The organism is Vibrio eleionomae (assembly GCF_009874545.1).
GTDB classification, from domain to species: Bacteria; Pseudomonadota; Gammaproteobacteria; order Enterobacterales; family Vibrionaceae; genus Vibrio; species Vibrio nitrifigilis.
In genome coordinates this window covers 173,014-216,865 of sequence record NZ_WEKT01000003.1, presented here as the reverse complement: position 1 = coordinate 216,865, position 43,852 = coordinate 173,014, and the positions used below count along the sequence as shown (strand labels likewise).

At 43.2% G+C, this 43,852-nt stretch carries 39 protein-coding genes (1 of these 39 cut by a window edge); 17 read left to right on the top strand and 22 right to left on the bottom strand.

Annotated elements, in window-relative coordinates; translation table 11 throughout:
• Positions 1 to 291: 291 nt before the first annotated feature.
• On the top strand, positions 292 to 1,593 hold the full coding sequence (locus tag F9817_RS03240; protein ID WP_161153522.1) for a cation:proton antiporter: 1,302 nt from the start codon (positions 292 to 294) through the stop codon (positions 1,591 to 1,593).
• Between the two features lie 74 nt (positions 1,594 to 1,667).
• Here F9817_RS03240 and F9817_RS03235 read toward each other — a convergent pair whose 3' ends face one another.
• Positions 1,668 to 2,531 (bottom strand): Tim44 domain-containing protein, encoded by an 864-nt coding sequence (locus F9817_RS03235; protein WP_161153521.1) that lies wholly within the window; start codon positions 2,529 to 2,531, stop codon positions 1,668 to 1,670.
• Positions 2,532 to 2,720: 189 nt separating this feature from the next.
• Here F9817_RS03235 and F9817_RS03230 point away from each other — a divergent pair, with 189 nt between their 5' ends.
• The 3 genes from F9817_RS03230 to F9817_RS03220 all read left to right on the top strand — a co-directional run bounded on the left by F9817_RS03230 (position 2,721) and on the right by F9817_RS03220 (position 6,538).
• A complete protein-coding gene (locus F9817_RS03230) occupies positions 2,721 to 3,311 on the top strand; it encodes a TetR/AcrR family transcriptional regulator (RefSeq protein ID WP_161153520.1) in 591 nt (196 codons plus the stop codon).
• A gap of 16 nt (positions 3,312 to 3,327) precedes the next feature.
• A complete protein-coding gene (locus F9817_RS03225) occupies positions 3,328 to 5,196 on the top strand; it encodes an MFS transporter (protein ID WP_161153519.1) in 1,869 nt (622 codons plus the stop codon).
• A 418-nt stretch (positions 5,197 to 5,614) separates the two neighbouring features.
• Complete coding sequence (locus F9817_RS03220) at positions 5,615 to 6,538, top strand: YeiH family protein (protein WP_161153518.1); 924 nt, start codon at positions 5,615 to 5,617, stop codon at positions 6,536 to 6,538.
• On the opposite strand, the gene F9817_RS23805 is transcribed toward F9817_RS03220, so the two are convergent.
• The 7 genes from F9817_RS23805 to F9817_RS03190 form a co-directional block, all read right to left on the bottom strand.
• Positions 6,489 to 6,674, bottom strand: coding sequence for a hypothetical protein (locus F9817_RS23805; RefSeq protein ID WP_196122672.1), 186 nt, complete (start codon positions 6,672 to 6,674; stop codon positions 6,489 to 6,491). The genes F9817_RS03220 and F9817_RS23805 overlap by 50 nt on opposite strands.
• 106 nt (positions 6,675 to 6,780) lie before the next feature.
• Entirely contained in the window at positions 6,781 to 8,202 is a 1,422-nt protein-coding gene (menE, locus tag F9817_RS03215) for an o-succinylbenzoate--CoA ligase (RefSeq protein WP_202436323.1), read from the bottom strand.
• Positions 8,175 to 9,176, bottom strand: a complete 1,002-nt coding sequence (gene menC, locus F9817_RS03210; RefSeq protein ID WP_161153516.1) for an o-succinylbenzoate synthase — start codon at positions 9,174 to 9,176, stop codon at positions 8,175 to 8,177. Before menC ends, menE begins: the two co-directional genes overlap by 28 nt.
• A 244-nt stretch (positions 9,177 to 9,420) precedes the next feature.
• Entirely contained in the window at positions 9,421 to 10,287 is an 867-nt protein-coding gene (menB, locus tag F9817_RS03205; protein WP_161153515.1) for a 1,4-dihydroxy-2-naphthoyl-CoA synthase, read from the bottom strand.
• Positions 10,288 to 10,332: 45 nt separating this feature from the next.
• Complete coding sequence (gene menH, locus F9817_RS03200; protein ID WP_161153514.1) at positions 10,333 to 11,118, bottom strand: 2-succinyl-6-hydroxy-2,4-cyclohexadiene-1-carboxylate synthase; 786 nt, start codon at positions 11,116 to 11,118, stop codon at positions 10,333 to 10,335.
• Between the two features lie 3 nt (positions 11,119 to 11,121).
• Positions 11,122 to 12,837 (bottom strand): 2-succinyl-5-enolpyruvyl-6-hydroxy-3-cyclohexene-1-carboxylic-acid synthase, encoded by a 1,716-nt coding sequence (menD, locus tag F9817_RS03195; protein ID WP_161153513.1) that lies wholly within the window; start codon positions 12,835 to 12,837, stop codon positions 11,122 to 11,124.
• A complete protein-coding gene (locus F9817_RS03190) occupies positions 12,834 to 14,138 on the bottom strand; it encodes an isochorismate synthase (protein ID WP_161153512.1) in 1,305 nt (434 codons plus the stop codon). Before F9817_RS03190 ends, menD begins: the two co-directional genes overlap by 4 nt.
• Positions 14,139 to 14,357: 219 nt before the next feature.
• Between F9817_RS03190 and F9817_RS03185 the strand changes: the two genes are divergently transcribed.
• From F9817_RS03185 to F9817_RS03175, 3 genes are all read left to right on the top strand, one after another.
• Entirely contained in the window at positions 14,358 to 15,572 is a 1,215-nt protein-coding gene (locus F9817_RS03185) for a pyridoxal phosphate-dependent aminotransferase (protein ID WP_161153511.1), read from the top strand.
• A 141-nt stretch (positions 15,573 to 15,713) separates the two neighbouring features.
• Positions 15,714 to 16,298, top strand: a complete 585-nt coding sequence (gene yfbR / locus F9817_RS03180) for a 5'-deoxynucleotidase (RefSeq protein ID WP_161153510.1) — start codon at positions 15,714 to 15,716, stop codon at positions 16,296 to 16,298.
• A gap of 43 nt (positions 16,299 to 16,341) precedes the next feature.
• Positions 16,342 to 17,658, top strand: coding sequence for an anti-phage deoxyguanosine triphosphatase (locus F9817_RS03175; RefSeq protein WP_161153509.1), 1,317 nt, complete (start codon positions 16,342 to 16,344; stop codon positions 17,656 to 17,658).
• A 4-nt stretch (positions 17,659 to 17,662) separates the two neighbouring features.
• Here F9817_RS03175 and F9817_RS03170 read toward each other — a convergent pair whose 3' ends face one another.
• Positions 17,663 to 18,271, bottom strand: coding sequence for a tRNA-uridine aminocarboxypropyltransferase (locus F9817_RS03170; RefSeq protein WP_161153508.1), 609 nt, complete (start codon positions 18,269 to 18,271; stop codon positions 17,663 to 17,665).
• A gap of 3 nt (positions 18,272 to 18,274) precedes the next feature.
• On the opposite strand from F9817_RS03170, the gene rrtA reads away from it, so the two are divergent.
• Together rrtA and fes are read left to right on the top strand one after the other, a co-directional pair.
• The gene (gene rrtA, locus F9817_RS03165) at positions 18,275 to 18,829 is read left to right on the top strand and encodes a rhombosortase (protein ID WP_161153507.1); all 555 of its coding nucleotides are present in this window, start codon (positions 18,275 to 18,277) and stop codon (positions 18,827 to 18,829) included.
• A 95-nt stretch (positions 18,830 to 18,924) separates the two neighbouring features.
• Positions 18,925 to 20,241 (top strand): enterochelin esterase, encoded by a 1,317-nt coding sequence (gene fes, locus F9817_RS03160; RefSeq protein ID WP_161153506.1) that lies wholly within the window; start codon positions 18,925 to 18,927, stop codon positions 20,239 to 20,241.
• A 221-nt stretch (positions 20,242 to 20,462) separates the two neighbouring features.
• Here fes and F9817_RS03155 read toward each other — a convergent pair whose 3' ends face one another.
• Positions 20,463 to 21,422 carry a transposase gene (locus F9817_RS03155; RefSeq protein WP_161153505.1) on the bottom strand — a complete coding sequence of 320 codons (960 nt, stop codon included), beginning with the start codon at positions 21,420 to 21,422 and terminating at the stop codon, positions 20,463 to 20,465.
• Positions 21,423 to 21,671: 249 nt separating this feature from the next.
• Complete coding sequence (sohB, locus tag F9817_RS03150) at positions 21,672 to 22,733, bottom strand: protease SohB (RefSeq protein ID WP_202436322.1); 1,062 nt, start codon at positions 22,731 to 22,733, stop codon at positions 21,672 to 21,674.
• Positions 22,734 to 22,821: 88 nt separating this feature from the next.
• On the opposite strand from sohB, the gene F9817_RS03145 reads away from it, so the two are divergent.
• Entirely contained in the window at positions 22,822 to 23,565 is a 744-nt protein-coding gene (locus F9817_RS03145; protein WP_161153504.1) for a YciK family oxidoreductase, read from the top strand.
• 127 nt (positions 23,566 to 23,692) lie between these two features.
• Positions 23,693 to 24,295: a glutathione transferase GstA gene (gene gstA, locus F9817_RS03140; RefSeq protein WP_161153503.1), complete on the top strand. Its 603-nt coding sequence runs from the start codon at positions 23,693 to 23,695 to the stop codon at positions 24,293 to 24,295.
• Positions 24,296 to 24,416: 121 nt separating this feature from the next.
• On the opposite strand, the gene F9817_RS03135 is transcribed toward gstA, so the two are convergent.
• From F9817_RS03135 to F9817_RS03125, 4 genes are all read right to left on the bottom strand, one after another.
• Positions 24,417 to 25,736, bottom strand: a complete 1,320-nt coding sequence (locus F9817_RS03135) for a c-type cytochrome (protein WP_161153502.1) — start codon at positions 25,734 to 25,736, stop codon at positions 24,417 to 24,419.
• Positions 25,737 to 25,741: 5 nt separating this feature from the next.
• Positions 25,742 to 27,085 carry a GMC oxidoreductase gene (locus F9817_RS03130; protein ID WP_202436321.1) on the bottom strand — a complete coding sequence of 448 codons (1,344 nt, stop codon included), beginning with the start codon at positions 27,083 to 27,085 and terminating at the stop codon, positions 25,742 to 25,744.
• A gap of 69 nt (positions 27,086 to 27,154) precedes the next feature.
• Positions 27,155 to 27,511 (bottom strand): GMC family oxidoreductase, encoded by a 357-nt coding sequence (locus F9817_RS23800; protein WP_202436320.1) that lies wholly within the window; start codon positions 27,509 to 27,511, stop codon positions 27,155 to 27,157.
• A 16-nt stretch (positions 27,512 to 27,527) separates the two neighbouring features.
• A complete protein-coding gene (locus F9817_RS03125; RefSeq protein WP_161153501.1) occupies positions 27,528 to 28,256 on the bottom strand; it encodes a gluconate 2-dehydrogenase subunit 3 family protein in 729 nt (242 codons plus the stop codon).
• Between the two features lie 904 nt (positions 28,257 to 29,160).
• Between F9817_RS03125 and imuA the strand changes: the two genes are divergently transcribed.
• From imuA to F9817_RS03110, 3 genes are read left to right on the top strand one after another with little or no spacing between them, the layout of a single operon-like run.
• Positions 29,161 to 29,835, top strand: a complete 675-nt coding sequence (gene imuA, locus F9817_RS03120) for a translesion DNA synthesis-associated protein ImuA (protein WP_161153500.1) — start codon at positions 29,161 to 29,163, stop codon at positions 29,833 to 29,835.
• A gap of 3 nt (positions 29,836 to 29,838) precedes the next feature.
• Positions 29,839 to 31,236, top strand: coding sequence for a Y-family DNA polymerase (locus F9817_RS03115; protein ID WP_161153499.1), 1,398 nt, complete (start codon positions 29,839 to 29,841; stop codon positions 31,234 to 31,236).
• An 11-nt stretch (positions 31,237 to 31,247) separates the two neighbouring features.
• On the top strand, positions 31,248 to 34,319 hold the full coding sequence (locus F9817_RS03110) for an error-prone DNA polymerase (RefSeq protein WP_161153498.1): 3,072 nt from the start codon (positions 31,248 to 31,250) through the stop codon (positions 34,317 to 34,319).
• A gap of 63 nt (positions 34,320 to 34,382) precedes the next feature.
• Here F9817_RS03110 and F9817_RS03105 read toward each other — a convergent pair whose 3' ends face one another.
• Both F9817_RS03105 and mlc read right to left on the bottom strand, forming a co-directional pair.
• Positions 34,383 to 35,324: a chemotaxis protein CheV gene (locus F9817_RS03105; protein ID WP_161153497.1), complete on the bottom strand. Its 942-nt coding sequence runs from the start codon at positions 35,322 to 35,324 to the stop codon at positions 34,383 to 34,385.
• Between the two features lie 97 nt (positions 35,325 to 35,421).
• Positions 35,422 to 36,639 carry a sugar metabolism global transcriptional regulator Mlc gene (gene mlc, locus F9817_RS03100; protein ID WP_161153496.1) on the bottom strand — a complete coding sequence of 406 codons (1,218 nt, stop codon included), beginning with the start codon at positions 36,637 to 36,639 and terminating at the stop codon, positions 35,422 to 35,424.
• 279 nt (positions 36,640 to 36,918) lie between these two features.
• Between mlc and pyk the strand changes: the two genes are divergently transcribed.
• On the top strand, positions 36,919 to 38,364 hold the full coding sequence (pyk, locus tag F9817_RS03095) for a pyruvate kinase (RefSeq protein WP_161153495.1): 1,446 nt from the start codon (positions 36,919 to 36,921) through the stop codon (positions 38,362 to 38,364).
• Between the two features lie 63 nt (positions 38,365 to 38,427).
• Here the strand turns inward: pyk and F9817_RS03090 are convergent, their stop codons facing one another.
• A complete protein-coding gene (locus tag F9817_RS03090; protein WP_161153494.1) occupies positions 38,428 to 39,627 on the bottom strand; it encodes a patatin-like phospholipase family protein in 1,200 nt (399 codons plus the stop codon).
• Between the two features lie 18 nt (positions 39,628 to 39,645).
• Positions 39,646 to 39,735 carry a cytochrome bd-I oxidase subunit CydH gene (gene cydH, locus F9817_RS24475; protein ID WP_161153532.1) on the bottom strand — a complete coding sequence of 30 codons (90 nt, stop codon included), beginning with the start codon at positions 39,733 to 39,735 and terminating at the stop codon, positions 39,646 to 39,648.
• A 704-nt stretch (positions 39,736 to 40,439) separates the two neighbouring features.
• Between cydH and F9817_RS03080 the strand changes: the two genes are divergently transcribed.
• Positions 40,440 to 41,906, top strand: a complete 1,467-nt coding sequence (locus F9817_RS03080) for a sodium-dependent transporter (protein WP_161153493.1) — start codon at positions 40,440 to 40,442, stop codon at positions 41,904 to 41,906.
• Positions 41,903 to 41,992, top strand: a complete 90-nt coding sequence (locus F9817_RS03075; RefSeq protein ID WP_161153492.1) for a MetS family NSS transporter small subunit — start codon at positions 41,903 to 41,905, stop codon at positions 41,990 to 41,992. The genes F9817_RS03080 and F9817_RS03075 overlap by 4 nt, the downstream gene beginning before the upstream one ends.
• A gap of 70 nt (positions 41,993 to 42,062) precedes the next feature.
• On the opposite strand, the gene F9817_RS03070 is transcribed toward F9817_RS03075, so the two are convergent.
• The 3 genes from F9817_RS03070 to F9817_RS03060 form a co-directional block, all read right to left on the bottom strand.
• Entirely contained in the window at positions 42,063 to 42,479 is a 417-nt protein-coding gene (locus tag F9817_RS03070; RefSeq protein WP_161153491.1) for a hypothetical protein, read from the bottom strand.
• A gap of 214 nt (positions 42,480 to 42,693) precedes the next feature.
• The gene (locus tag F9817_RS03065; protein WP_161153490.1) at positions 42,694 to 43,173 is read right to left on the bottom strand and encodes an RDD family protein; all 480 of its coding nucleotides are present in this window, start codon (positions 43,171 to 43,173) and stop codon (positions 42,694 to 42,696) included.
• A protein-coding gene (locus F9817_RS03060) for a PTS transporter subunit EIIC (RefSeq protein WP_161153489.1) crosses the window boundary here: on the bottom strand, positions 43,173 to 43,852 show its end. 946 nt of this gene lie beyond the right edge of the window; only the last 680 of its 1,626 coding nucleotides appear in the window; its start codon lies off the right edge, out of view — the gene reads right to left on this strand; it ends in the stop codon at positions 43,173 to 43,175. The genes F9817_RS03065 and F9817_RS03060 overlap by 1 nt, the downstream gene beginning before the upstream one ends.

The following is a 43,852-nucleotide window of genomic DNA, read 5'->3' as shown; positions in this document are numbered from 1 at the left end:
CTATTCTTATTGGTCAGGATCACAGCATGTAAATTGAGACAGTGCACTTTATGAATTTAACTTATCAAAAATAATTTTTACATAACTATTAAGTATATAAAAATTAGATTTTAGTTTTTTTTTGCTTATTTAACCGGAAAACGTACCTTTTTTACCCATCCAACCATAGCAAAATTACCTTTTTTTCGGCAAGATTAGCCGTCCTCTAGCTCTCTCACCCGAAGTAGGCCTTATTTCCTTTTCATAGATGTTGAGAGAACTCTCTTAACGTACTTCACAAGGAACCTTTCTATGTCTGTCTATGACACAGTTTGTATGATTGCCGCTGTCGCTATCATCATCTCCTTGATAAACCATCGATTCGGTCGATTCCAAACTACGATCGCAATCACTGGTTGGTCAGTTCTTATTTCTGCTGTGCTTCTAACACTGAGTTACACAGGGTTACTTTCGGTTGGAAATGAACAACCTATCGTTAATATGTTGAATAACATTCAATTTGACGATTTTCTATTAAAAGGCGTTCTTGGTTTCTTACTGTTTGGCGGCGCGTTAAACATCAACCTTAACCACCTCAAAGACCAAAAGTTCGAAATTGCATTTCTTGCATTAGCGGGCACACTATTCTCTACTTTCTTTATCGGTGGCGCTCTTTGGTTTATCTTTGGTGAAATAGGTATCAACATTGATTTTATCTATTGCTGCCTATTTGGTGCATTAATCTCACCAACCGACCCAATTGCTGTACTTGCGATAGTCAAGAAAATGAAAGCGCCACAACGAATCTCGACTCAGATTGAAGGGGAGTCATTATTTAATGACGGCGTTGGCCTCGTCGTATTCGTCACTATTTTCCAAATTGCTTTTAGTTCGGATACGCCGACTATTGGTGGCACTATTGAACTTTTCGCTCACGAAGCTATTGGCGGTGTACTCTTTGGTGCAGTGTTAGGTGCTCTATTCCACTTCTTGATTAAAACAGCTCACGATAGCTTAATGCGTATTATTTTAACCATGCTAGTTCCTACAGCAGGTTATGTCATGGCGGAACATATAGGCGTATCCGGCCCCCTAGCGATGGTTGTGGCAGGCATTATTGTCGGTAATATCACCCGCACTATCATGACTGAAGAAGAATCTTTCCAGTTAAGTCACTTTTGGGAATTAGCGGATGAATTCTTAAATGCGATTTTGTTCCTACTTATCGGCCTAATTATGGTGACATTTACTTTCCACAGAGTCGACCTTGTCGCCGTTATGATTGCTATTCCTTTGGTTCTTTGCGGTCGTTTTCTTAGTGTTCGCCTTTCCTATGTTTGTTTTAATCGTTTCCGGAGTTACAACTCAGAATCCGTGAAAATTTTAACATGGGGCGGCTTACGCGGTGGTTTAGCTCTCGCAATGGCGATGGCAATACCTTCAGGTATCCAAACGCCATTTGCTCATGTTGAACTAAAAGAGATTATCGTATTAATGACTTATGCCGTTGTACTGTTCTCTATCATTGTGCAAGGTTCAACCATTACACCCATGATCTCAAAAGCAAAGAAAATTGACGCACAATCAGCAACAACCAAAGAGTCTCACGCTTAAATTGACTCTTTTAGTTGCTGCAAAATAATAAGGCCCAGTCAAAGACTGGGCCTTTCGTTTATCACATCTACTGATTAACTGTTTTGAATACCAACAATTAACCAAGGTGCATTTGGCACGGTTAAATCGCGCTCTAAGTGCCAGATGTCTTCAATATCTTCTTCAACACCTTCAACGGCATCGCGGTAACGTCCCGAAAACTGTAAACTTAGCTGCGCTTTTTGCGCATCGTAATCACAGCGTACGATTTCCGCGTCAACATACATCACATCGGTATGCTGCTCACCATGAAGCTTCGCTCGTTCATTTTTTAAATCTTCAAATAAGCTTTCTGAAACATACTCATGAATCTTGTCAAGCTGATTAAAGTTCCATGCGCCTTGTATCACGCGGTAATGCTCACGAGCACCATTAACAAAACCTGCTTGATCAAAACCTGGGGGATAATTATGTGGCACATCGCTGTGTGCTTGAGTACCGAATCCACCCGCATTTTGTGGCTGTTCGAAATTATGCACATTTGGCTGTTCATACTGGTTACGATTCGCGCCGCCAAATGCCGGTTGCTGCTGGTTCATACTTGCTTGCTTAGAAGCCAAGACTCCACGCAGTAAACGGAAAATGAAGAACGCAATAAGACCAATAATTAAAATATCCATAAATTGGATACCTTCAAAGGCCCCGCCAAAGAAAGCTGCTAACAGGCCGCCAGCTAATAAACCGCCAAGTAACCCACCCATTAAACCTTTACGATTATTATTAGGGGTTGCTGCTGTTTGATTTTTAGTTGTTGTGCTGTTGTTTGAATATTTCGGTGATGGTGCAGTTTTGAAACTTTTACCAAACGAACCGCCGCCACCAAACTTCTTCGCATCCGCGTGAGGAACAACCATCACGGATACCATCAGTAGGGCAACGAATGAGAAAAAACGTTTCATAGACTTCCTTTTTTAAATGAACTGGCTCAAACCAGACTTTTTCTAACAATGAAATGATAGCGGCTCTGAGTAAACATGAAAATCTTTTCATGTTATGGACTTGTATCAGAATATTGCAGGCAGATATGTTGACGCTCAGGTAGCACACCATTAAAATATTGAACATTGTACATAATTTTACTATTTCGCATGGCAAGAAGAAACGATCATACAAGGGAAGAGTTGATTAATCTGACCCTCGACGCCGTAAATGGCTTTTTAGAAGAGCATTCTTATCACGATCTTAGCTTACGCAAGATTGCAGGCATGATTGGTTATGTTCCGAGTACGCTTGTCAACGTGTTTGGCAATTACAATTTGTTACTATTGCATGTGGTAGCGAAGACACTGGATAACCTTTCCACTCAAGCGAAAGATGTAGTAAGCCAATGTAAAGATCCGGAACAGGCTCTATATCAATTAGCTTATTGTTATCACGATTTTGCTCAAGCTAACCCATTTCGTTGGCAGCTCATCTTTGAGCACAATATGAATGGTGAAGTATTGCCAGAATGGCAACAAGACCGCATCGATAATATGACAACTATGTTGGAGACATTACTTAAAGTGATTGCCCCCCAACGGACAGATTACGAGGTATTACAAGCAAGCCGCGTATTATGGTCAGGCGTTCACGGCATCACGCTACTTAGTGTCGATGACAAATTTTTCGCTGCAGAGCCGATCGATGGTAAAGAATTGATAGAAAACTTATTGTCCCACTATCTGACTAACTGGTAAGCCCAAAGGAACTGGCATGACAAAATCTTCTTCACTGCTATTTCAACGGCGCTTCTTCCCTTATTTTGTCACCCAGTTTTTCGGCGCTTTTAACGATAATATTTTTAAAAACGTGTTACTACTTTTTGTTGCCTTTGCTGGTGCAGAATCACTCCCCGTTTCAAGTAACTTATTTATTAATCTTGCTGCTGGCTTATTCATTCTCCCTTTTTTTCTTTTTTCTGCCTCAGCAGGGCTCCTTGCAGACAAATATGAAAAGTCCGCCTTTATCCGTAAAGTCAAACTATTGGAAATAGCGATAATGCTATTGGGAGCCATTGGATTTGTGACCCACAGTTATGGCGTATTATTACTGATTCTTTTTTTGATGGGCACTCAATCAGCCATCTTTGGTCCAGTAAAATATGCCTTACTCCCTCAGCAATTAAAGCCAAGTGAATTAGTTCCAGGAAATGCGCTCGTCGAGACAGGGACATTTATGGCGATTTTATTAGGTACGATTGGTGCAGGGATCATCGCCTCGCTTGATTTCTCCGCAGAGATAGCCGCTGGAGCCGTCGTCATATTTGCCTTTCTGGGTTATTTGGCTAGCCGCTGGATTCCTCAAGCACCAGCCAGTGCACCTGAACTGCGTTTTCGTTGGCGACCTATTGCCCACACTAAGCGTACCCTTACGATTGCGAAAAGTAATCGCACCATTTATCGCTCCATTTTAGCCATAAGCTGGTTTTGGTTTTTAGGGGCTTCCTATCTAACCCAATTTCCAAACTTTACCCATCAATATCTGCATGGCAGTGAGACCGCCGTTTCATTTTTGCTCGCACTATTCTCAGTAGGTATCGCTTTAGGATCTTTGCTGTACGATCGATTAACCAAGCATCGTATCGAACTTGGGTTGATTCCTCTTAGCGGTTTTGCGATCACTTTATTTGGCTATCTTTTTGCCACACAGATTCCGGAGGCCTTACCTAATTACGCAAACTTCATCCGTTTTGTTAGCGCTAGCGTGTTATGGCCTACCTTTGGATATCTATTTCTACTCGGGATGAGCGGAGGAATGTTTATTGTGCCTCTCTATGCTCTAATGCAACAAAAAGCCAAAGTAAACGAGCGTGCTCAAGTGATTGCAGCCCTCAACATCTACAATTCACTATTTATGGTATTAAGCGCCATTTTAGGGATCGTCGCATTAAGTGTTATTCATCTTTCTATCCCACAATTGTTCGGCTTATTAGCCATTTTTAATCTTATTGTTTCCATCGCTCTGTTGTATCAGTTTCCTGTGCATGTAACGCGGTTATTTGTCTGGTTGATGACGAGAACCCTCTACCGAGTACGAGAAAAGAATCTAGAACAGCTTCCGCAAGAAGGCGGCGCTTTATTAATTTGTAACCATGTCAGTTATATGGACGCATTACTTCTCAGTGCAGCCTCAAATCGCCTTATTCGTTTTGTGATGGAAGAAGATTATGCGAACTTCCCTGTTGTTGCTGGATTCCTACGCCGCGCTGGCGTGATTCCAATTAATGCACGCCGTGGAAGCACCATTCGCCGCGCATTTGGCGAAGTAGAACAAGCTTTAAAAAATGGTGAACTCGTCTGTATATTTCCAGAAGGTCGCCTCACACCAGATGGAAACATACAACCCTTCATGCGCGGATTAGATATCATTCTGAGCCGTTGTAAGGCACCAGTCATCCCGATCGCTTTAAAAGGGCTATGGGGGAGTTATTTTAGCCGGTACAAAGGACGAGCCTGTAAAGGTGTGCCTTCATGCTGGTTAGCAAAAGTTGCCATAGAAGTTGGTGAACCTATCGCGCCAGAACACGCCAATATCGAGAAGCTTCAACTTGCCCTCACTAATTTGCGCGGCGCGGCAGAATAAACAGAAGATTGATGCAAAATGAGTGAGCGCTTGTGACACCACTTCCCTCACTCTGTAATCTTTTTATCTTGAATAGTCACTTCGGTTATTTCCTTCCCCAGACAGCCCTAATCACTCACCGTAACTATGAATGATTAATACTATCACCGTTCTAATTCGCCCTGATTAAGCTATCTAATTAAACTGTCTGTCCTGATAAAAATAACGAAAGAAGTGTGTTGTACATTGCCTGCCCTTTTAAAACTCCGTCCTTTTTATGCTGTCTGTCCTGTTAAATTTTAAGGTAACACTTTGTAATGCATTGCTTTTACCTTTACGTTCAATTTTACTGAACACTTGTTCAAAACATTAAGACTTTTTGACAGTGTGACTTACGTTACAATGGCGTCTCACTCGTTATTACTTTTTGGCCTGATTTATGAAACTTAAGCATATTCTCTTTTGGGCAGGGCTTTTACTCTGTCTTACTCCCGTATTGACGTCTCCTACTGCTCTCGTGCTTGGTTTTTTTATCTCCTCACTGGGGTTAATTCCAGAAGGACTTGCCATTACTAAAATGACCAAGAAGCTGCTTTCTTACTCCATTATCGGATTGGGGTTTGGTATTCCGCTCCAGCAAGCCTTAAGCGTGACCAGCCATGGCATTGGCATCGTTATTTTCACAATTATCGGTACGTTAGTGATTGGATCGATGGTGGCAAAAGTCATTGGACTAAATAGTAAAACAGGACACCTAATTGCATCCGGTACGGCAATTTGTGGTGGGAGTGCGATAGCAGCGGTAGCCCCAGCTATTGAGGCAGATGATGACCAAATAGGCTTAGCGCTAGGGACTGTATTCGTTTTAAATTCGGTGGCGCTGTTTGTCTTTCCGATGATTGGGCATTTAGTCGGACTTAACCAACAAACTTTTGGGACATGGGCTGCGATTGCAATTCATGATACATCATCAGTCGTTGGTGCTGCGTCGGCCTATGGGACTGAAGCGCTGAAAACAGCAACAACGCTCAAACTGGCGCGAGCCTTATGGATCATTCCTGTGGCTTTCTTTAGTGCTTTTTTATTTCGTAGTGAATCGAAAAAAATCTCGATCCCTTACTTCATTTTGTTTTATTGCTTGGCGATAGCGATTACCGATCTCCTGCCACAGTGGCAAGTTTTCTACCATGGAATTTTTATGGTATCGAAACAACTATTGGTGGTGTGCTTGTACTTAATTGGATGTGGTATATCGATTGGTCGCCTTAAACAATCTGGCCCTAAGCCATTTATCTTCGGCGTATCATTGTGGATTACAATATCTTGCTCGTCTCTTGCTTGGCTTTTAACTCACCCGCTTTAATTTGGAATAGATAAGCCAAAGTCGCCACCAGCAGGAATGCAGAGAGCTCAGACACGGAACGTAGCCATCCTTGCTGTGTGATGGCTACAACTAATTGAAGAACAATCGTAACAACTAACAGAATTTTCGCTAACACAGTCTTTATCCTAAATTCACTGATATCTAGGATTATTATGCGTTGAGGTTATAAGAAGAGAAAATTCTGTTTTCATCTATCTCATAACTTTTCTGTTAAAAAAAGTCTAAGAATTGGTTTTGCGTTGCTCATCAACCCACTGGCACAGGGCTTTACGAGACACTTTAATCCCCGTTTGAGTCAATACTTCCGGCATCACGTAATACGCAATTGGCCATTTAAATTTCTCTAGTTTCTCTTGGCACCAGTGATCCCAGCTTGCTTTGTCTATAGTTCTGCAACCTTGCAATACAGCAACGGGGCGATGTCCGTATTCATCATCCTCAACAGGAACGACCATTGCCGTCTGAACGTGCGGATGTGCATTTAATACGGCTTCTATTTCTTCACAGTGAATATTCTCTCCACCGGATATAAATAGGTTATCTGCACGCCCGATGACCACTAATTCTTCCCCTTGCCAATAACCGAGATCTTTACTGTCAAACCAGCCCGAATCGTCTGTGATAGACACCAGATATCCCTGACGGTAGTAACCCGAGGCTAGCGTCTGACCACCAATAAAAATGCGTTCCCCTCGAACTTCAAGTGCGCGATTGGGAATAATGCGGCCGACACCTTCACCACTTTCTACTTTACGAGCAGTCATTGTCGACGCAGCTTCTGTCATGCCATAGCCCAGCCAAGTTTCAATACCGAGCTGCGCCGCTTGCATACCAAGTTCTTGAGGAATATGACTTCCCCCTAATAGCACATGGGTTAATGTCAAAGGTTGACGACTGTCGAGAAGACGCTTTAACTGCACTGGAACAAGCGATGCGTGGCTCACACCATGAATATCAGAGAGTAAATCGCCATTACCAAGTTTTAAGCACGCCCCTGCTACTAACCATCGATAGATGATCGATAAGCCCGAAACATGATACATAGGTAAGCTAAGTAACCAACTGTCCTGTTCAGAGAAGGTAAACCACTCTAATAATCCCTGAGCAGAAGCAAAGTGCTGCTGGTGAGTATGCGCCACAGCTTTAGGCGTTCCTGTGGAACCTGAGGTAAAGATCAGACTTGCTAGGTTATTGATATCGTAATGATCTTCTGGACCACCACTCTCATCTTTTGCAACTAATTCGATGACCGACACATCACGTTCTAAAGCCACGATTTCTTTACGAGATACTTGCGCAGAGGGTGCTAACCATACCCATGCTGATTGGCCTGCTTTATATAAGGTATCCAGTTTAGGCTGCAGTTGGGCAACGGGTTGTGGCATCGTCAGCGCGCAGATCGCGCCAACTTGGTGTGCCGCTAAAAATATCATCAGTGTTGAAGGATGGTTCTTACCGACGATAGTTAAAACATCGCCAGAACGAATTCCCTGAGCCGTTAACTGTGAAGCGTACTGATTTACCTGATCGCACAGCATTTGCCAAGTTAGTGTTTGCTCTGAACTTTGCAGTGCAACTCGATTTGGCGCTTGCTGACACCACTGTTGCCAAGGCGTCATAGCGACTGAGACTCCGCTTGCCATACGATAGTTTGACTATTTAACTCGGCCACAGGTAAGGAACAACCCGGCCATGACACTTCTAACTGTTCAGCAAATAACCCGATTGTATCCAATCCAGGTACTTCGTTAGGTAGTTGCCAATGAGCTAAACGGGCAAGTTGATTTAATCCGAGGCTTGATTCGATACTGGAACTGATCACGGTTTGCAGTTTTGCTTCTTTTGCCGTGTTGATCAAGTCGATACAACGCTGCACAGAGCCTATTAACGTTGGCTTAATAATAATCGCCTTACCGCCCATCAAATCCCCCAAACGAAACTCAGGGTTACGCACAGATTCTTGCAGCGTTTCATCCCAAGCGATGGAAATCCCCGTATCAATCGCAAACGAGATACTATCAGAAGGAGAACGACACGGCTCTTCGAGAAACGTGATTCGATGGCGCATTGACGGCGCAATATATTGCGCAAATTTTTCTGCTTTTTCTTTGGTCCAAGAGCGATTGGCGTCCAAACGCAACTTAAGATCAGGCATCGACTCTAAGAATAAATTCACCAACATTCCATCCCGGATAGGTTCGTAAAGCCCCACCTTCACTTTTGCCACTTTCTCACCTGTCATTGCATTTAATGCAGGAAGAAGATCATCAGGATCGCCAGTACATAAAGGCGCAGCTTGGTAATTACCTTCTAGTGGCAATTCACCCGCGAGTTCGAGCTCTGCCATAGAAAGCCCAAAAGCAACAGATGGGAACAGAGCATCATAATCGAGTGCTTCCCCTTGTAGCCAAAGTTCGAGCTGTTCCTTCGCTAATGCTCCAGCTTCTTCAACGCCTTCTTGGCTAAAGCCGGGTAATGGCGCGATCTCACCGCGGCCAATATTCCCCTGCTCGCATAATTCAACAATGAAACCTTCACGTTCTTTTAGTCTGTTGTCACGAAGAATCACACCACTGTCCATTGGCAGGGTGTAGCGATACAGTTTTGCGCTGCGCATATCAATCCTAATACATTGGGTAAGTCAAAGTTCATTAAGTACGAGTAAATTACGAATCAAATACTTAATGCGAGACAGCAGCGATTAACTAACGGCTGCTTGCCTTAAATAATGAGATGTCGATGAGCTGGCGTAAATGACACCTTGGTCTAACTCAGCGACATATCATCACTTGATAAAACAGTGGGGACAAGGCTTCCCCACCGTCATTGCGGCCCCATTTAAATAATGAGGTCAATTCTCTCTATGGGTTACGAGGGAATTTGCTGAAGTCTGGACGACGTTTTTCGTTAAACGAGTTGCGACCTTCTTGACCTTCGTCAGTCATGTAGAACAGCATAGTTGCGTTACCTGCCAACTCTTGAAGCCCCGCTTGACCGTCACAGTCTGCGTTCAATGCTGCTTTTAGACAACGTAGTGCCATTGGGCTGTGTTGTAGCACTTCACGACACCAACGAACTGTTTCTTTTTCAAGATCAGCAAGCGGCACAACCGTATTCACTAAGCCCATATCCAATGCTTCTTGAGCATCGTAGAAACGGCAAAGGAACCAGATTTCACGCGCTTTCTTTTGGCCTACGATACGAGCCATGTAAGACGCCCCCCAACCGCCGTCAAATGAGCCAACTTTAGGGCCAGTTTGACCAAATTGAGCGTTTTCAGCAGCAATCGTAAGATCACACATCATGTGCAGTACGTGGCCGCCGCCAACAGCCCAACCAGCAACTTGAGCAATAACAGGTTTTGGACAAGTGCGGATTTGACGTTGAAAGTCCAATACGTTCAGGTGGTGAGTCCCTGTTTCATCTTTGTAACCGCCGTAATCACCACGGATTTTCTGGTCACCGCCAGAACAGAATGCATCTTCGCCAAGACCCGTCAGAATGATCACTCCAACAGCTTCATCGTAACGAGCATCGGCCAATGCATTGATCATCTCCTTCACTGTTTGAGGGCGGAACGCGTTACGCACTTGCGGACGCGCGATGGTGATACGTGCAATACCATCTTCTGATTTTTCGTAGTGAATATCTTCGTAGCTTGCGCTACAGTCTTTCCAAACAACTGGTGCGTAAAGCTCTTCTTCTGAAATGCCTACCGTTTTAGCCATGGTGATTCCCATTGTTGTTGTGGCCAACATTATCGCTCAATAAAATTAACTGCCACAATGTTGACGAATAAATTGTTGAAGTTCAGCAGCATATGCCAAAGGCTGCTCCTGATGAACATTATGTCCCGCCTGCGCTATTTGGCTGTATTGCAAGCCACTTTGTTGAGCTAATTGGCGAAACTTAGCATCGCGCTCCCCGCAGAGATAATGCATAGGTAAAGTGAGCGTCTTTAAGGTTGATAACAGATAAGGCTGCTTCGCTAAAGACGTTGCACGCAACATTTCTGCTACCTTGTTACCAAGATTATCACTACGTTTTGTGATCATTATTTGTCTTTGCTCATGGTTTAGCGAACTAAACACCAGTTGCTGATACCAATCGCTTAAAACCTGTTCAAGAGGCTCTTGCTCAAAACGCGCCGCCCAGTTCGTATCATTCACCCAACGAGCCTGTTTGGCCTCTTCATCAATAAGGCCAAAATTGCCGCCTTCGATGAGCCAACCTTTAACGTTAAGCTCTGAAAAAGCGCCGCTTGCAGCTGCTACCATGGCGATTCGCGCCCCTAATGAATAGCCAACGATGTAGCATGGCGTCTCGGCCCCTAGTTGTGCCATTACAACCTGAGCGACCATCTTGCAACAATCCTCAAATCCTGAACAAGAGACCGATTTACTAAGTCCATGCCCCGGCAGATCAACCGTTATCCATGGTAAATCAATGTGTTCCAATACCGGTTGCCAATCAGAGCCACTGCCGAGTAGACCATGCAAAAAGACCAATACCGGCTGTTGCGATGAAAAAGATGTCTGAGAACAGCAGCTACTGAGCATGAATTATCCTAACTGTTTAATTTGACCAACCAACTGCTTGATATGTTGCGATGCTTCTTCTGGTTGGCTCTTTATTTCAATCAGTAACGTACCGCGCCCTGAACTTAAGTGGGTATCGACTGCTGTTTGATAAGCGGTAACAGTTTCTGGACACAAGTAAGCTAAACCAAACTGCGCCGCAGCATGAGAGAAATCCATACCATGCGGCATTTGATATAATTTTTGCCGTTTTTCTGCTGGTACAGGCAACAAATCAAAAATAGCGCCACCGTCATTATTAGTGACAACGATAACCGTTGGTTGCTGAGTATGACGCATCATCGCGAGTGAATTAAGATCATACAATAATGACGTATCACCAATAAGCATTAAGAGCGGCTGTTGCGTCGCTCGCTGCACACCGGCTGCTGTAGCGACCAAGCCATCGATCCCAGAAGCGCCACGGTTAGCATAAACAGGTACCCCTGGTAAATCACTGAACATATCGGCTAGGCGAATCACCAAGCTATTACCTAAAAAGAGCGTATGTGAAGTATGCTTACGGTTTAAATCTAGTGCGATAGCCACTTCGCTTACTTTGTCACTATTTAGATGTAAAGCTGAGAGTTCACGACAGTGCATTGAATAACGTTTAAGCTCATCGCCCCACCCTGCATTCTGATGCTCAAATAGGGAGCGTTGGTTCAACCGCTGCTCAACCCACTGAGCAATGTCACACACCCAATGATGCTGTGGAAGATGCGTTTGATTTTGGCGTTCAGCTTGGCTCGAAATATAGTCGTAACCCACTTTATGTGACTGCACCTGTTGACTGAGCCATTGATTCAATCGCTTAGACACAATACGTGCACCAAATTGCACAATATGCTCACATTCGCTTAGTTTGTCTGTAGCACACTGATTTTGCAACCAAATATCGAAAAAAGCCCATTCAGAGCCAACCCCTGATTGTGGATCGCACAAGCAAGGCCAACCTAATTCATCAGCAAATTGCTTAGCGGCTTGCGCTTCGTTCAATTCAACAGCACCAATAATAACGACACCTTTTTTCTCTAACCAAGGCAAGGTTTGTGGAACCATCAATGCATTATCAACATAACGTTCACAGTATGGGGCGGATGATTGAGTCCAATCTTGCAGCGGCGCTAAATAATCTTGGTAAAGCTCATCGCTACAATTTGAGTAAAGCGGCTCTGGATATGGGCAGTTAATATGGATACTGCCACCCGTTTGTTGCTGCTGAAAATAAGCATTATCAATCGAGGTTAACAACCAGGCCAAAGGCACCTGAGTATTCGGTGACGGTAAGTTTAAGCTATGATTCACATGTGACGAGTAAATGCCGACTTGGTTAATTGCTTGATTAGCGCCGCAATCCACCAGCTCAACCGGTCGATCCGAGCTCAAAATGATCAGCTGCTCGCCAGTTAATTTCGATTCAGCAATCGCAGGCAATAAGTTCGCTACAGCAGTTCCGGATGTCACAATAACAATGACCGGTTCTTGACTCGCTTTTGCTAGCCCCAGCGCCATAAAACCCAGTCCACGCTCATCAAAGTGAGTATGCAGAGTAAATTGGCTATTTTGGTCGGCCTCTAATGTTAGCGGCGTAGAACGTGACCCAGGAGCAGCGCATACATGCTTGACCCCTAAACGCGCGAACTCAGCTAAAAGAGTTCGGCTCCAAATTCGGTTAAGTACCGCTTGATCGTGGCTCATACTGCCACCTCTAGCGGCTGGCTTTGCTCAATAAGACTTTTTAATGTAGACATTTTTTTGTTTAATTCTTGCCATTCATGCTCAGCGATCGATCCAGGAACAATACCCGCCCCAGCGAATAGGCGAACTTCATTCTCTAATACCAAAGCGCTGCGTATCGCGACACAAAACTCGGCACTATCTAGGCTAAAATACCCCATAGAGCCTGCATACCAACCGCGAATAAACGGCTCTTTTTCTAGTATAAAATCATACGCTTCTTTACGTGGTAAGCCAGCAACAGCTGCCGTTGGTTGTAATGCGTCAAGCAATTGTGCCTGCATATCTGTGTTGAGTGTGGCGGCGATCTTACGACGTAAATGTTGAACTTTGCGCAATTTCACCAATGAGACTTTCTCTTCCACCTCAATCTTATTCGCTAATGGCGTAATGCGATCGACTATATCATCCACTACATATTGGTTTTCATTTACGTTCTTTTCATCATTTAATAGCCAAGCTGATAATTGCTCGTCTTCTGTCCGATCTTGACCTCGGCCAATCGTACCAGCTAACGCTTCGGTATAGAGTTGATTGCCTGAACGTTGATATAAACGTTCAGGTGTCGACCCCATAAAGCTGTGTTTATCGTCCAACACCAACATAAAGTGAAAACTATGGTGATTCGCCGCTTTGCTGGCGTTCAATAACTGAGCTGCACTTAGATGGTTAGACAAGGCTAAACGAGTTTCACGCGCTAATACGACTTTCTTAAACGCATTTTTATCGATACCGCAAAGCACATCATCAATTAAAGACGCCCATTGTTCTTCGGTTGGAGAATGCGTGACATCAACAATCTCAGTATTAATTTTCTGCTGCTCAATGTCCTTCATCACTAAACTTTGTAGTGACTTAACCACCTTTTCAACGTCATTATTGATATTAACAGCCAAGAACCACCCATTTTGCCGACGGATCACTTCAATCTGTGGCAAAAAGAAGAGGGCTGACATACAACGGCGATTTTTATTAGTGCGCCCATCAAATGAACGGCCACCCCATACTCGTTGCTGCTCTCCCAAAATCGCATAGGCTGGCGTTGGCTCAGTAAATGTTGCCAATGCCCCTAATGCCACTACCTCTTCACTAGCGTCGCGTGACTGCCAATAAAATTTCGGGTAAATAGGCTGAGCATCAAGCCAATCAATCAATGACCATTCAGGGGCAGTATCTAATGGCAGTTCAATACGAACATCGTATTCTTTCGCTTGCTGAATACGGGTAATTAGCTGATGAATAAATTGGTGAAAGTTAGGCAAAGCAACCTCGGGAGAACAAGGGATTCGGTGTTTCAGTTGAGCTACTCTATTGAGAGAGCACACTGAAATCAAGGTTGTACAACATCTTTTTCCCCCTTGATTGTTCCAGCTCAATTTTGGTTACTTATCAATAACAATAATTTTTCAGATTTTTATTCTAAAAAATAGCTATTTAGTGTAGGTTGGTAATACAAAAATTTCACAATCAGGATTAAGACAATGCAAAATATCGAGATGTCGTCAAAACTCGATAATGTCTGCTACGACATTAGGGGTCCAGTACTCAAACATGCTAAGCGCATGGAGGAAGAGGGGAATAAAATTCTGAAGCTAAATATCGGAAATCCCGCCCCATTCGGCTTCGATGCCCCTGATGAAATCCTGGTTGACGTTATTCGCAACTTACCGACCTCACAAGGCTACTGTGATTCCAAAGGTATTTACTCAGCGCGTAAAGCAGTCGTTCAGCACTACCAGAAAAAAGGTCTGCGTAATCTCGATGTAGAAGACGTTTATGTGGGCAATGGTGTATCTGAATTGATTGTGATGGCAATGCAAGCACTGCTTAATAATGGCGATGAAATGCTTGTTCCTGCACCTGATTATCCTCTTTGGACTGCAGCAACCTCTTTGGCTGGCGGTAACGCTGTGCATTACATCTGTGATGAACAAGCAGATTGGATGCCAGATATTGATGATATCAAGAAGAAAATCTCGAAAAAAACTCGTGGTATCGTCCTTATCAACCCGAATAACCCAACCGGTGCGGTCTACTCACGTGACTTTTTATTAGAGGTCATCGAGGTCGCTCGACAAAACAATCTTATTATTTTTGCCGACGAAATCTACGACAAGATTCTCTATGATGGTGCGACTCATACTTCCGTCGCGTCACTAACAGACGACGTACTTGTAGCAACATTTAACGGACTTTCTAAAGCTTACCGCGTTTGTGGTTTCCGAGCGGGCTGGATGTTTTTAACTGGCCCCAAACACCTTGCCAAAGGTTACGTGGCTGGCCTTGATATTCTGTCGTCAATGCGTCTATGTGCCAACGTACCGATGCAACACGCGATTCAAACCGCGCTGGGTGGCTACCAAAGCATTAATGAACTGATCCTCCCTGGCGGCCGTTTGCTAGAGCAACGCGACCGAGCATGGGAAATGATCAATCAGATCCCGGGGGTTTCCTGTGTCAAACCGAAAGGGGCTATGTATTTATTCCCTAAATTGGACAAAAAGAAATTTAACATCAAAGACGACCAAAAACTGGTGCAAGATTTCTTAATTCAGGAAAAAGTTCTGTTGGTACAAGGTACCGGTTTTAACTGGCCAGAACCAGATCACGTGCGTATCGTCACCCTACCTTATGTCGAGACATTAGAAGTTGCCATCAGCCGATTCGAGCGTTTCTTAAGCACTTATCGTCAATAATCATTGCTGGCAATTGATTGAAATTTCTAAACGGGCTTAACGCCCGTTTTTTTATGGTCAGTTCTTCAATACTGAGGTTGGTGTATACGTTCGTCTTTTGTAAACTGTGGCTATGTGTTTTATAAAGGATGTCAAATCGCTATGAAAGAGAGCCATTTTTTTGCTCACCTTGCTCGTATGAAATTGATTCAACGCTGGCCATTGATGCGTTCTGTCTCCAGTGAAAATATTTCCGAACACAGTCTGCAAGTCGCTTTTGTCGCTCATGCACTTGCGGTCATTAAAAATAAAAAATTTGGCGGTAATCTCAATCCAGAAAGAATCGCAATTAAAGCCATGTATCATGACAGCAGTGAAGTGCTCACTGGTGACCTCCCTACCCCAGTCAAGTACTACAATCCTGAGATTGCTAAAGAATATAAAAAGATCGAGTCTGCGGCAGAAAGACGTCTCTTAGCCATGCTTCCAGAAGAGCTTCAAGAAGATTTTGCCCCCTTTTTGTTAGCCGAGGCGGCCGATCCCATTGAAGCCGCGGTCGTAAAACAAGCCGATTGCTTATGTGCCTATTTGAAATGTTTGGAAGAACTTAGCGCGGGTAACCAAGAATATGCCTTAGCGAAAAAACGCCTCGATGTCACGTTGAAAGAGCGTTATACCGAAGAAATGGACTATTTTCTCCACACATTCGCCCCAAGTTTTGAATTAACACTGGACGAAATAAGTTAACCAGTTGTAAATTCGAATAATATCTGCGGCAAAAGGAGGTTTTATGCCTTTTTCAATTGATGAACGCTGGCAAGAACGCAATAACGACGAACATAAGATTCGACGTAATGATCATCGCAGCCCATTTCAGCGTGATCGCGCCCGAGTCTTACATTCTGCTGCCTTTCGCCGCTTACAGGCCAAAACTCAGGTTCACGGCACCAACCTGAACGACTTCCACCGCACTCGTTTAACTCATTCACTCGAAGTTGCTCAAATAGGCACAGGTATTGTGGCGCAGCTTAAAAATAAGCAGCCTGAGTTTCGCCCGCTAATGCCATCCGATAGCTTGATTGATTCGCTGTGTCTTGCTCACGATATAGGGCATCCCCCTTTCGGTCACGGTGGTGAGATTGCATTAAATTTCATGATGCGTGAGCATGGTGGGTTTGAAGGCAATGCACAAACTTTTCGGATCGTAACCAGCCTTGAACCTTATACCGAGCATCACGGGATGAATTTGGCCCGGCGCACGCTATTAGGTTTATTAAAATACCCTGCGCTATTGAGTGAAACTCGCGCTGAAAAACAAGCTGAAGCAGTTACTAACCCCCGTCAATTAAAAGCACGAGATTGGATGCCCGCTAAAGGGTTATATGACTGTGATAAAGCGTTATTTGATTGGGTATGCGAGCCTCTCTCTGCGGACGATAAACAGCGATTAGGCACGATGCGCGAAGCGCCTAACTCACCTTACGAACACCGAAAGACTCAGTTCAAATCACTTGATTGCTCGATAATGGAACTTGCTGATGATATTGCCTATGGTGTCCATGATCTCGAAGACGCCATCGTTCTCGGTATGGTCACACGAGCACAATGGGATGAAAGTGCCCACTTGGCGCTGAGTCACTATCCCGAGAGTTGGTTTGCCAGCCAAATTGATGAACTCACCAACATGCTTTTTTCTGGTAAACATTACATTCGTAAAGATGCGATAGGTGGAATTGTTAATGCCTTACTGACGAGTATTAGCGTAGAAGAAGTCGCGGGGGAATTCACAAACCCACTGCTCGCTTATAACGCTTATCTCGCACCAGAAATGGCCTACGCCCTTGAGGTTTTAAAAAAATTCGTCAATCAATATGTGATTCATATCCCCCAAGTACAACGCTTTGAATACAAGGGGCAACAAATGATTATGGATCTCTTTGAAGCGCTTAGTGCTGACCCAGAGCGTCTTCTTCCAGACGCCACCAGAGAAAAATGGTTGGAAGCAGAGGCAGCCAACAGCGATGGCATGCGCGTATTGTGTGATTACATTGCCGCCATGACAGACGGCTATGCGCAGCGCCTACACCAAGAGCTGTTTAGTTGTTAGGTCATTACTGCAAATAGTTACGTTCAAATACACCCGGCGGCATGTGGCGTATCTGCGTATCAATCATTTGTTCAAATGCACGAACTAAAGGAGTGAAATCTCGTTCTGGCTCAATCAACGAAAGAACATGATATCCCGCTTCTACTGTCGATAGAGCATTCTCACTCGGCGCCTTACGAATCCGGTAATTGCCTGATAACTCTTTCGGTAAATGCAAACTGGGTAAATGATGTAGCTGAGTGTTAATTTGCCACATCTTAAATGCTTTTTTCCACGTGCCATCAAGCAAAATGACACGTGTTTTTTTAGTGTCTCCACTTACAGACATAATCTCAGTGGCGACAACAGACACATCGCTGGGATAAAGCACATAATGATCCACGCCATCTTCATTCAACAGTTGCTGTAACTCATGATGCTCACGAAAATCTTCCCCAACAAAGCACTGACTGTTCGGCAACGAGAGCGATAGAATCCGCGCCGATCCCATAGGACGATGTTCTTCTGTCGGATGCTGAAGAATGATAAGCTCAACATCCGTTTGAATCGACTCAATTGATGAGCAAATACAGACTTTAAGTGCTTTACCACACTGGGAACAATATCGGGACATAATGTGAATCTTTACCTATTGCTGCTGTTAATCAGTTTTGTTTGCCTAGGGCTTCAATATGAGCCACTGGCTCACTTCACGGTGTGGACACTACCTGCGATAGAGCACGGCCAGTGGTGGCGCATCCTAACAGGAAACTTCGTTCATACCAACTTTGCTCACCTTGAAATGAATTTAGCAGCTTTATGGCTCATTGGCTTTATTTTCAAACCCTCAGCCAAGAGACTTGCGGTTCTATTGATCAGTATTAGCTTCATTGTCGGAACCTTACTCCTCTTTACCTCCCTTACTTGGTATGTGGGGCTATCTGGTACGTTGCACGGATTGTTCGTCAGTTTGGCGCTAAAAGAAGCCTTAGAAGGACGCAAGTCAAGCTGGTTATTATTCTTTGGTGTCATTGCTAAAGTGGCGTGGGAGCAGACATTCGGTGCTCCAGAAGAAACCGTCAGACTCATCGGAGCCCAAGTCGCGATACAAGCACACCTCATCGGTCTTTGTGGGGGATGTTTGATTAGTATGGTGCTGTGGTGGTATCAAAATCATCGTGAAATCAAATGATACAATTGATAATAATTATTATTCTAGCTTTATCTTTCTGAATTGATTAACCTTTGCCAAGTCATTAACGAGCTATCCGTGGTAAGGACAGATTCATGCAACTTAGCCAAGCCTCTTCAGATTTACCGACTTTTATTGCTCAATATCCAGAGCTCAATTCGCTACCTATTGCATCAGAACAATGGTGGCAAACTGCTGCTGAAATTGGGACACCATTATTGGTGAAGATGACGGAAGATTTATCTGAGGCCTGCTTTATTTGGCGTAACACAGTCGATTACGATGTTGCAGCTGTGTATGTTGATATCCATGGCATTACCGATCACCACAGCTTTAATCCTGATACATTTACTCGTTATAAAGAGACTGACCTTTACTATTTTTGTTGTCAGCTACCCCACGCATGGCGTGGCGCTTATGCAATAGTTCCTGTTTCTGAGTTAGGATTACAGCCTACGTACCAAGGCCCCATAGCAGAACAAAAACAGCAGCATCGCCGCTGGCTATTAACAACCATGCACCAATTCGCCGTTGTTGACCCACTACAAAAACGCAACCTTCCCCATTGCCCATGGGGCCAAGAATTTTCCCCTTACTCAATGCCTGACGCGCCTTCTCAACCCGGCTGGCAACCTTTCGACCAAAGCGGCGGCCAATTACGAGGACAGGCACATTTAGAAACGTTCAACTGGCACTCCGAGAGCATGAAAAAATCTCGCCGCGTTTGGCTATACAGCACAGCACCAGAAGGAACATCAGATATTCCTTTGGTTATTCTTCAAGATGGGGATTTTTGGGCAGAAGAGTTGCCGATATTCTCAGCCCTAGATGACAACACGCATAGTGGGTACTTACCCCCAGCAGTCTATGTCATGATTGATGCTATCAACCCACGCCATCGAGGTGAAGATCTTCCCTGCAATCCAGCATTTTGGCAGGCGATTCAAAAAGAGCTTTTGCCGATAGTGGACACTTACTATTCAGTAACGAAAGACCCGCTAAAAACGGTCGTTGCTGGGCAAAGTTATGGTGGTTTAACATCAATGTATGCTGCGCTAAATTGGCCTCATCGCTTCGGTTGCGTAGTGAGCTCGTCAGGATCATTTTGGTGGCCTCATCGCCAACAAATTCGTCAAACATCCAAAGATGAATCATTACCAGAATTAGATGCGAAATTTGTTGATTTTATTGAAAATGAACTCGATAAAAAGGCCGTGATTCGCTCTTATCTTGACGTTGGGTTACGTGAAAAACGTATGGTAGAACTCAACAAACAGGTTGCCGATGCCCTACTTCAACATGGTCAATCACACACTAAATACGTTGTCTACGACGGCGGTCATGAACGCCTCTGTTGGCGTGGTGGATTAATGCAAGGGCTACATTACGTGTTATCAGGACACACAGATTAATTACTGACTGATTAGCTATTTTGAAGGGCTTATTACAAGGACAGTCAAGTTAGTAATAAGCTCCTATTCGGACAGTCATGATAAATTAAGCAAGTAAGAGCGTTAATTGTCATTTTCTTATTGAGGTACATGAGCAACTCAACGTACTTTCTTGTTTATATCTGGTTCGAGTTGTGAAGAAGTGGTATGTCAGTGAGAAGTTAACCACCGAAGAGAAGATGTTATAAACAGATTCCGTGGATTCGATGCTGTTTGAGATGGGCTTTAGCTTGCTTGAGTTGATGTTGAGATCCAACCCACTGAGTACGTTTTCCTTCTATTGCTGAACATATCGCTAAGAATGTGTTTTTGTCGGTATGAATTCGCCGCATAATATTGGGCATAGTGTTATCAATTTTCCCTCTCTCATCATCTCGATGTTGCCTACCAACACAATCAAGTAATTCCAAATACTCATTGAAATTAAACGGAATACCTTGATTTTTCTCTTGGTGTTCATTACCAGAAAAAGGAAATAATTCGTTTGGTTTAACCTGATGAAGTGCCATTGAATCAAGTCGATATTTAATTGATGTATGAATGGACGTTTCTGGTGTTGGTGCGATTTTCGCTCGTACAGGGTTTAAATCGACGTAAGTCATAGCTGCCAACAATGCTTGCTCATCTAATAAAGCTTGAGACTTAAATCGTCCTTCCCAAAAATGCCCGGTACAACCATCTTCGACATTGGCCTGCTTGGCAATATCCATGTTGAGATCTTTCATCATCCAACTCAATGAATACAAACGTTCTCGCCACTGATTAACCAACTTTTGTGCCGCTCTCTTCTCTGATTTCGTCATCAGTTCCCTAGACAGATATCTGACGGTCAGAGGGTGTAAGCTATGAATTTTTCCCCAACGTTCAATAACCTCATGATCAGAAAGGTCCTTTGCTTTTTCTCTGTTCACATGAACAACCAAATGGTAATGATTACTCATCACAGCATAAGCGCAGACATCAATACAGTAGATTGTGGCTAGTAGTAAAATACGTTGTTCAACCCATGCCCTTCTATGCTCATAACTTTTGCCAGAAAACTCATCGAAGCCGCAAAGATATGAGCGACGAACGCAGCGAGAAACACAGTGATAATAAGGCGTAATATTAAGATCCACAGTATGTTTTCGGGCGGTTGTCATAATCAATATCCTTGATAAGGGGGATATCAATGTTTTACATCAAAAACTGAACCTATTGCCTTGTGAGCGATAAAACTGCGAGAGAATTCAAAAAGACCAGACGAAATTAATTTGTCTGTCCTTGCAGATGAGAATGGTAACAGGCCGCAACTTATGATGACTGTCCTTACTAAAAAGAGCGGCAGTAATGTGTCTGTCCTAATAAAAGATGGGCAGTAAAAAGCCCTGCGGAGCAGGGCTTGGAAGGTATTATACGATTGGGCGTTGACCGCGATTTAGAAGTTTCATAAATACGCTGTCGGCAGCTTCACCAGCAACACCAGAAATTTTATCAGTGAGCTTTTTCTTCTGCACATATTGCACCGCAAGAACGGTTTTATCTTTGCAGGCATCTACCACTAAGTCGTCTGATGTTTTGATTTCATCGACTAGACCAAGCTCTAATGCTTGAGTACCAAACCAGTGTTCACCTGTTGCCACTTTATCAAGCTCTAGTTCAGGGCGGTGAGTACGGATAAAGTCTTTAAAAAGAACATGCGTTTCTTCCAGTTCTTGTTTGAATTTATCGCGCGCTTTATCGGTGTTTTCACCAAACATTGTTAAGGTACGTTTATACTCACCAGCGGTAAGCTGTTCGTACTCAATATCATGTTTTTTCAATAATTTGTTGAAGTTTGGTAGCTGTGCAACCACACCAATTGATCCCACAATAGCAAAGGGCGCAGAAACGATTTTATCAGCGATACATGCCATCATGTAGCCACCGCTTGCCGCAATTTTATCTACAGAGATAGTCAGTGTTAGACCCGCGTTTTTAATGCGATCTAATTGAGACGCAGCCAAACCATAGCCATGAACCATGCCACCACCTGATTCTAAGCGCAGCATCACTTCATCACCCTCTTGAGCAACCGCTAAGATACCTGTGATTTCTTCACGCAAAGCGCCAACTTCTTTTGCATCGATACTGCCATTAAATTCCAAGACAAAAACATAAGGAGCACGAGTAGAAACTAATTCACCCGCTTTCGCTGATTTTTTAACGTCTTTCTCTCGAGCTTTATTTTTCTCTTTTTCAGCTTTCTTTTCAGCTTTATGACGTGCTTTTAAAAATGCATCGTCATGCAAATGGTGCTCTAACTCTTCAACAGTGTGTTTATGCTTTTCGGTTAAGTTAGTAACAACTAATTCCCCTTTCGCACTATGATGTTTTCCACCGACGGATTTGACGATGACTAACAACACAACAACAGCAACAACAATCGTCGCTATCTTGGCCAGAAACAGACCATAGTCCATCAAAAATTCCAATGTTCATATCCTCTTTAATGCGAATTAGTGTATTGTAACCATCTTGTCACCCAGACTGAAACGAAATTCTAACAATTAGGAGTCACATATGGATTATTCCGTCTCTCCCGATACTTTAAAAGGTAAAGTCATCCTTGTCACAGGTGCTGGTGATGGTATTGGTAAACAAGCCGCGCTAAGCTATGCCGCACATGGGGCGACAGTCATTTTACTTGGCCGTACCGTGGCTAAATTAGAACAAACTTACGATGAAATAGAAACCGCAGGATACCCAAAACCTGCGCTCATTCCTCTCGATTTAAAAGGTGCAACATCGCAACATTATCATGCAATGGTATCCACCATCGAAGAGCAATTTGGCCAATTAGATGGTGTTTTACACAATGCAGGCTTACTCGGTGAATTGTGCCCATTAGAACAAATCGCAGAAGCGACCTTTGATGATGTCATGCAAGTGAATGTCAAAGCTCAGTTTTTGATGACTCAAGCTTTATTGCCTCTGCTACGTCAATCCAAGGACGCACGTTTAGTCTTTACCAGTTCTACAGTGGGCCATGAAGGTCGTGCTTATTGGGGCTCTTACTCCATCTCTAAATTTGCCACAGAAGGTATGATGCAGATTTTGGCGGATGAATTAAGCAATACATCGGTCCGTGTTAATGCGATTAACCCGGGTGGCACTCGTACAGACATGCGCGCCTCTGCTTTTCCGGCAGAAGATCCCAATACGCTAAAAACCCCGCAAGATATTATTCCATTGTATGTATATCTGATGGCTCCAGAAGGACAGGCGATACACGGTCAATGCATCGATGCGCAACCCAAGCGCTAAATACATGAATATGCATACAGGTACTTACTAAAAGGTAAGTACTTGTTTGTTCTAATGTGGTGTTTAGACTAAGACTCTTCACTAATGCTTGTTATCAAGCAATTAGCCAACAAGGAAGCGTCTTATTATGAAACTGTATTTCACCCCAGGAGCCTGTTCTGTCGCTCCACATATCGTATTAGAAGAGCTAGGTCTCCCCTTTGAACTTGTTCAAGTCGATCTTAAAGAGAAAAAAACAGAGACTGGCGAAGATTATCTAGCGATCAACAGCAAAGGTTATGTACCGGCTCTGCAATTAGACAATGGTGATCTTCTAACTGAAGGATTGGTGATTTCACAATACATTGCCGATCTAAAACCAGCAGAGAATCTTGTTCCATCCTCTGGTGAAGCTCGTTATCAGTTACAAAGCTTAATGGTGTTCATCTCTACTGAAATTCACAAACCAATGGGGTCGATGTTCAATCCTAAACAATCGGCGGATGCCCGTGCCAGCACTGAAACACTGCTCAACAAACGTTTAACTTGGATTGCTGACACTCTAGGAAATAACGATTACTTATTCAATAATCAATTTTCTATCGCTGATGCTTACTTGTTTACCGTTTTAAACTGGGCAGGCTTTGTGGAATTTGATCTTTCTCCTTGGCCTACACTGCAAGCATTTTCAGCCCGTATCGCAGAGCGTCCAGCCACTCAAGCAGCACTAAAAGCAGAAGGGTTAATCTAACATTTAGCCACCACCAGTGGTTATCACATCGTTAACTATCCTTATGAGTGCAATAAAAAAGGTCGAACTGAATTCAGTTCGACCTTTTTATATTTCAAGCTAGAGATAGCTCACCACATGATTATTTCTGTAGTGGTGTCGCCATTTTATCTCGAGCGCCAACAGTCTTACGCATCTCTGCTACTTGGTCAGGCGTAATCTCTTTTGCGGTATTACCCCAAGAGTTACGAACATAGTTTAGAACGTCAGCAATTTCTTTGTCGTTCATTTTCCAAGCAAATGATGGCATGCCTGCTGCAGTAGTACGTACATGTGTAAACGGTGCACGAGTACCTTTTAGCATTGCATGGATAAGGTTTGTTGGATCTTCCGCTGCAATCGTTTTATTTTTTGCAAACGCAGGAACCATACCAGTAATACCTTCACCTTCTAGGCCGTGACATGCTGAACAGTTTACCTCGTAGTCGAGGCCTGCTCGTTTAGTCACATCCAGTTTAGGATAAGTTTTACCACCTTCAGACGCTGGTAACGCTTTTAGATAAACGCCAATCGCTTTCAAATCACTATCAGTGAAGTATTGAGTAGAGTGCTGAACTGCTTCTGCCATAGGGCCTGATGCAACAGCAATACCGTTTGAGCCTGTTTTTAGGTATTCAGCAATACCATCAACGCTCATTTCACTAATACCATTATGTGGATTTGGCGTTAAATCTGGTGCATACCATGTACCTAAGTTACCACCTTGCAGATACTTACTCTTAATTTCTGCACCGATGAAGTTACGTGGGTTGTGACACGCAGAACAGTGACCGCCGCCATCAACAAGGTATTTACCACGATTATATTCATCACCTTTTGCTTTATCTTCAGTAAAACCAGTATTGTCGAAGAACAACATATCCCAGCCAGCCAATGATAGGCGAACGTTGAATGGGAAAGGCATATCTTTCGTTTCTTCAATGTCGTTTTTCACAGGTTTCACTGTTGAGAAGTAAGCCCATAGGTCATGCATATCTTGGTCAGTGAATTTCACATATGCAGTGTAAGGCATTGCAGGATATAAGAATCCATGTGAACCAATACCTTGACGTACCGCATTGAAGAAATCACGCTCAGTCATATTACCAATACCAGTTTCTGGATCGGGTGTAATGTTTGAGCTATATAGTGAACCGAACGGAGTTTCGATATCGTAACCACCCGCCATTTCACCATGACCTTCAGTGTGACAAGCAGAACAGTCACCAAGGCGCATGATATATTCACCACGCTTAATCGCCGCAGTATCATCTGTTTTAAATTCAGAAAGTTTTACTGTGTCGTCAGCCGCATCGGAACGAGACAGATCAAACGTTTTCCATAGCATCCAACCGGCTACAATCGCTACGATAACGACGAGTAGCACGATAATGCGAATGATTTTTCCTTTTTTCGTACTCATCGTCCTTAACCTCTCACTAACTGACCAGGATTGTTAATGTAGGTTTGATGAATCGCACGAGCAGCACGAACAGATAGTGCACCTACGGTCAATGTTGGGTTATAACCACCGTTGTTAGGGAATGCAGAAGCACCCACAACAAATAGGTTATGCGCATCCCAGCTTTGTAAGTATGGGTTCAATGCAGATGTTGTTGGATCTGCGCCCATCACAGCACCACCGATAGTGTGTGAACTGTGTTGTTTGTATGGGTTCCAGCTAGCTTCGGCTTGGTTATCGATCATCAGATCTTTACCACCCGCTCTCTTCATGAGATCAACCGCACGTTCTGTCATGTATTTAGACATACGTTGGTCGTTTTTATTCCAATCGAAAGTTACACGAAGCAGTGGCTGACCGTGACGATCTTTATAACGAGGATCTAAATCAAGGAAAGCATTCTTCGTTGGCATTGAAGTGCCCTGACAGAATAGCGTCGCTGCGTTTTGGTAATCACGAGAGAAGGCTTTCTTCCATTCAGTACCCCAACGACGAGTACCTGGACGGATGCCATCCGCATTTTGAATTGGGCGACCATTGGTGTTGAACGCCATGATACCGGCACCACCGATGAAATCGACGTTACTGTGGTCGAAGTTGTCACCGTTGAAGTCATCGATTTGCACCGCAAGAGCACCTGCACCGATGAATGGGTTCATGTATTCATTATCGAAGAACCCCGTCACACTTGAACACGTTTGGTAGCTGTAGTTACGACCAATCGTTCCTTTACCAGTGCGAGGATCATACTGTTCACCTACGCCAGAAAGAAGCATTAGACGAACGTTATCCATTTGGTAAGCGGTAATACACACGATATCAGCAGGCTGGAAGCCTTCTTTACCATCACGTGTAATGAATTTAACACCTTTTACTGTTTTACCGTCTTTGTGTTTCACAGCATGAAGTACTTCTGTTTCACTTAATAGCGTGAAGTTCTTACGACGCATCAATGCAGGTAAAATACATGCTTGAGGTGACGATTTAGAGAAGTTACCACAGCCGTGGAAATCACAGAAACCACAGTAAGTACAAGGTCCCATAGAAACCCCTAGTGGGTTTACATAAGACTGAGAAAGGTTACCAGCAGGAACACTAAATGGGTGGTAGCCCAGATCAGTAGTCAGCTTACGATATTTCGCTGTCCAGTTTGTGTCTTGCAATGGCGGAGTTGGATAATCGCGAGAACGAGGACCTTCGAATACGTTACCACCCGGGATTTTTTCACCCTTAATGTTACCAGCTTTACCAGACGTACCAGCAATACGTTCAAAGCGGTCGTAGTAAGGTTCCATTTCGTCGTAAGTCACGCCCCAGTCTTGTACCTGTAGGCCTTTCGCTTTATCTTTACCGTAACGTTCACGAGTTTTGGTTGCGACTTAGAAGTCCCAAGGAGTGAAACGCCAAGACATGCCTGCCCAGTGGGTACCAGCACCACCAACGTTCCAACCAAATTGGTACGCTGACCAGTTTCGTACTGGTGCTGCATCTTGTTTTGGATTATTACGGAAAGTCGTTGTTTCAACACTCATTGGCTGAGTCATTGCACGACGAGTCTGCCAACGTAATTCATCAGGGTCGACAGCTGGTGGGAAATCCGTCGACGTATCGCGCCATGCGCCACGTTCAATTGCCACGACATTTAGGCCAGCTCGTGTCAGCTCTTCTGCGATGATCGAACCAGACCACCCCAAACCACAGATCACGACATCGGCTTTTGCTCTTTCTATTGCCATTATTATTTGCTCCGGTTTAATCGTTCGGGATTAAACTTACTGGAATTAGTTCTAGATTTTCGCCTGGACGGCTTAAGTAAGGACGGTAATCATAACGAGCACCTGGGAAGCCAATCATCTTCCAACCCGCCATATTGCGGTTACCGCCATAAAGCGGATCAGATAAGTACCCTTCACGTGCGTTTTGGATCATCAGCTCAAATAGAGCCTTACCATCAACGTCTTTACCTAAATCAATTTTTCCAGCTTCTAGGTTCAATAAGAACTGATCCATATTATCTGGAGACAAAGCATCTAAAGAACTGCCAAAATGAGATTGAGAGTATTGTTCTAGAGCTTTGATACCGGTCATATAACGTTCTTTAGGCGTTGCTAAGAACTGCGGCTTACCCATCAGCATTTCTTCATTTTTACGGTCCATTGGACCTTCCAAATAAAGCGCTTTACCTGAGCCATAATCACCAGCAAGTTGGTCATCAAGAAACTCGATACAACCCGCTTCTGTTGCAGATGGGCCATATTTGTCCGCAGGAATGATACGATCAAAAATTGCCGAAAGAGCTGCACGGTCTTTCGGATCCGTCAATACTTGCCATCCAGCTTGCGCAGGCTGAGGCAAATGGTCAGCATTCATTGCTGTTTCTAGTGGCACCCCATGCATTTCTTTCGCATTAACAACATGTGGCGCAATAGCCAGTGCAGATGCAGCGCGGCCTAAAAACTTAAGCGCGTGTCTTCTATCCATATGATTATCCTTTACAGGGAGAATTACCTAACCTTTTCCCATGATATTATGCTCGTCGTTTATCAATGTTAGTGTTAACCAACACCACAAAAGATAGCTAACTATCGCTAACGTCACAGAAAGTGATACGTAGGATAAAACAGAAATCACAGTCAGACCTCTGACAGGCATAAGTCTCAAGGACGCCGTGAGAAAAAGGAGTTGTAACGAAATACTACAACTCCTTAATAAAATACACTACAGGTACTAAATAACAACATCTTGTTAACCCCTTAGTGATAGTTTTTTACAGTTAAAAAATAAGCACAATAATCTAATAGTTTGATTTAAAATGGTTTTTATAAAAAACCCATTTTAAATATAANTTGATTATCAAACTGATTTTTTTCAACAGCTTATCTTTTAATCACAAAATGTGTATTTTTACTTCACTGTTATGCAACAACACGTTTCTACCACGTAACATTTGTAGAAAATTGATAGTTAACTAAGTTCATAATACAAAGAATACTCACATTATCAAACATTTCCCCTGACAATGTGTCATTTTTACTTCACCTTCAACAAGATACAGCTATCACCGGTAAAATAAACAGCAACTGACGTACATGATATACCTGCTTTTTTCTTTCAACTTATGACCTTCTGGTTAAATAAATGTAAATAAAAACCTTCAGTCATCAATAACTCATTCATGGTTTTATAAATCGTATTGATAACTTAGTTTCCTGTTCATTTTTTATACATAGAGATTGTCATTATTAACAGGACCGACACATTAAGGTTTATGTGGGTTTTATTAGGACAGACAAGATAAGTAAGAATGATTACCGGTAGCGTCTTAAATTTTTCTTGAATGTTTTTCCATGTGAAATATACTGTATATATATACAGGTATCGCATTATGTATGAACTTATTGAACATCTAAAAAATAAACACTGGCTTTGGCGGGGCAGCGAGACAACTCTCGAATGTGAATGCCAAACTTCCGGCTATCCGGAACTCGATCAGCAGTTGGGCGGAGGATTTCCAACTCAAGGTGTCGTGGAACTCAAAACTCCAGTTGGTATTGGTGAAATACGTTTATTGCTGCCTTATTTAAGTCAGGATAGTGAACGTTTAACAGTGATCATTAATCCACCAGGAAACGTATCTGCAGAAGCATTCCATCATGCAGGAATGCCTATTGATAAGATCTTGATCTTAACCCCACCCAGTAGCAAAGAAGCGCTATGGGCTGCAGAGCAATGTCTAAAAAGCGGTGCCAGTGCACACGTATTATTATGGCAGGATGAGATAGAGGTACATCAAGCTCGCAGATTACAAGTCGCGAGTGAAACAGGCCAATGCCTACAATTTTTATTTCGCTCAGTTACGAAACCTCTATTTTCGTTACCCGTCACCTTGAGTATGCGGCTTAAAGCGAATGATGAAGGCATCACCATTTCAATTACTAAACGCAAATGTGGCTGGCCTACCGACCCCTTTTTAGTCAGCTTTGATCATTACTGGCAGAATTTAACGGTACCAAGAAGCACATCTGTCGTGGTGCCATTTCCAATCCGCAAACAGGGGTGAACAATGCAAATATGGCTTTATCTGCATTTTTCGCATTTACAGTTGGATACGTTATTCACTCACGAAGAGCAGCCTATTATTTTGGTAACAGGTCAAGATCACCATGTTGTACAAGCAAACACCGTCGCTCTAAACCATGGAATTAAGCTAGGAATGGGATTAGCTGGTGCTGCGACCTTGTGCCGTGATTTGCAGGTGGTCAATTACGACCATCAAGGCGAAACTCACACTTTAGAAAGCTTAGCTCAGTGGCTTTATTTGGTGACATCTGACATCGTGCTATTTCCCCCGCAAGGTTTACTGCTTAAAGTCTCCAATATGCTGAGTCTATATGCAGGCTTTGATCATTACTGGCAGACGATTTCTTCACATTTGAACCAGTTTGATGTTCGCTATCATTATGCTGTGGGATTTTCACCACTTAGTGCAATGTTATTAGCTAAATCAGGTGCAAACCAATTAACCTGCGACAAAGCACAATTACTGAAACAAATAAAAACCTACCCGCTTACTGCAACTGAATTGGCGACTCAAGATATTGAAAAATTACATCGAGTCGGAATTAAGACCCTTGGCGCTTTGCTTGTCTTACCGATGCAAGACATTGCACGGCGATTTAATATTGACTTAGTGAACTATGTGGGACGCCTTCTTGGGCAATTTCACCATCCGTTGTGCTTTTATCATCCACAAGTTCAGTTTCAAGCACATATCGATTTACTTTACGAAATCGAACGCATCTCATGGTTAGAAAAACCTTTACAGCGTTTGTTAAACCAGTTGGAGCCATATCTACGCTTACGTAATCAAGTGGCCTATGAGCTAGAGCTGATTCTGACCCAACGTGACCAACAGCAAGAAACCATCGTTTTCTCATCAGCACGAGGCGATGATCAAGCAATACGCTGGATGCAACTGTGTCGATTAACATTAGAGTCGCTTAGCCTGAGTCATCCTGTCTTAGCGTTAACATTAAAGGTCAAGCGGTCAGGTTCGCAGGCTCAAGACAGCCATGATCTTTTTCGTGGAATACAGGGGCAACAAAGTGCGTTGGATTTAATTGGTACCCTACAAGCTAAGTTAGGTAAACAGCATGTAGTGGCTCCTTACATAAGCCAAGATCCGAGACCAGAGAAGACAACGGAATATCTCGACCCAACTCAACCTATTTCACATACCATTCAAGCTAACCGGCTCAGACCGAGCTTGCTTTACCCTGTTCCACAACCTCTCAATGACAAAATAACACTTATCCATGGTCCTGAACGCATCGCAACAGGATGGTGGGATGGAGAAGCGATCACTCGCGACTATTTTATTGCTCAATCAACGGATGGTCGCTGGTTATGGGTATTTCGTACCCCAGAGCAACATTGGTTCGTTCACGGTATATTTAGCTAGGATAATGACTTATGGCTTATGCTGAACTCTTTTGTCAGAGTAACTTCTCATTTCTCACCGGTGCCTCCCACGCGGAAGAACTGGTGATTCAGGCAGATTTTCTCCACTACCATTCGCTGGCAATCACTGATGAGTGTTCTGTGGCTGGCGTCGTTCGTGCTTATACTGCCATTAAAGAACATCAGCTCACCATTAAACTGATTATCGGTAGCCTATTTTGGCTTAATGATGAGTGCCAAGTTGTCTTACTTTGTCCAACTCGGCCTGCTTATGCAGAATTATGCCGCATTATCACTAACGCTCGTCGCCGCAGTGAAAAAGGTCATTATCAACTTTCAGAATGGGATTTGATGTCCGCTCAGCACTGTCTCTTTTTATGGCTCCCACAACATAAAAAGAGAGATCAACATTGGGGAGTTTGGCTCAAAAAGCACCATCAAGACCGATTATGGATTGGTGTACAGCGCCATCTTGAAGAAAATGAACATCAATATATCGAGTATTGTCAGCAACTTGCACAGCAACTGCTTCTTCCCATCACCGCCTGTGGTGGTGTTCTTATGCATAATGCGACACGATTGCCGTTACAACATGTCTTAACAGCCATCAAAAAAAATCAAGCACTACGAAATATTCAGGGTAGCCTGTTGACCAATACAGAACGAGCATTACGCAGTGAAAATAAATTAGCGAAGCTATTTCCTCAAGCATGGCGACAAGAAAGTATTGCTATTGCCGAGCGCTGCCAATTTCAGCTCGATAGCTTACGCTACGAATACCCTAGTGAGCTCGTACCTGATGGCTATACGGCAATGAACTATCTCCGTCATTTAGTCAGCAAAGGAAAAGCCCGCCGCTTTCCTAATGGGGTCCCTAATGATATTCAGGCCACTATTGATAAAGAGCTCTCACTCATTGAAGAGCTCAACTACCCCTATTACTTTCTTACCATTCACGATATGGTGAGCTTCGCCAAGCAGCAAAAGATTCTTTATCAAGGACGAGGCTCCGCAGCTAACTCCGTCGTTTGTTACTGTTTAGACATCACATCCGTTGACCCAAGACAGATATCGGTACTCTTTGAACGTTTCATTAGTAAAGAACGCAACGAACCGCCCGATATTGATGTTGATTTTGAACATGAACGTCGCGAGGAAGTAATTCAATATCTGTATAACAAATATGGCCGAGAAAGAGCCGCCATTGCTGCGACTGTTATTTCTTATCGTTTTAAAAGTGCGGTGCGCGATGTAGGAAAAGCGTTAGGTATTGAAGAGTCTCAATTAGAGTTTTTTATAAAAAATATCAATCGTCGTGACCGTGCAAAAGGGTGGCAAGCGCAGATTGTTGAATTAGGCCTGCAACCTGATTCTTTACTAGGTGAACAATTTATCTCTTTGGTCAATGAGATCTTAGGATTTCCTCGCCATCTTTCGCAGCATGTGGGCGGATTTGTCATCTCTGCAGGTCCCCTTTATGAAATGGTGGCAATTGAAAATGCAGCCATGGAAAACCGCACTATTATTCAATGGGATAAAGATGATATTGAAAGTTTAGGGTTGCTGAAAGTCGATGTGTTAGCACTAGGCATGCTCACTGCAATTCGTAAATGTTTCGATTTAGTCGCTCATCACTATAACAGGCACCTTAGCATCGCTGATATTACATGCCTGCAAGATGACATGAATGTCTATCACATGATTCAACAAGCGGATACCGTTGGCGTTTTTCAGATTGAATCACGTGCTCAGATGAGCATGCTGCCACGCCTCAAGCCTGCCTGCTATTACGATCTCGTTGTACAGATCGCAATTGTCCGTCCAGGTCCAATTCAAGGTGATATGGTTCACCCATATCTAAAACGACGCGATGGTTTAGAAGCGATCACTTATCCTTCAGAAGAGGTACGTTCAGTACTTGAGCGCACGATGGGTGTACCGATATTTCAAGAGCAAGTCATTAAGTTAGCGATGGTGGCAGCGGGATTTAGTGGTGGCGAAGCAGACCAACTGCGTCGTGCTATGGCATCGTGGAAGAAAACAGGAGAACTCGCAAAATTTAAGGACAAACTGATCAAAGGAATGGAGTCCCGCGGCTATAGCCATGAGTTTGCACAAACCTTATATGACCAGATATGTGGGTTTGGTGAATATGGCTTCCCCGAAAGTCATTCGGCTTCGTTTGCAGTATTAGCCTACTGCTCGGCTTGGCTTAAATATTACTACCCAGAAGCATTTTATACCGCCTTTCTGAATAGCCTACCTATGGGATTCTATAGCCCTTCACAGTTAATCCAAGATGCTCAGCGTCACCAATTAACCATATTGCCCGTCTGTGTTAATCACTCTCAATACGATCACACCATCGTTCCTCATTTACAAGGACAGGCAATCCAACTGGGGTTACGTTTAGTGCGTAGTTTAAGCCTTCAAGGCGCGACCACACTGATCGACAGTCGACCTAAAACGGGATATCAACATATCAACACGATAAAATCTTTAGGGCTGAACCGCAAAGACATAGAAGCGCTCGCATCTGCTAATGCCATGCATAATCTGGCGAACAACCGCTATGTAACACGCTGGGAAATGATGGATACCTTAAGTGACCTCCCCTTGTTTCGCGATGTACATGAACCTGCGCCAAACTATACCGCTCTGCCCAGCGACAGTGACAACTTAATTGAAGATTATGCCGCGCTAGGACTTTCTTTAGAGCACCATCCGATTCCTTTACTAGAAAAAGCAGGATTACTTGGACGTTTTGTTCGTCAGCAAGATCTCATCCATAAAGAGCATCAATCGTTAGTCACTGTGGTGGGTGTTGTCACTGGTAGGCAATCGCCGGGAACAGCTGGAGGGGTGACCTTTTTTACTTTGGAAGATGACACGGGCAACATCAATGTTGTGGTTTGGGGAGCGACTGCACGGGCACAAAAAGAAGTCTATCTCAATGCTAAAATTCTCATGGTAAAAGGTATTTTGGAAAAACAAGGCAGCGTCTGCCATGTGATTGCTGGACGATTAATCGATTTAACACCTCAACTTCATACACTCCAAGCCCCTTCTCGAGATTTTCACTGATAGTAATAAAAAGGCGCACATGACTTGTGCGCCTTTCCTACAAAACTGCATCGGTATAAAAAGTTACAGCAACTCTTTCAGCCGTTCCTGAGCAATTTCAACCAACATGTCAGGCTGGAATTTTGAGATAAAGCGGTTACACCCTACTTTCTGTACCATGGCTTCATTGAAACTGCCGCTCAATGAAGTATTCAAAGCAATATGTAAATCCTTCATACGTGGGTCTTGGCGAACTTCATAAGTCAGGCGATAACCATCCATTTCAGGCATCTCAGCATCAGTAATCATCATCAACAGCTCATCATTGATGTTCTTACCTTCATCACACCAACGTTTGAGCAAGTTAAGAGCTTCCATACCATCACGGCACTCAATGATTTGAAGACCAAGTTGAGATAACGTTCCTTTCACCTGATTACGTGCCGTAGTTGAGTCGTCCACAATCAAAACGCGACGACCGTCCATTTCGGTCAATAAATCTCTATCTAACACTTCTTCAGAGATAGATACATCGTAATCAATGATTTCCGCCAACACTTTTTCAACATCAATGATCTCTACAATATGAGATTTCTCGTTCTCTTTAACTTGCGTAATCGCTGTCAAATAATTAGAACGCCCTGACGTTCTTGGCGGCGGTTGAATCTCGGTCCAAGTGGTATTAATAATATTACGCACTTGCCCAACTAAAAATCCTTGTACCGAACGGTTATATTCCGTGATGATCAAATTCTGTTCTGGTTTTTCTAGACGACTTTCTGGGAATCCAATCGCTTGTCGCAAATCAATCACTGGCACGGCTTCACCACGAAGTGACGCAACTCCAGTAATATGAGAGTGAGAACCAGGCATCTTAGTTAGAACCGGAACTTGAATGACTTCTTTAACTTTAAACACGTTAATAGCGAACACTTGGGAACTATTAAGACTAAAGAGTAACAACTCTAGTCGGTTCTCGCCCACAAGGTTCGTACGAGCATCAACGGTATTTAACACACCTGACATAAGGATTCCCAGAAATGAATAGACTTACATAACATTATAGTCAGTTAACCAATTTGTAAATGTCACTAAAGAATAAATTGATCAATAGAAAGGAACCTTACCCTTCAACAACTTTCATCAATAACAATCCGTCGTAAAGTGCTTGTTTTATAAGGGCTGCACCAGGCATAGTGGCTTGCTTATAGAAACGAGACTCTATCAAGTGTAGCTCTTGTTGATAATCAGGATAGCTCTGTTCACGAATACATTGTTGCATAGCAGGGTAAAGGACGTTTTTTGCTAAGTTGATTGCACCACCAATCAGCACTTTTTCAGGATTGAACAAATTAACAATGATCGAGATCGCAGCACCAAGATCATGACCAAGCTTTTCAATCAATTCACATGATAGCGGATCGCCATCGGCTGCTGCTAATGCGATCGCATCAATCGACATCGCATGACTAGGGTTAAGTGAAGAGGATTCGCCGTCATTTAAACGCCGTAACGCTTCCGCACAAATAGCCTCTGCACTGGCGACCGTTTGCAAACACCCCACATTACCACATTCACACACACCACCATGAGCTTGAGTTTGTACATGGCTAAGATCACCAATATTACCATGGCGACCTTGTAGCACCCGACCATCAAGAATAATCCCAGCTTCGACTCCATGGTTAATAGAAATTAAAACTGAATTTTCAACATCTTGCGCATGACCAAATAACTTTTCAGCCAACGCCCACGCACGAGTATCATTCGCTAGAAAAACAGGTAAACCAGTTGCGCGATAGATTTCCTCACCAAGAGGCAAATTCTTCACATGATAATGGGGCATTGTGAGCACAATCCCCTGCTCTGAATTAACTCGCCCGGGCAAAGTGATAGCAATGCTGGTAACGCGATCAACCATGGTCGAATACGTTTGGAAAAAGTCTTTGATTTCAAATAGCAGCCGTTCTAAAAGATCATCTTGATCAATTTCGTGGATATCTATTTTATTATCCACCAGCACTTCGCCCCCCAACTCATGCAGGGCTAACACTAAATAACCAAGGCCTAAACGCAGAGATAAGAATTGCCATCCCTCGTTATTCGTTTGCAAACCAATGGCTGGCCGGCCTCGAGAAATCGCTTCTTGAACAGTGGTCTCATGCACTAAATGGGCATCAATAAGCTCGCGAGTAATTTTAGTAATACTCGCGGGAGCAAGCTCACTCGTTTTTGATAAATCAATACGAGAAATAGGACCCTTTTGGTCTATGAGTTTATACACTCGACCAGCATTGATCTGCTTAATATGATCAATGTGACCGGGTTGGGCCATGTACATGACACACTCCAGAAAAAAACAACACGCTAATTTTTTTACTTTGCAAACTAATTGTGAAGCGATTTGATAGCTCCACGTGACAACCATCACGTATAGAAATAGAAGTTTGCGCGTTTAGTCAAATAGTTAGCGTAATAAATCGTATACCGACACAAAAATAAATGGGAATTTACGCCATAAATTTTCGCTCTGATACTGGTAAATTTTTCAATCACTTCCAAACTTTAGCTAAGGACTACATCAATATTATGCCTCTGAGTTAAGTGCAGGAGAAACGGTATGTCATCCATTCAAAGAAGAACCAAAATAGTGACAACGCTAGGCCCATCAACCGATAAGAGCGGTGTATTGGAATCCATTATTCGCGCGGGAGTGAATGTCGTACGCATGAACTTTTCTCACGGCAGTGCTGACGATCATAAATTACGTGCACAAAAAGTTCGGGAAATCGCCGCATCATTAGGCAGAACCGTTGCCATACTAGGCGATTTACAGGGACCTAAAATTCGCGTATCCACCTTTGCTGAAGGAAGTATTCTACTACAAGAAGGCGACCGTTTTATTTTAGATGCTGAAATGCTTCCTGGCACCGGAAATCAACAAGCTGTTGGTATAGATTATAAAAAACTCCCACAAGATGTACGCCGTGACGATATTTTGCTGTTAGACGACGGCCGAGTACAACTGCAAGTCATCTCGGTTGAGGAGAGCAAAGTCTTTACTCAAGTCACCGTCGGCGGCCCTCTTTCCAATAACAAAGGCATTAATAAAAAAGGCGGTGGGCTATCCGCCGATGCGCTTACAGAAAAAGATAAGCGCGACATCTTACTAGCAGCAGAAATCAAAGTAGATTACCTTGCTGTGTCATTTCCGCGTAACGGCGAAGATATGAAGTATGCCCGCCGTCTAGCGAGAGATGCTGGGCTAATTACGCGTATGGTCGCAAAAGTCGAACGGGCAGAAACGGTGGCTACCGACGACAATATTGACGATATTATTCGCGCCTCCGATGTCATTATGGTCGCACGTGGCGATCTGGGTGTCGAAATCGGCGATCCTGAACTTATTGCGGTTCAGAAAAAGCTCATTAACCGAGCCCAAGCCCTTAATCGTGTCGTTATCACGGCAACACAAATGATGGAATCAATGATTGCGAACCCAATGCCAACGCGTGCTGAAGTAATGGATGTCGCAAACGCCGTTCTTGATGGGACTGATGCAGTGATGCTCTCTGGTGAAACAGCAGCAGGTAAATACCCATTAGAAACCGTTCAGGCCATGGCAGCTGTATGCGTTGGCGCCGAGAAGATGATTGAATCAGATAAACAGAACTATAGGATTTCAGGGGTTTTTGCGACAGAAGAAGAAGCCATTGCCATGTCGACAATCTATGCGGCTAACCACCTTGAAGGGGTGCAAGCCATGGTCATTTTTACAGAATCAGGCAGAACGGCTCTGATGACATCGCGCTTAAATACGCATTTCCCAATATTTGCTTTATCGAAAAATGATATCGCCCTTAATCGCTGTGCCCTTTATCGCGGAGTGACTCCATTCTACTTTGATAGTAAAGGTCGTGAAGGCCATGAGGTAGCCCAAGCGGCATTAGAATCACTCAAAGAGCATAAGCTACTAGAATTTGGTGATTTAGTGATTATTACTCAAGGTGACATTATGGATGTTGAAGGGTCCACTAACACCATGCGTATTTTACCTGTTCTATAACAAGTAATGCTCCACAACAGCGAGACGACTAACGTCTCGCTGTAATAACGATTCCAACAGACTTTAGGCAGAATCGGTATCAGGGGCAGGTTCTTCATCAATGCCAAGCTGTTCATAGATAGTCCGCGTTGACCAAATATGTACAGCGCGCTGATAAGATTCAATGAAACGAAATCCTGCCTGCAACCCTAAACGGTAATCATGGAATAAGTCCTCTTTTTTACTCATTAATGATCCCGATTTCAGTGGCTCTTGAGGGGCAATTTGTACAATAAAGACATCATCAGGGGGAGATTGTAAAAACTCGCGCGTTAGTGAATAGGTTTGATAGTGAACCATCAGCATATCAGCAAAACCAGAATCGAATTTCTGACCAAGCAAATGTCCCATACGATAGATATCACCAGCGCCAAAAAACCAGCGTCCGCCATTCATAATATCCAACGCATTAGCTTGCTGTGCTCTAGTCTGCTTCTCTTGAAGAAATGAACCCCAATCGTTTTTCCAACTCTGCAATTTGTTTTGCCACTGCAATTGGATATTGTTAAGAGAGTCTTTAAACCAAGTCACTTCTTGATGATGAACATCACGCTTCAATTGCTGCTCTAAACTGTCATTCACACATTCAGTTCGAACCACCGTAATAAAGCGAGCACTTCGACGCCACGCTTCCTGAACTGGGATGGCGGCAGAAACCCCACCATCCATGTATAACTCACCACCAACCGATGCAAAACCAGGATACAACCCCGGAATAGCACAAGTTGCGGTTAGAACCTCACGCCAATCGTCGTGCAACATGGGGAAGTAATGATCATTCAGGCTGGTTGTTGATGTAACAGCAGCAAAAGCTTTACGTTGACTACCAAGGACTTGACGTCCCATATCGACGTCTAATTTGTATGGATAATCCAATATCTGATCCAGCGCCCAATCCAAATTAAGGTATTGTTTACGCCTGATATAACTAAACAAATGGAAAAAAGAAGGGTCTGTCGTTAATTCACAAATAAAAGATTTACTTAAGCCGTGTTGACGACAAAGAAAAGGACACAGGTTTAACGCACCTGCTGAGGTACCAAAATATTCATTGTAAGGATCAAAATTAGAGAGGAGAAACGCATCAAAGACTCCCGCAGTGAAAATTCCACGTTGACCTCCCCCCTGAGCAACTAAAGCGCTTTTGCCGCCGATAAATTTAGATAAACGTTGTTCATCAATATTTACCGTTGTATCAGAAACCGTTCCACTATTACGTCCCATCAGCAGAACTCCTTCAGGCTAGTGTGCGATTGCAATCAACCCGCTGCCGATAAAAACAACAAATGCAATCAAAGTAACAATCAAAGAAAACTTAAGGTCGTAGTTCATCATATTCTCCAAACAGTTAAGTAGAAAGCAAATAGACGGACAGAATTTATATTCTGTTGTTACCCTGTGCCGTAATTTTAAACAATCTCTTCATCTTTGACATCATCATCCGATCACACTATTGGTATCGATGACCATCACAACCACTACATTAATAGCATAGCAATAGATAGCGTTAATGTAGTGTCTTGTTATTCGGCAAAGCGACTAAAATCACAACGTATTTGCTCCAAGCAGGAAAACAGTATTGGTATTTACAAAACAAGTTTTTGATTTAGGTCATAAGCTCTGTATTTTGAGTAAAAATCAGTCATTAGCACCAAATAAAATTAAAGGTTAATTCGTTATCAATTAAACATTTTACAGAACTTACCACTATATATATGGATTACATTTGATATTTAACACCAAATAACAACTATAAATATCGCATTAAATACCAATAAAGGTAAATTTCCTTTCACTTATATTCTATTGCCTTAGTTAGGATTAAATTGTAGTCTCGAAGCTAATGCGCAGCTGAATATTTCAGAATTCGCAAACACACATCATAATTTTTAGCATAATATTCTAAGCTCTCGACTGGTTAACAAAATTTATAACCAACTTTTTGCTAAGATTGGAACTAAAACTCTTAATTTCAATATTTAAGCAGAACTAGTCACAAGAGATGCTTCATAACTCAGAGTTGTAAGGAGTCAACAATGAAGCGCGAACAATGGGGATCCCGTGTTGGATTTATTATGGCTGCGGTTGGGTCCGCAGTCGGACTAGGCAACATTTGGCGTTTTCCATATATGGCCTATGAAAATGGCGGTGGGGCATTCTTTATCCCTTATTTATTCGCGATGATCACCGCGGGTATTCCTTTCATGATCCTTGAATTTAGTATGGGTCAAAGACACCGTGGTAGCGCCCCAAAAACACTTAAAGCAATCAGTTCTAAATTCGAATGGTTAGGCTGGTTCCAAGTAGGCGTGGCTGCTGTTATCGCAATTTACTACGTAGCGGTTATCGGCTGGGCAATTTCGTACTTTGGGATGTCGTTCACTCAAAGTTGGGGCGCAGATACAAACGCATATTTCTTTAAGAGCTATCTACACCTAGGAGATAATTCTCCGACCAATTTAGGTAGTATTCAATGGGGGATTGCGGCTGCGATGTTGATTGCATGGGCGATCACTTATTCCGCTATTGCTGGCGGTGTAAAAGCGGGGATTGAACGTGCATCAAAAATCATGATGCCAGTTCTATTTATCATGGTTCTTGCGCTCATCGCTCGTATGATTACGCTTCCTGGCGCATTAGAAGGTGTGAACTATATGTTCCAACCAGATTTCAGCAAAATCTGGGACGTTAAAGTATGGGCAGCAGCCTATGGTCAAATCTTCTTTACTCTAAGTATCGGGTTCTCAATCATGTTAGCTTACTCAAGCTACCTACCTGAAAAATCAGATATTAGTAATAATGCGTTCATGACAGTGCTACTTAACTGTGGTTTCTCAATCGTATCTGGCATAATGATCTTCTCAGTTTTAGGTTATATGGCGACTTCACAAGGTAAACCCATTACCGATGTGGTATCTGCAGGCGTAGGTCTGGCATTTGTCACGGTACCTGAAGCAATCAACTTACTACCAATGCCTTACATCCTTGGTCCGCTGTTCTTCTTTGCTTTAGTTGTCGCGGGTCTAAGCTCCCACATTTCTCTACTTGAAGCAGTAACATCAGCGATCATCGATAAGCTGCATTGGAGTCGTCGTAAAGCAGCAAACGTCGTGGTTGGTGTCGGTTTTGTCCTATCAATGGCATTTGCAACTAATGGTGGCCTACTACTACTTGACCTTGTCGATCACTTCGCAAATAACATTGGTATTATCGCAAGTTGTCTAGTTGAATTGATTCTAATGACTTGGATGATGAGTATTGCTGAATCACGTGAATACGCAAACCAACATTCAGATTTCCACATTGGCTTCTGGTTTGATGTCTGCCTACGCTTCATTTCACCAGCGATCCTTGCCGTGATTATCGTGACTAAGCTAAACACATTACTTACTGTTGGTTACGGCGGCTACGACCTAACTCTAGGCTGGGTAATGATCGCCGTACTATTTGTAATCGGCGTGGCTATCAACGTATCGAGTAAAGATAAAGGAGTTCAAGCATGACCACAGGCGCAATCATAATGTTAGTTATCGGGTTGGGAATTACTTGGGGCGGTGCCGCCATCTGTATTCGCAAAGCGATGAAATAAATTACAAATTTCTTGTACAGAAAAACCGATACGATGTCGTATCGGTTTTTTTATATCCATCGATCATGGATTAGAAACGGTAAGTAACACCCACGGCCGCACCCAACTGCAAATCTGGACCTGAGTGTAAATCGACTTCAGGCTGCACTTCACCATACACATCAATATGCTTGTTTGCCGCCCAGTTCAAACCAATCGGAGCGCGAACACCATAATCATCATGATCCCAATGTGTCCAGCCACCAGCGCCTACATACCAAGTAACAGGAATTTGTGGGTCATCAAAGCGGCCACGCTTAAATAGATAGTCAGCCGCCGCTCCCCTATTCCCTAATGTAAAACGGTAAGTATCTTCAATAGAAAGGACTGCACTAAGCTGTTGGTCAATCGCCATACCCACTGCTAGTTTAGGTTCAGACTCTTGCGCTGCATAAGTCGACATAGAGGCACCTAATAGGCTTAACGATAAAATGGCTAGTTTTTTCATTCTTATTTCCAACGGATTAAAACCTAGGAGAACTCTAACTTTCATCAATGATTATTTTGTCAGTAATAAGTAATGGGAATCCAAAAACCTGTCCTCGTATTTATACCCAAACGTATTTATAAGGACAGACAAGTTAAAGCGAATGACATTGCACATAGATAAAAAAGAAAAAGCCAGCACTCGGTGCTGGCTTTAGTATCACTATGGTATTTGGTTAATCTACATCAACGCGTGTTGAGTAACGATTATCATGATAAGGCGAACGTTCAAAAGCATAGAGTTGAGCTGCACTATACAAGGCATAAATACCAATAGTACAAACACACAGTGCAATCTTATAAAACTCACGTTCAAAATACGTCTTTTTATCGACAGGTTTGCCATCCGCTCTGGATACCACATTCACTCTCATAAAAAAGCGCGCTAGGGAGTTACCTAAATAACGGTAACACACCCAGTGATACCCCAAATACATACCAATAAAAATAATGAGAATAAACACACAGATAGCAAGCAAAATTGGTAAAGCGGCTTCTCCATAAGACGACAGTAACCCTGACGCCTGTGGATGCCTTAAGCTAACGCCCATGATGGCGTAATACACGCCACCGATGAGAACTTGGGCAAACATTTTGACGATTGAAAAATCAATAACGAATGCCCCTGTGCGTTTAAATTTCTCTTTAACGCTCATTACTTACCAAGTTTAGAGTTAATCTGTGCTTTGTAAGTTGCTGCTTGTGCACCGTAAATAGCTTGGATACCAGTTTCACCCACTTTAACCAAACCACGAGCACCTAGCTGAGTTGTCCAGTAATCATTTTCTTTTACTAGACCTGCGTCTTTAACTGTAATACGTAGACGAGTGATACAAGCATCAACGTCAACAATGTTATCTTTGCCACCTAGAGCATCGATCATTGCTTCAGCTTTACCGTCATCGCCGCCAGCAGAACCACCGGCTTTTGCATCACGGTAATCTTGTTTAGATACCACCGCTACTGCACTACCTTTACGACCTGGAGTTTTAACATCGAATTTAACGATGTACCAACGGAACAAGAAGAAGTAAACGAACGCGTAAACAATACCCACGGCAATAATGTAGTACCAGTGGTTATTAACACCAGTTACACCTGGAAGAATACCGAATAGGGAGAAATCGATAAAACCGCCAGAGAATGTCATACCTACTTTAACACCCAGAAGGTCCATTAATAGGAATGAAATACCTGCCAATGGCACGTGTAAGAAGTAGTATAGAGCTGGTGACAAGAACAAGAATGTAAATTCAATTGGCTCTGTAATACCAGTCAAGAATGCAGTTAACGCAACAGAGAACAATAGACCACCCGCTGCTTTGCGGTTTTCTG

Coding starts and splice junctions, on each gene's coding strand:
- F9817_RS03175 (WP_161153509.1), top strand. CDS start 16,342: ATGCCTTTTTCAATTGATGAACGCTGGCAAGAACGCAATAACGACGAA.
- F9817_RS03105 (WP_161153497.1), bottom strand. CDS start 35,324: ATGTCAGGTGTGTTAAATACCGTTGATGCTCGTACGAACCTTGTGGGC.
- pyk (WP_161153495.1), top strand. CDS start 36,919: ATGTCATCCATTCAAAGAAGAACCAAAATAGTGACAACGCTAGGCCCA.
- F9817_RS03235 (WP_161153521.1), bottom strand. CDS start 2,531: ATGAAACGTTTTTTCTCATTCGTTGCCCTACTGATGGTATCCGTGATG.
- imuA (WP_161153500.1), top strand. CDS start 29,161: ATGTATGAACTTATTGAACATCTAAAAAATAAACACTGGCTTTGGCGG.
- F9817_RS03145 (WP_161153504.1), top strand. CDS start 22,822: ATGGATTATTCCGTCTCTCCCGATACTTTAAAAGGTAAAGTCATCCTT.
- F9817_RS03115 (WP_161153499.1), top strand. CDS start 29,839: ATGCAAATATGGCTTTATCTGCATTTTTCGCATTTACAGTTGGATACG.
- F9817_RS03110 (WP_161153498.1), top strand. CDS start 31,248: ATGGCTTATGCTGAACTCTTTTGTCAGAGTAACTTCTCATTTCTCACC.
- F9817_RS03090 (WP_161153494.1), bottom strand. CDS start 39,627: ATGGGACGTAATAGTGGAACGGTTTCTGATACAACGGTAAATATTGAT.
- F9817_RS03220 (WP_161153518.1), top strand. CDS start 5,615: ATGAAACTTAAGCATATTCTCTTTTGGGCAGGGCTTTTACTCTGTCTT.
- gstA (WP_161153503.1), top strand. CDS start 23,693: ATGAAACTGTATTTCACCCCAGGAGCCTGTTCTGTCGCTCCACATATC.
- F9817_RS03075 (WP_161153492.1), top strand. CDS start 41,903: ATGACCACAGGCGCAATCATAATGTTAGTTATCGGGTTGGGAATTACT.
- F9817_RS03240 (WP_161153522.1), top strand. CDS start 292: ATGTCTGTCTATGACACAGTTTGTATGATTGCCGCTGTCGCTATCATC.
- menD (WP_161153513.1), bottom strand. CDS start 12,837: ATGAGCCACGATCAAGCGGTACTTAACCGAATTTGGAGCCGAACTCTT.
- F9817_RS03155 (WP_161153505.1), bottom strand. CDS start 21,422: ATGACAACCGCCCGAAAACATACTGTGGATCTTAATATTACGCCTTAT.
- F9817_RS03225 (WP_161153519.1), top strand. CDS start 3,328: ATGACAAAATCTTCTTCACTGCTATTTCAACGGCGCTTCTTCCCTTAT.
- menC (WP_161153516.1), bottom strand. CDS start 9,176: ATGCGCAGCGCAAAACTGTATCGCTACACCCTGCCAATGGACAGTGGT.
- yfbR (WP_161153510.1), top strand. CDS start 15,714: ATGAAAGAGAGCCATTTTTTTGCTCACCTTGCTCGTATGAAATTGATT.
- F9817_RS03065 (WP_161153490.1), bottom strand. CDS start 43,173: ATGAGCGTTAAAGAGAAATTTAAACGCACAGGGGCATTCGTTATTGAT.
- mlc (WP_161153496.1), bottom strand. CDS start 36,639: ATGTACATGGCCCAACCCGGTCACATTGATCATATTAAGCAGATCAAT.
- menB (WP_161153515.1), bottom strand. CDS start 10,287: ATGGCTAAAACGGTAGGCATTTCAGAAGAAGAGCTTTACGCACCAGTT.
- menE (WP_202436323.1), bottom strand. CDS start 8,202: ATGGCAAGCGGAGTCTCAGTCGCTATGACGCCTTGGCAACAGTGGTGT.
- F9817_RS03230 (WP_161153520.1), top strand. CDS start 2,721: ATGGCAAGAAGAAACGATCATACAAGGGAAGAGTTGATTAATCTGACC.
- menH (WP_161153514.1), bottom strand. CDS start 11,118: ATGCTCAGTAGCTGCTGTTCTCAGACATCTTTTTCATCGCAACAGCCG.
- F9817_RS23800 (WP_202436320.1), bottom strand. CDS start 27,511: ATGGCAATAGAAAGAGCAAAAGCCGATGTCGTGATCTGTGGTTTGGGG.
- F9817_RS03185 (WP_161153511.1), top strand. CDS start 14,358: ATGCAAAATATCGAGATGTCGTCAAAACTCGATAATGTCTGCTACGAC.
- F9817_RS03135 (WP_161153502.1), bottom strand. CDS start 25,736: ATGAGTACGAAAAAAGGAAAAATCATTCGCATTATCGTGCTACTCGTC.
- F9817_RS03070 (WP_161153491.1), bottom strand. CDS start 42,479: ATGAAAAAACTAGCCATTTTATCGTTAAGCCTATTAGGTGCCTCTATG.
- cydH (WP_161153532.1), bottom strand. CDS start 39,735: ATGAACTACGACCTTAAGTTTTCTTTGATTGTTACTTTGATTGCATTT.
- F9817_RS03125 (WP_161153501.1), bottom strand. CDS start 28,256: ATGGATAGAAGACACGCGCTTAAGTTTTTAGGCCGCGCTGCATCTGCA.
- fes (WP_161153506.1), top strand. CDS start 18,925: ATGCAACTTAGCCAAGCCTCTTCAGATTTACCGACTTTTATTGCTCAA.
- F9817_RS03170 (WP_161153508.1), bottom strand. CDS start 18,271: ATGTCCCGATATTGTTCCCAGTGTGGTAAAGCACTTAAAGTCTGTATT.
- F9817_RS03080 (WP_161153493.1), top strand. CDS start 40,440: ATGAAGCGCGAACAATGGGGATCCCGTGTTGGATTTATTATGGCTGCG.